The organism is Candidatus Binatia bacterium (assembly GCA_023150935.1).
Lineage (GTDB): Bacteria > Desulfobacterota > Binatia > HRBIN30 > HRBIN30 > JAKLJW01.
The window spans coordinates 1-57,158 of record JAKLJW010000005.1 but is presented as its reverse complement, the minus strand read 5'-3'; the positions used below and the strand labels follow the sequence as shown (position 1 = coordinate 57,158).

Genomic DNA, 57,158 nt, shown 5'->3' with positions numbered 1-57,158 from the left:
GGCCGAGGTCCGGCTGATGTCCCACGAGCATGAGCGACCCGGCCGCCCGGTGCCGGTGCAAACCAGCTACGACATCCGCTGGAACATGTCCGCCTTCGAGGCGGGCGAACACCTCCACCTCTCCTCCCGGCGTCAGGGCCGCCGCCAGAATCGCTGCCGTTTCCCGGGCTCGAAGCAGCGGGCTCGTAAGGATTGCCGCCGGTTGCAGGCCGAGGCGCGCCAGGCCGGTCGCCGCCCGACGCAGGCGCCGACGGCCAACCGGCGTGAGCCTCCGATCGGCGTCAGGCGCGCTCCCTTGCGGAGGTTCGGCGATACCGTGCCTGACGAGATACAGCGTCGTCTTCATGCGTCCTCCGCGGTTTCCCCGGCCTGGCCCTGCCGGACAGGCTTCGCTCTTGCAGCCGTTTCCAGAGCGGCAAGCAAGTTCTCCAGCGTGTCGAGATTCCGTGGGCGGGCGAACCGCTTCCAGGTGCGCTGGAAGTCGGCCCGCGTGCGTTCCGCAACCCGCAAGTCGCTGCCGACCAGCGCACCGAGTGCCAATAGCGTCGACGGCGGAACCTCCTTGCCGGGTCCCTCGACGAACTGGCGCACGAAGTCGGCGGCCACCACCGCATCATGATAAGCTCCAAGGAGATCCTGCAAGCGGACCAACTGGCGAGTCAGGCGGCGGCCCGGCTTGCCGGTAAGCTCGCGCATGAACTCGAGCAGATAGCGGACGCGTTTTGCGCGGATGCGCAGCGCGTGCAGATCCTCGGGTGCGGGCGCCGCCGCCTCGACGCGCTGCCCCCGTTTCAGAAGGCGCCGAAAGGCCCGTTTGATGGCCCGCCGCCCGGCTGCGGCGATCGGTTCGCGGGCCGCGGCAGCCCGCGATCGCGCCGGCCCGTCGGCGAACTGCTCCAGACTCAACAGGAGCGCCGTGTAACGCTCGGAATCGAGGTCGGCGAGCATCGCCGTGCGCCGGGCCTGACGTTCCCGTTCCAGGTACTCGACCAGCTTTTTCAGTCCGCCACGATGTCCGGGCGGTGCGCCCGCGGCAAAACCACGCACATTGTTTAACTGTACATCGGCATCTCGCGCGCCGCCCAGCGTCTGGCCCAACCAGCGCAGTTCGGTTTCCAGGCGGCCGCGGAGCGCCGTGGGGACTCCCCCTCCCAGTGCGCGCACGAGCGCCCGCAGGCGGCGGGTTGCGACCCGCATGTCGTGCAGCGCCTCTACATCTTCGCCGAGTCGCGTGCCCGGATCGCAGCGCCGTAAGCGCTGGAGCAGTCGACCGGCGATCTTGCGCACAGCCTGCTCGACGGTATCGTCGGCCGTCAGCGGTGCGCCAGCCGGACGCAGCGCCTCCGCTCCGTAGAGCAGGCGCAACCCCCGCGCCAGCTTCGAATCGTGCGCCGGAGCCAACTCGAACACCCGCCGCAGACTGCGCGCCATCGCGTTGATGTCCTGGCGACTGCCGCCCGTAGCCTCGATCTCGACCTCGCAGTATTCCAGCGTCCGGTCGTGCGGCGGCACGCCGCCGACACGGACACGATCCAAACACAGTTCGGCGATTGCCCCGGCGTCGGCCGGCGCTGCCGCCGCCAGAACGTCGATCCGGCGGCGCCGGATATCCGTCACCACGGACGCTTCGAGTTCACGACCCGCGACCAGGGCCGTGAGGCGCCGTCGCAGCTCGGGATCGGTGAGCTGGAACGGCAGCCGCGGGGCCCGCTCGATCGGCAACGTCAGCTCGGTGCGCTCGTGCAAGACCCCTCGCTGCCGCCCTTCATATTTCAGGGTAACCTCCCAGCGACCGGCGCAACGCCGCAGGCGCAGGGCAACCCCGTGACGGGCAAGCACGTGATTCGAGGTATCCAAATAGACACTGTGCAGACGCACCATGTCCCGACGACTCAGGGGGTACGGCCCGATACGCGCCAGCCGCGCAATGCGGGTCAGATCGGCCGGATCGGTGACCAGCAACTTGGCTTCCAGCTCGGTGGCAATCGCGACGTCGGTCATCGGTTACTCGATCGATCCGGCTCGGGCCCTTCGTCGCTGCCTAGCGCGCCCTGGCGCCCGCGACCCATGGCCCGATCGGCCATGCCTTTGGGGGGGCGAGGCTCCCGCCGAGCCGCGACGGTCTGACGACGGTTCGGTAGGAACCTCGCCCTCCCCCGGGGCCCGTCTGGTCACATCCTGGGTGGTGGGTGTCAGCCCGCGCTGAGTGCCCGCGAACGGCCAGCCCCGAGGACCTGCGAAGGCGGCGCACCGGAGAAGCGTGGAACACCCCACTAGGCTCGATGGGCTTCCCGCGCGGAGAGGACAGGACGTTCGCCATGCGACGATTCATCCTGAACCTGCAGCGCCACGTCAACCCCGAGTTCCTCGGCCAGCAAGCCGGTACGGCGTTCGGCCTCCCAGACCTCCAACGCCGCATCGTCCCCCGCGGTGCGCAGCAGCAGCGTGAGCTTATCTCCCCGCCGCTGCACGGCGACGTCCTTGACGACCCCATAATGGCTGCGATCGAGACCGTCGGCGACGCGCAAGATGGCACTCAAGGCGCGCACGGTGTTCCGGTCGGCTCGCGACAACACTCGATAGCCGTCGTCGGAATCCTTTGGCGGACCTTTGCGATGGTAGCGCGCTGTCAGGGCAATGATCTCCAGCTCATCGCGCCGAAAACCCAGCAGCTCCCCATTGGTAATCAGATAGTACGAATGCCGCTGATGGTCCTTGTGTCCGATATGGTGGCCGATGTCGTGCAGTAGCGCGGCGTACTCCAGCCAGTCGCGCGACTCCGGCTCGAGACCGAGATCCTGTTCCAGTTGATCGTAGAGCTGTAACGCGAGGCGGGCGACGTGCTCGGGATGGTCGCCCATTTCCCCCAGGTGACGCGCAAACCGGGCGACACTGAGGCGGCGCGGGTCGGCAAATCGCTGGATCTCCTCGATGCCGTGGCGATGCCGGGCGATAAACTCCAGTAAGACTCCCTCTCGAAGTGCCCAGGTGCACGCGATGATCTCGCGTGCATCTATGCGGCGCAAGATGAAGTCAGCGAGGCAGGCCCCGGCAACGATGAGGTCCACGCGCTTCGCTTCGAGCCCCTTGACGTCGAGACGTTGCTTGCGATCCGCCTTGACGACCGCCCGACGCGCGCGCCCGATATCGGATGCGCTGACCGCGAAGTTGTGCAGCCGCCCCTCCGGTGGTTCACCCCGCAACGATGCCGCGATTGCCACCAAATTCAACAACGTGCCCGAGGTTGCCACAATGCGTCGCGTTGGGCGCTTGGCGGCCCGACTCAGTGCGGGCTCCAGTTCCGCGGCCAGGAACTTTTCAAGTTCGTCCAATTCCTTGCCCGAGGGTGGGTCGTCGCGGATGAAGCGCTCCGTAAGGCGGGTGACACCGATCTTCAGGCTGTGGAATGCCACGGCCCGGCCCTCCTCCGTGAATACGAGCTCGACGCTGCCCCCTCCCGCATCGACGATCAACGTCGGTTCCGGCCGCAGATCGATGGCGTGACGCACGCCGAGATAGATCAGGCGGGCCTCTTCGCGTCCCGGGATGACTTTCACCCGCAACCCGACCTCGTCGCGCACGCGCTGCACGAAGTCGCCGCCGTTTCGCGCTTCGCGTACCGCACTCGTGGCCACCGCCTTGAAGCGCATTACTCCATGTCGCTCCCCGAGCTTCTTGAAGGCGGCCAGAGTCCGAATGCCCGCGTTCATGGCGTCGGCCGACAGCCGACCGTTGGTTAGTGTCCGCTCGCCGAGGCGCACCATGTCCTTAGCCCGGTCGAGAACCCGAAACCGCCCGTCGGTCTCGACCTGGGCCACGATCATGTGAACGGAATTGCTACCGATATCGATTGCCGCGACTCGCATCCCGCGCCTCGCCACACGACCCCAAGCACCGCATGACGAGCGTACCATACTCGAATGCGTACGCTCGTGCACCCCGCACGGAGCCGCTGGAACCCCTGTCCGTCTCGATACGAGACTACCAGAACGTCACGAGTGAAAGAGACCTTTGCCGGCCCGGCAGGCAGCCGGATCCAAAGTCGAGCGCCGCTCAGGCCGGCCCGGCCGAGGCCCGGTTACGCCATCCATCGATCGCCCCCGCCCCTTCCGACCCGGCGGCGACGATGCTGCGCAGGGCGCCCAGAACCTCGGCATGATCGAAAGGCTTCTTGATGAAATCGCGCGCCCCGGCGAGCAGTGCGCCGCGCACGTCGGCGGCGCCGGCTTGCGAGGTGATCATGATCACCGGCAGATCCGGCCAGGCCCGCCGTACCTCGTGCAGCACTTCGATCCCGTCCAGACCGGGCATCTTGACGTCGAGGAGCATAATGTCCGGCCGCGTCGCCGCGGTCGCTCGCAGAGCCTCTTCGCCATCGCAGGCCACCACCGGCTCGTACCCTTCTCGGCGCACCAGCCGCGCCAGCAGGGCGCGGATGTCTTCCTCGTCGTCGACGATCAGAATTCGCTTTCTTGTGGCGCGAACCCGCCTTCCGTCGTCGCTCGCCATGGAAGTCACTCCATAGGTCCCGCCCCCACGGGCCGGCCTATGCTTGAAAGCTTTGAGTTCCCGGTAGTGTTCCCGTCCCAGTACATCGCCCTGCCGTGTTGGCAACCAACAATCATGCCACTCACACTGCGGCAGAAGTCGACCACTCGATGACCTGGCGGGCTTGCGAGAGAAGCAGGTCGAGGCTGAAGGGCTTCTGAAGGAAGCGCGCCCCGGGCGTGCCGGCGATATCCCAACGTTCCGGGTAGCCCGAAATGAACAGCACGCCGACGTGCGGGTGCGCCTCGCGTAGGCGACGGGCCAGGACGAGGCCGCTCCCACCGGGCATGGCGACATCGGTAACCAGAAGGTCCACGCGATCCATTCCCAGGGACGCATCCATTGCCTCGTCAAGGCATCCCGCCGCACGCACCTCGTAACCGGCCGCACGCAGAACGCCCACGAGCAGCGTGCGCACCTGCTCTTCGTCCTCGACGACCAGCACATGCGTGACGCGGTCCCGCTCGGGCGGCGGGGGCGCAGGCACCTCCGCAACCGGCGGCGCAACCTGCTGCGATCGAGTCTCCCCCCCGCGGGCTCCCGGCTCCCGGGACAGGAAGACACGGAACGTGGTGCCCTGCCCCGGTTGACTCACACAGGAAATATAGCCGCCATGCTGCTTGACGATGCCGAAAGTTGTCGAGAGGCCGAGACCGGTACCGCGGCCGAACGCCTTGGTCGTGAAATAGGGTTCGAAAATGCGCTGCCGCACTTCTGTCGTCATGCCGCACCCGTTGTCGTGAACGGCCAGCATGACGTAGTCACCCGGAACCGGGGGGCCGTCTGCGGGACTTGAAAAGCTGTAGTCCGGGCCCACCGGTATCGTCTCGAGAGTCACCCTGGCAGCGTACCCACCCTCGCGCGATTCGGGCATGGCGTCCTTGGCATTGGCCACGAGGTTCAGAATAACGCGCTCGATTTGCACCGGATCGGCGAGCACCGGCCAGCGCTCCGGGGTGGTGTGGCTCACCAGAGTCACTTGCTCCCCGAGCAAGAGGCGCAACATCGGCGCCATTTCCTCTACCAGTTCGCCCAAATCGATCAGATGCGGTTCGGTTGGCTGTTCGCTGCTGAAGGCCAGAAGCTGACGTACCAGTTGCGCGCCACGGTCGACGGTGGCCTGAATGCGCTCGGCGTCGTCGCGCAGCGGATCGCCGGCCGGTAAACCGGCGGACAGGAACTGCGCGCAACCCTTGATGATCGTCAATTGGTTGTTGAAGTCGTGCGCCACGCCGCCGGCGAGACGACCGACCGCCTCGAGCTTCTGCACCTGCAACAGACGTCGCTCCAACTCTATCCGTTCCTGCTCGGCGCGCTGCCTTTGCAGCGCGTTGAGAAACATCTCTCCCGCCATGGTCAGCAGCGTCAGATCGTCTTCCGTCCACTCGCGCTGGCGCCGCGCCGCAAGGCCCAGGACGCCGATGAGCGATCCGCCGGAAACCATCGGCACTTCGACCAGCGACTCGATGCCGTGTGCGAGCAGGAACCCCCGCGCCCCGCCGTCGGCCGGCAGTTCGTGCGTCCGCGGCACCTGAATCGGTTCCAGGCGGCTGCGCCTTTCGGCCCACCACGGCTCCGTAGCCGCCAGCACCTCGCTCGCCGCCGACCCCAGGGGCTCCAGGCCCACGGCGTACCATTCCTGCTCGACGCACGCGGCGACCTGCTCGGAGAAGGAGACGATGTACCCACGGTCGATCTGGAAGAACTCGCCAATGGCCCGCAGCGCGCTGTGCAGACCGGCAGCGGTATCTTCCGGGGGCAGGTTGATAAAGCTCGTCGAGATGCGGGCCAGCAACTGCTCGAAGGCAACTCGGTAACGCAACGCCTCCTCGGCGGCCTTGCGGCCGGTGATGTCGCGCGCATTGACCACAACGCCCTGAATGCCGGGGTTGTCGAGTTGGTTGTTGCCGATCGCTTCGATGACTCGCCAGGTGCCGTCCCGATGCCGCACCCGGAACTCGACCGGCGGTCCCACGCCGGGACTCTGGGCGACGGCGCGAAAGGCGCCAATGACCGCAGGCAGGTCCTCCGGGTGGAAGTACCCGAACACGCGCCGTTCATGCGCCGGACTCAGATACCGGAAGGTGCCGTCGGCGTTGACGATCATGATCATGTCCGAGGCATGCTCGATGAGCAGGCGAAAACGCGCCTCGCTCGCCCGTAGGGCGTCCTCGGCGCGTTTGCGGTCCGTGATATCGCGGTTGACGCTGACGAACCCGGTAAACGCACCGGTCGGATCGCGGAAGGCAATCGCCTTCGCTTCGACCCTGACGGCAGTGCCGTCGCGACGCTGTTGCAGAATCTCGCCGCTCCATTGCCCGTTATCGACCAGCGAGCGCAGGGCGCGGTCGGCGTCGGTGCCGACGAATTCCGTCGGCATGACGTCCCCGGCATCCCGACCGAGCACCTCGGCCGCCGCCCAGCCGTAAAGGGTTTCGGCGGCCCGATTCCAGGCGGTCAGCCGGATCTCCGGGTCGACCGCGATAACGGCGTCGTTGACGGTATCCAACAGGTCGACCTGATTCGGCAGGGCCGGCGCCCCCGTCCGGGGGGCCTGGCGCGCGACCGACGGGCCGCGCGGCGCCCGCCGCCGACCGCCGGACGAGGTCCTGCGCTTACCTGATTGTCCTGCCACCACGTGTTCCGCCGTGTCCACCGAATCCTTTCCCAAAGCCCGGCGCGACGTCAAGCCAGCCCCACCGTCCCCGCCGCGTGCACTTTGTATCCGAGGGCCTGCCACCACCACGCACGTCACCGGCGCGGCGACCGCAGCGGCCCGAGCAGCAGAAAGCCCGGAGCCACCAGCAGCAGCGCCGCGCCCATGAGCAACCACGCCGGCCCGAGACCGGCCGTGCGCGCAACGAGTCCGGCAGCCACCAGACCGAGCGCACCACCGAACGTCCAACTCATCGAACGCACCGACAGTACCGTGGCGCGCAGCTCGTCGTCCACATGGTCGTTCATCCATGCCTGCACGACCGGATCGGTCACTCCGAAGCCCGCTTCCTGTACGAGCAACGCGCCGACCGCAATTTTGACGTTCGCCGTCAGTCCTACAATCAGCAGCATGGCGCCGCGAACCAGGGCGGCAACCGCCAGAAACCACTCGCGGCGAAAGCGGACGCTGAGGCGCGGAATCAGGCTGCTGCCCGCGAGCACGGCGAGATTGAAACCCACCCAGACCCAGGCCATGAACCACGCCCCCTGCCCGGAGAGGTTCTGCAGTTGCGGCTGCCAATACATATGCATCGGCACGCTGCCAAACGCCGCCACCCCGGTGAGCAGACAGATCGTCAGCAACACCGGCTTCCGGCGCACGATGCCGAAACCGCCGTACACGGTCGCCACGAAAGCGCTCGACATCTCGCGCGGCGAGACGCGCCGGGGCCGGGACGCTTCCCGCATTCCGACCGCTCCCACCACGCCGGTCAGGACGAATGCCCCGGCCGCAATCCCCCAGGTCAACCTCATGTCAAGCTCGGCAACATACCCGCCGCACAGACCGCTGACGATCATGAACCCCCGTGCCACCACCTGGGCCCGGGCAAAGAAGCGATCGGGACTGCGCCGGTCCCCTTCGGCACGCATGCCGTCGACCGCCCAGGCATCGAGCGCCCCGCTGGCAAGCGTCGAACCCAGAGCGTCGACGACCTCCGCGGCCAGGAAGTCGACGAAGGTGTCGGCGTACGCGTAAAGACCGAAGGCCAGCGCCCGCACGGCGCAACTGAGCAGGAATGACACCTTGCGGCCGACCAGATCGGCTACCGCCCCGGTGGGCACCTCGAAAACGAATACCGAGATGAGATACGTCGCACTGACGAGATTGACCTGGAGGACGTCCAATCCGCGCGACAGCAGATACAGGGCGTACATCGGACCGATGAACGACCACGACAAGCTGTACAGCCCGAAGACGAGATAATATGTCCGTTCGGTGCGGGTCATGGGTGGACGTAACCGCCACCCCTATCCCACGGTCTCCCACGGGCTCAACCGACGGCTTCGCACGATCGTGCAATGTCTCCGGTTACGATCTCGCCCCGCACCTTCGGGAGCCTTCTTCGTTCATGCGTGTCCGCTCCACTGCACACGCGACCGCGCGAACCTCCGTCCCCCTCCGAGACGTGGGCGAATTCAATAACCCTAACTCTTGGTATCCCGGCGGATGTTGTAGGCGCGAATCAGGTTGTAAACGGTCGAGCGCGACACATCGAGCCGGCGTGCGGCCTCGACGACTTGCCAGCCCGTCTCGTCGAGCGTCCGGCGCAAAAACTGCTCCTGAAACCGGCGCGTCGCCTCCTGCAGACTGAGTGACGCATCCGTCGATTCGACGCCAGGCGCTTCCGCAAAAATATGCGCCGGCTCGATCTGCGCCAAACCCGCCCCCGTGCATCGTATGACCGCCGCCTGCACAACGTGCGCAAGCTGCCGAATGTTGCCCGGCCATGGCGCCTCCTCCAGGGCTCGCATGGCGTTGCGCGACAACCGCACGCTCGGCAGCCGCAGCCGCTCGCACGCCTCCTCGCAGAAGTATGGCGCCAACACCGCAAGGTCCTCACGCCGCTCCCGCAACGCGGGCAGACGCAACGGCAGCACTTGCAGCCGGAAGAACAGATCCTCGCGAAAACGCTTCTCCATCACCGCGGCCTGCAAGTCGGTATTGGTTGCCGCGATCACCCGCACGTCGGCACGTACCAGCCGCTGCGCCCCGAGCGGAAAATACTCCTTCGACTGAAGCAGTTGCAGGAGCGCCCCCTGAACGCGAGGAGGGATCTCTCCGATTTCGTCCAGAAAAAGGGTACCGCCGTTCGCCGCCGCGACCTTTCCCTCGATCCGGCGTGTCGCCGTCGAATGCGCGCCGGACTCGGCTCCGAACAGCTCGCTCTCGACCAAAGCCTCGGGCAGGGCGGCGCAGTTGAGCTCGATGAACGGCCGCGATGCCCGTGGGCTGTTATCGTGTATGACCCGCGCCAGTTGACCCTTGCCGGTCCCCGACTCGCCCGTGAGCAGCACGTCGATGTCCAACGGCGATACCAGCGCGACCTGTTCCAGCACCTGCGCCAGCGCCCGACTGCGACCGACGACCCCTGCCGCCGACAGTCTGGCTCTCACCGCCGCCGTCGCATCGCCGGACACCTCCGTCACTGCCGCCGCCCGCAATTGCCGGACAAACGGACCGAGGTGACGCGCAAAGGTCTCCGCCCGGGTTATCTCCTCCGCCGTGAACGGCCCGGCGGCAACGCGACCCTGCAAGTAAAGGACGCCCTGCGGCGGATCATCGCCGATGGGCACGCACAGCACCGCTTCGATCTTGCCGGTGCGCACGCTGGTGAGACCCGAAAACCGCGGGTCGAGCAGCGCCGACGCGGTGACGATCGTCGTGCCGGTCGCCACGGCCTCCGCGACGATGCCACGCGACACCGCGGCCTGGACCCGCTCCAGTTCCGCCGTCGAGAAACCGTGCGCGAACCACAGCCGCGGCGAACCGCCCCAATCGTCGTTCTCGTGGATTTCTATGTACCCCTGCCGCGCCTCGGTGACCTCGACCACGAGCTCGAGCGCCTCCCGCAGCAGCGGATCGACCTCGCGCAGCAAACCGAGCTGCAGTAGTCGCCAGTAAAGGTCGCGCTCCCGCTCGACCCGTGCCAGCGTTGCCTGGACGTCCCCAGTAACCGGTGTGCCGATAGCGCCGCTCATTCCGTGCCGCGCTCTATCGCACAATCGACGCCGATCCGAAAGTAATGGCGCCCCCCCACTCCGGGTTTCAGTCGCTCGCAGAACGGAAGCGGAGGCGTCTGACCACCGCAAGGCGAACCAGCACCCCTGGGCGTTCGTCGCTGCGGTCGATGCTGCACAGGTCGTAAACGCCGCCGTAGCGGACATCGCCGCCGACGAGCGCCCGCGCGGTTCCGTCGCGAAGCAACTGATAACCGTCGAAGTGCGTCCAGCGTGGACAGCGCCCCCATCCCTGACGAACGCCGGCGCGCACGTAGACGTCGAACGGCACACACACCAGCCGGTACTCGAACGGGTCGAGCCCCAACACATCCCGGATCACCGACGGCCCCAGACGTTCCAGCCGCGCTTCGAGCACGTCGCGCGATATACCCCACCGCCGGGCCAGGCGCAGGGACTCGATCAATCCCGACACTTCGAGCCGTTCGCTTTCTCCTTCCGCGAAGTCCTCTACCAGAACGCACTCCCGCCCAAGAACGGGATTGTAGAGCGTCCCCGCCGAGGTGACCACGCGCTGGCGGCCGAAGACGCCCAGCACGTCGCGGAACGGCGCCGGCAGTCCAGGGCGGAATAGCGGCCCCCCGCCCGCAGGCGCGGCGCCAGCACACGACGCGGCCCCGTGACGGACGCCGTCCCTGACCACTGCCCCCACCCGTACGTATCGGCGTAACGCGAACGCGCGCAAACCCACACCCGCCGCTCGCCGCACGACGTCGTCCGCAAACGGGCCACCGTGATCGGCGATGCCGCTTCGCCTAACCTTCGGCGCCACCGCGGATCCAAGCGCGGTTCGTATCCCGGCGGCGCCATCCATCAGCGCGTCGAGCAGCGAGGCCAGACGGTCCACCTCGCCGCGCTCGGCCGCCGCCAGCGCCGCCTCCTCGATCGCGTCCGGCCGCGTCTCCGTCGCCTCGATCGCCGCCGCGCCACCGCCTGGCGAGAGGTTGCCGAAGTGCCGGTGTCGGACCTCGTAGAAGTCGCGCCACTCCGCGTCATGCCGCGCCAACGACTCGAGATCGGCGATCACCCGCTCGCGTAACGCGCGCATATCTCCGTTGCCGCGCGTCAGCCGCGAGAACGGGTCCAGGGCGATCCGCCGCCCGCCGTACACGGCATCCCCCAGATGGAGCAGCCCCTCCCGGGCCCCCAGCGCCTGGCGCAGACCGGCGACGAAGGTCACCAGTTCCTTCACCCTCGACCAATCGCGAGCGGTGGCTGCGTGCCGAATCTCGTGCAGCCCGCGCTCGATTTGTAGGGGCGCCAGCCGCAGCCGCTCGTACTCAGCCTCCGCCAGCACCGGCCCCAGGAGCGTCCGCGCCCGCGCCAGATAGAGGTCGCGAAAGACCGGATCGGCATCGGCAAGTGCGGCCAATTGCCGGACCGGACGGGCCTCTGCGTCCGCTCTTGCCGCCATCGATGCTCACATCGCCTTCAGGCACTCGGCGTGGGCGTCGGCCGCGGCGATTCCACCACCGCAGCCCGGCGACCGCCGCCCAGAACGCGAACGAAGATGCGCCCGGCGTCATCGAACAGCGTGTAGACGACCGGCACGACGAGCAACGTAAGGAAGGTCGAGGCCAGCAATCCGCCGATCGACACGATACCCATCGGATTACGCCACTCCGAACCGTCGCCGGTGCTCAGCGCCACCGGCAACATGCCGAAGATCGTCGAAACCGCCGTCATCAGAACCGGGCGCATCCGCGTCGGACCCGCCTCCAGAACGGCATCGTACAGCCCCAACCCGCGCTCCCGCAGGGTGTTCGTGTAATCCACCAGCAGGATGCCGTTCTTCATCACTACTCCCATGAGCATCAGAAAGGCGATCTGGCTCATTAGATCCAGCGGATAACCGAGGAGCCATACCGACGCGAACGCCCCGATGAACGAGAGCGGAGCCGACAGCATGATCGTGAAGGGGTGAACGAAGGAATTGAACTGCGAAGCCAGGATCATGTAGATCGCCACGAGCGCCAGGAAAAAAGCGAATCCCACGGCGGCGGTGGTCTCACGCAGTCGCTCCGACGGTCCGACGGCATCGAGCTCGTACTCCCCCTGGATGCCAAGCTCCCTGGCGATCCGAATCACTTCCTCGTCTGCCGTCCCGGCCGCCTTGCCGTCGAGGTTGCCGTACACCGTGATCGACCGCGTCCGGTTTTCCCGGTCGATCTGGACCGGGCCGCTGCCGATGCGCGGAACAACCAGATTGCGCAACGGTACCAGCGCGCCGTTGGCCGAGCGCACACGCAGGAAGTCCAGCTTCGTCGGGTCGTCGCGGTACTCGGGCCGTACCTGTAATCGCACGTCATAGCGTTCGCCCTTCTCCTCGAAGGTCGTCGCCTCGTAACCGGCGAGAAGCGCGGCAATGGTCCGCCCGATCTGCAACGCCGGCACGCCGAGATCGGCGGCCCGCTCGCGCGCTATGTCCAGCGCGATCTCCGGTTTCCCGGTCTCGTACGAGATGTTGATATCGGCGTAACCCCCTTGCGCGCGCATCCTCTCCACCAGCGACCGGGCGTAGTATTGCAGGCGGTCGATGTCCGGACCGCGCAACGAATACATGATCTGCGCGTTGCGCGAGCCAGGGAAGTTAATCATCGGCACGTCCTCGACAGCGTAGTCGGCTACCGGCAACTGCAACGCCCGGATGCGCTCACGCAACGTGCTCATGATCGCCTGCTGCGAACGGGTCCGTTCGCCCTTCTCGACCAACTGCACGTAGACGATCGCCTCGTTGACCCTCTTTTTGAGGCCGCCACCCACGGTCGAGAACACGGCGACGACCTCCGGATACTTCTCCAGCTCCGCCTCGAGCGCCCGGCTTGCAGTCTGCGTCTGCGCCACCGTGCTGCCCAGCGGAAGCTTCAGCCAGACGTTGAATTCGCTGCGATCCTCCGAGGTCACGAAATCCACCGGCACCCGCGCCGCTATCGCCACACCACCGAGCACTGCCGCCAGCGCAATCGTCACCACTATCGGGCGATGACGCAGTCCCCAACCAAGCACCCGCCGGTAACCGGCCTCGAGCGCCCCGTAGCCGCGCTCCAGCGACCTGTAGGCAAGGGACTCGCGGTTTTCGATGCGCAGATAACGCGAACACATCATCGGCGTCAGTGTCAGCGACACCAGCATCGAGTTCAGCACCGCACACGAGGCCACCAGACCGAACTCCCGGAAGAACCGTCCGACGACGCCGCTCATGAAGGCAATTGGCACGAACACCGCGCACAACGCCAGTGTCGTCGACACCACGGCAAGGCCGATCTCCCCCGTGCCGGCCGACGCGGCTTCGCGTGCGGTCTGTCCCAGCTCCATGTGACGGTACACGTTTTCCAACACGACGATCGCGTCGTCGATGAGCACCCCGATGGAAAGCGACAACGCCATCAGGGTCATTGTGTTCAGCGTGAACCCGAAGAAATAGAAATAAACGAAGCTGCCCAGCAGCGACGACGGAATCGCGATCGCCGCGATCAACGTCGAGCGCACGTTACGCAGGAACAGCAGTACCACTGCCGACGCCAGCACCGCTCCCCAGGCGAGATCGACCGCAACATCGCGGATGGCGCTGCGAATGAACCGCGACAGGTCCATCGCTTCGATGATCTCGTACCCCTGCGGCAGGTTCTTCCGGATCTCGTCGAGTTGCCCGCGCACGGCGTCCACCACCGCCACCGTGTTTTCGCCCGACTGGCGGCGCACGAGCATGGCCACCCCTCGCTTGCCGTTGAGATACGAGACGGTGCGCTCGTCGGCCATGCCGTCTTCGACCCACGCCACGTCGCGCAGGTGCACGACCCGGCCTTTCCGCTCGAGTACGACAATCCCGCCGAAGCGACTGGCGTCGGTGAGCTTGCCCTTGGTCTTTACCGTGTACTCGTGCTGCCCGGTTTCGATGCGTCCTCCCGGCAGCTCGACGTGCTCGCGCTGCAGCGCCGCCAGCACATCGTCGACCGACAACGCGTAACCGGTCAGCCGGATCGGATCTATCCAGATGCGGATCTCGCGGGGTCGGTTGCCGACCAGCTCGACGCTACCGACGCCGGCGATGCGCTCGATCTGTGGCTTGATACGCTTGTCGACGTACTCGCTGAGCGTGCGGATCGAATGCGGACCCGCCACCATCACCGCGAGAATCGGCGACGAGTCGGGATCGACGCGGTCGACCACCGGCGGCTCGATGTCGCGCGGCAACTTGCCGCGCACGGCGGCGACTTTATCGCGGACCTCCTGCGCCTTCCCCTGAATGTCGTACTCGAGCTCGAACTCGATGAACAGCAACGACAGCGAATCGCTGGAGGCGCTGCGCAGCGTCCGGATCCCCTCGATCGTATTGATCGATTCCTCCAGAACCTGCGACACCATGCGCTCGACCGTCTCGGGCGCGGCGCCCTCGAGCACGGTGGTCACCGTCACGATCGGGAACTCGACGCGCGGAAACAAATCGAGGCCGAGTCGGGGAATCGAGATCAGCCCGAGCAGCACCAGGCCGCCGATGAGCATGACCGCGAAAACCGGCCGCCGAATCGACGTGTCGGCCAGTTTCACGACTTCGCCTCTTGCGGTGCCGCGGCCACTCGGACGCGCATCCCCGGCGCAATCGAGCGCGCCGCTTCGCCGACCAGCACCTGATCGCCGACGTCCACTCCCCGCAACACCTCGGCCGCTTGCTCGGAGGTCAGGCCGATTTCCACCGGTACCGCCACCGCGCGCCCGTCGCGCACGACAATGACCCGCGTCCGGCCTTCCTCCGTTCGAACCGCATCCGCGGGTACGACGAGCACGTCGAACTTCGAGCGCGGGATGATCTCCACCAGCGCGAACACCCCCGCTTTCAGCCGCCGGTCGGCGTTCGGTACGCGCATCTTCACCAGGTAGGTCCGCGTCGCCGGGTCGATGCTGTCGCTTACCGCCGAAACCGCGGTCTCTATAGGGTCGGGAATCCCCTCGACCCGCAGGAGCGCCTTGTCGCCTGCCTCCACCACGGCCAACTGGCTTTCCGGAATCGAGGCATTGGCCTCCAGCTCCGCCGTCTCCTGCAGCACGACCACGATCGTTTGCGGCTGCACCAGCGCTGTCGTGCCTTCGTCCACCAGACGTCGAGCAACCGACCCATCATAAGGCGCACGCACGACGGTGCGCGAAACGTTGTAGCGCGCCAACGCCAACGTCTCGGCCGCCTGACGTTCTCGCGCCTGAGCCACCGCTAGCTGTGTCGTCAGCCGATCGAAGTCCTGCTGCGACACGACCTCCTGCTTGCGCAACGTTCGCGAACGCGCGAGGTCGCTCTCCAGTTGCGCGCGCTCGGCCCTGGCCACGTCCATGACCGCCTCCGCCTGCCGCAACGCCATTTCGTACGGGACCGGATCGATCTCGAACAACGGCGCGCCAACCGCGACCCGATCGCCCTCCGCGACATGAACCTTCTGAACTCGCCCGGTCACCTCGGTGCCGATCTGACTTTCTCGCGACGCCACCAGACTCCCCGGCGCCAAGACCGGCTGCAGAATCTGTCCGCGGCGCACCACCGCGGCCGTCACGTCCACCACCGGCTCGCTTGCCGCGGCGGGCGCGAGCGGGGTGGCCGGACCGGCAGCCACCACATCGGTGCGCCGGCAGGCAGATGCCGCCGACAGGGCGGTCACCACCATTAGCGCCACTCCGGTGCGCGCCGCGGCGCGCGCGTTAAAGAACCTTTCGCTTGTCAGCACGCGGCCCCCTGCCCTTCACCCGGTCGGAACGTCGGTTGCATGTGGCGGCTCCGGAAACAACGGTCGATTACACCCTTAGCGCGCGGTTATGTCCAGTACCGCCCGCACCCGCCCTCCCAGGCCGGCACCCGGCCTTTGCGCCGGTTGCCCCGTCCAGGGCACAGAAGGTCACCACGTCGCCGTTCGCCCGTCCCCGGGGGCCTTCGGCGCCCTAAGCGGCCGAACGCGCCGGGGTCCGTATCGCTATTGCCTTCGGTACCGACCCACCTCTGTCGCGGCACACTCGGCGCCGTGCCATCTCCTCACGCGTGGCTCCAGCTCGTTACTCGCACCCGACCGCCGCCAAGAAACGGCCGGCTTCGATCTCGCGAACCCGCCCCTCGCGTACCAGTCGCTCGAGATGCTGTCCCATGCTGCGCCGCTCGCAGGCGTCCGCCCATGGAACGGCGTCTTGTGGCCGGTATACGAAACGGTGCGCCACAATGTCCTCCAGCGATCTCGGCACCCTCAGGAAGGCGAGTAGCCTCTCCTCCCGTGAACGAATCACGGCGGCAAACTTGTCCAGCCGTGTCAGGAAGGCAGCCCGGCCATCCACCACACCCACGTGATGAAAGGTCGCATACCACCGCGCATCCACGTCCCGGATCAACGCAATACTCCGCTCGAAGTCCTCCAGCGACGACCAGGCATCGCCGTAGTACGGGCCGAAACTCGAAAGGTCGATGTCTCCGAGATAGAGCACCTCGTCGGGTTCGACGAAGAAGCAGCAGTGGCCGCGCGTATGCCCTGGCGTGTGCAGAGCCCGGACTCGCACCCCGCCACCCAGATCGAAGACCGCATCGCGATCGAAGCCCGAGGCGTCCGGCCGGGCCACGTAGTGGAATTCCTGCACGACGGTGTGCTCGAACGCCGCACGCATGGCGTCCTCGAACCCGTAGATCTCCATCATGCCCTCGATGGATACGAATCCGGGGCGATCGCGCTCGTGTACGTACCAGGGCACCTCCGGGAATAGATGGTTCCCGGCAAGATGATCTTCGTGGCAGTGGCTGTTCAGGACAAAATCGATCGGCGGCAGCTCGCCGCGCCGCGCGACGATCGATAGCGACGGATCGATGAGCACCCGCCGCTCGGTGCCGCTCACCAGCACGGAGTTGCCGAACGGGTAGCGCCCGCCGCGCTCGCCGATGATGACGGTTGTATGGCCCAGGTCCATCACGGGTGTATCACCACTTTTCCGTGCGTTTGTCGGCCGCCCAGCGCGGCCAGCGCCGCCGGCAAATCCTGCAGCGGGAACACCTTGTATATGACTGGCGTCAGCTTGCCCTCGTCGTACAGGCGGAACAACGCCGCGAACGTCTCCGGAATTCGCTGCGGCTCATGGATCGCATAGGCACCCCAGTGCAGACCGATAACGGCAATGTTCTTGAGCAGGATGCGATTCGCTTTCACCTCCGGTATGCGCCCGCCCGCAAAACCAATGACCAGCAGGCGTCCGCTCCAGGCAATGCACTTGAGCGACAGGTCGAAGGTGTCGCCGCCGACCGAGTCGTAGACCACATCGGCTCCATGCCCGCCGGTTATCTCCTTAACTCGCGCTACCCAGTCCTCGCCGCGATAGTCGATCAGCGCGTCGGCGCCGGCCCGGCGCGCCACCTCGAGTTTGTCCGGACCGCCGGCCGTGGCGATCACGCGCGCACCCAGTGCCTTGCCGATCTGCACCGCCGCCAATCCCACGCCGCCAGCCGCCGCGTGCACGAGCAGCCATTCGCCCGGACGTAGCTGCGCCCGGTAGACGAGGGCCGCGTAAGACGTCGGGTATACCACCGGAAAGGCGGCAGCCTCTTCGAACGACATGCATGCAGGTATGACGAACGCGGCCCGCGCCGACACCGCGGCCCGTTCCGCGTAAGCGCCGAACGGCACGGCGGCCAACACGCGATCCCCCACCGCGAAGCCCTTGACCCCCTCGCCAACCTCCGTCACTACCCCCGCCAGTTCGCCGCCGGGAACGAACGGGAACGGCGGCTTGAGCTGATACTGCCCCTTGACCAGAAGTATGTCGAAGAAGTTGCAGCCCGCGGCCCGCACCTCCACCCCGAGCGAACCCGCCGGTACCTCCGGTGGGGCCACCTCCGTAACCCGCAAGTCGGCAGGGTCGGTCCATTCATTCACGACAATGGCACGCATGCGGCCTCCCTAATCCATCCTGTGTGGTCGGCAGTGCCCGAGGGACACTCGGAACGAGCGCTCCCGGGTGAGCACCGAGCGGCGACGACGACCGAGGGCAACGAGCCGCCGCCCATCCTGTCGTCGTTGGCCTCCGACCCACACCGTGCTATGGCCTTGGACCCGTCGTCAATCCCCGGGGGTGAACGGATGCGAATGCTCAAGGCCGGCGCCGCTGTTGTTCTCGCGATCGCGCTTGCAGTCGGGGGCTATGTCCTCGGCGCATACTTCCAGCTTTACGGCGAACACGAAGGCGCGGGAACACCCACCGACAGCCGCATCCCCGCGGCGCTGGTGCAGGCGCGCGCCAGGACCGACGCCGTGGCCGCCCGCGCCGTCACCACCTCGCAACCGAAGCAGATCCTCTTCGGTGATTTCCACGTCCATAGCACCTACTCGACCGATGCATTTCTCTGGAGCCTGCCCATGCTGCAGGGCGAAGGCGCTCACCCCGTGTCCGACGCCTGCGACTTCGCGCGCTTCTGCGCTGCCCTCGACTTCTGGTCGATCAACGACCACGCCGAGGCCAGTACGCCGCGGCGCTGGGCGGAAACCAAGGAGGCGATCCGCCAGTGCGAAGCCGTTTCCGGCGATCCCAGTAACCCGGACGTCGCCGTCTTTCTCGGCTGGGAGTGGAGTCAGGTGGGCGCCACGCCGCAGGACCACTACGGGCACAAGAACGTCATCTTCAAAGGACTCGCCGACGACGAGGTGCCCACGCGGCCGATTGCCGCCGCCGGGATTGCCAGCGACGGACTGCGCGGATCGGTAGGCCGCGTGCCGCTCCTGCTGCCGTTGCTCGATTTCCCCAACCGGCAGCGGTACTACAACTTCATCGAGTTCATGAACGAGGTTCGGAGCGTGCCCGACTGCCCCAGAGGCGTCGCCAGCCGCGACCTGCCGCCCGACTGCTACGACTCCGCGGCGACGCCGGCCGATCTGTTCGAAAAGCTCGACCAGTGGGGTTTCGATAGCGTCGTTATCCCGCACGGCAACACGTGGGGTTTCTACTCCCCGCCGGGCACGACCTGGGACAAGCAACTGGCCGGGAAGATGCAGGACCCCGCCCGGCAGTTCATTGTCGAGGTCATGTCGGGCCACGGCAACTCCGAAGAATACCGCAGTTGGAAGGAAGTCGAGTTCGACGTCAACGGTACACCACGTTGCGCCGCGCCGACGGAAGACTACCTGCCGAGCTGCTGGCGCGCCGGCGAAATCGTTGCCGCGCGCTGCGCCGCCGCCGGTCTCGGCAAGGACGAATGCGAGCGGCGCGCCGCCGAGGCCCGACAACGATACGCGGAAGCGGGCATCCTCGGCCCCTGGGCCGTCCCCGGCAACACCGCCGAGGAGTGGCTGGACTCGGGTCAGTGTAAGGACTGCTTCATCCCGTCGTTCAATTATCGACCCGGAGGGTCGGTCCAGTACGCACTCGCCATTTCCAACTTCGACGACCCCGGCAACCCGCGGCGGTTCCGTTTCGGCTTTATCGCCTCCAGCGACAACCATCAGGCCCGCCCCGGCACGGGCTACAAAGAGTACGGCCGCCTCGGTAACACCGAGAACGGCGGTGCGGTCAGCGCGGAGTGGCGCCGGCGTCTCCTGGGAGAACGTCCGGCACCCGAGCCCAGGGCCGTCGTCGTCGACATACAGGAAGTCGGCCGGCGCGGCTTCGCGGCGCTCGAAGCGGAACGACAGGCGTCGTTTTTCATGACCGGTGGCCTCGTCGCCGTCCACGCCAGCGGGCGCAGTCGCGACGAGGTCTGGAACGCCGTCAAGCGCAAGGAAGTTTACGGAACCAGCGGCGATCGGATTCTGCTCTGGTTCGATCTCTTGAACGCCGACAGCCCCGGCGGGGGCATCGCCAACGTCCCGATGGGCAGTCAGGTGCGGCTCGGCCGCACGCCGCGCTTCGAGGTTCGTGCCGTCGGAGCGTTGAGACAGAACGCCGGCTGCCCGGACTACGCCGCTCAGGCGCTGACGCCGGAGCGCCTTGCCAGCCTCTGCAAGGGCGAGTGCTACAACCCGTCCGACCAACGTAAGCGGATCACGCGTATCGAGGTGGTCCGGGTTCGCCCGCAGGTCGCACCGAACGAGGCGATTGCCGGACTGATCGAGGACCCGTGGCGCACCTTCGCCTGCGAACCGAGCGAGGCTGGTTGCGTCGTTCAGTTCGAGGACCCCGACTTCGTCGCTGGCGCACGCCCGGCGGTCTACTACGCCCGGGCCATCGAGGAGCCGAGCCCGGCGGTGAACGGCGCCAACCTGCGCTGCAAGTTCGACGAGAACGGACGCTGCATTCAGGTCAATCCGTGCTGGGGCGACTACCGCACTCCGAAAGACGACGATTGCCTGGCGACCATCGAAGAGCGCGCCTGGTCGTCGCCGATCTACGTCGATCCTACGAGCAGCCCGCGCCCTTGAGGGGACGCCGGCTGGGCTCCCCGCTTCCGATCGTCGACGGCAGGCGGGAATTGACGATTCACTCAGCGCAGTCGCGGTCGCAGGGCCGCGTAAGGGCCTTCCACCGGCAACAGGAAGTTGGTTACTCCGCCGATCCCGTCGACCGAGAGCGCCGCCGTTTCGACGCCGGCGCTCTCCTCCGCGGACCCCACCACTCCAAGCAGCACGGCGTGCCCGTCGACGACGCTGACGTCGTACCGCGTCACGACGAGGTCGCCGGCGCCGGCAATCGCAGCCTTGATTTCGGCCGCCTTTTCGACGTCCTCGGCCAGAACCGTAGCGCCCCCTGGCGCAACGGGCAGGTAGTAGTTCACGGAGCGCAGACCGGTAACGCCCTGCGCCGCGGCCACCAGTGCATCCGCCTGCGCCCGGTTGTCCACCCGCCCGACAATAAATCCCCGCGCCATGTACACGTGGGGGCTGATCCCCAGGGCGGCCAGAGCGTCGTCCGTCATGATCGCGCGGCGCAGATCGAGTTGCATGATCTGGTCCTCTGCCTGAGCCCGCGCACTCAACAGGCTGCCGGCAGCCTGTGCCATCTTACGGTACGGCACAAAGCCACCGCACGCCGCCACACCGCCAACGAACGCCATCGCCACGGCCAACGAGGCGGCCCCCATCCAAACCCGATTCCGCATCGCGATCGTTCCTCCTTGCACGCAAGGCCACCGCACGCGAGTGCCCGGCGTCGACGCCTGCCCATCTCGCCGGTTCGACCAGGCTCTCGCGTTCGGCGCCCGCCAGGGCGCCGTAGTCGTAGAGCGTTCCGCCGAGGTCGAAGAGAACGGCACGTGCTGGGATCATCGGCGTCTTCCGAACCACATCGCGAGTCTAAAGTCCAAGGTTGACTCCGCGGCGCACTCCGTCGACTCTGCGGGCATGGAGATCGTCGTTCTCGACGGCCAGACGTTGAACCCGGGTGACAATCCGTGGGACGCGCTCGCGCAACTCGGGTCCCTGACCGTCTACGATCGTACGCCTCCGGAACTGGTTGTCGAGCGGGCCTGCGACGCAAGTATCGTACTGACCAACAAGACGCGTCTCGCGGCCGACGTATTGGAGCGGCTCCCGCGTTTGCGCTTCGTGGCGGTGCTGGCCACCGGCTACGACGTCGTCGATGTGGCAGCGGCGCGGGCGCGCGGCGTTGCGGTGTCGAACGTCCCCGAGTACGGGACGGACTCCGTCGCGCAGCACGTCTTTGCCCTGCTGTTGGAGCTATGCGCCCACGTCGCCCTGCACGACGCTGCCGTTCACGAGGGCGAATGGAGTCGCGCGGCGGATTTCTGTTTCTGGCGGCAACCGATCGTCGAGCTGACCGGGCTGAAATTCGGGATCGTCGGATTCGGTCGGATCGGCCGGCGGGTGGGAACGATCGCGCGGGCTTTCGACATGCAGTTGCTGGCCACCCGTCCGCGGGGCATGGACGCCGCTCCGTACCCGCTGACGTGGCTCGATGTGCCGGAGCTTTTCTCGGCGGCCGATGTGGTCAGCCTGCACTGTCCGTTGACGCCGGCGACGGCGGGCTTCGTGAACGGTACCCTGCTCGCGCGCATGAAGCCGACGGCGTACCTGATCAACACGGCGCGCGGGGGGCTCATCGACGAAGCCGCGCTTGCGGCGGCGCTCGACGCCGGCCGGCTCGCGGGCGCGGCGGTGGACGTCACGTCGACGGAGCCGATCCGGGCGGACAATCCGCTGCTCGGCGCCCGCAATTGTCTAATCACGCCGCATGTCGCCTGGGCCAGCCTGGCGGCGCGCCGCCGGCTGATGGCGACAACCGTCCGCAACGTCGAGGCGTTCCTCGCCGGGTCGCCGATCAACGTGGTTAACCTCGATACGACAGAATAAATCCGCAGATGACGCAGAGTTCTCAGCGCGGGCTTCGCCCGCAACCCATTGCGGATTGCGGAATGCGGATTGCGGAACTCATGAATCCCTCGTCCGCAATCCGAAATCCGCATTCCGAAAGTTTTCGCACCATGCGACGAACTCGCGAACTAGTAACCTAGCGCGGGCTGACACCCGCAACCCAATGGTGGCACCGACCCCGTTCGCCCCGAGTAGGAGCCCTTCCCCCGGGCTCCGTATCGAGGGGCGCGCCCCTGCCGAGCCTGTCCCTCGATACGCGCCAGAAGAAGGCGCTACTCGGGACGAACGGGAAGGCACTGCCGCTCCATGGCCTGAAGATTTCTTCGCGCCGTGCGCGCACACTCGGAAATCGTAAAACAGATCAGGCGCCGGAATCGCCGCCCGCGGAACTCGTCTTCGAACCCATGGCCAATGAGCTTCGGATCGGCTCCTGAGCTTCGAGGGCCCCGTCACTGCCGGCGGCTGTTTGCCGGCATCTGCGTTCATCTGCGCCATCTGCGGACGGCAGATTTGTTCTCACATCAGGGTTAACGAAGAAACCCGCCCGCCGCTCCGCGGGGACCGCAGGTATTCATTTTCGATCCACTCCCTGGCTTCGCCTTGCGGCGGGAAGCGGCCAGGGGAACAGACGCGAAGGTGGGAACGGAATCGCCCCCTTTACCGCATTACAATCCGCCACGCACGGCGCGGGCGTAGTTCGCATATGCCTTGCCCGCCCTCGACACGTGACCGCTATCGAAGAACACCACCCAGGCATCGCTCGGGGTAACCGCATCGGTCGTCGACGACCAGTATATCGCCGCCATTGTCGTTCCGAAGATCGGATCGATGCACGGCAATCCGCTGCATGTAACGGGGGAAGTGGACAGAAGCCGAATCGTTGCCAGCTCCGCGATGGTAGGGAGACGCCAGTCGCACTGGCCGGTGAAGCAGGCGCCGCCGTTCAGGCTCTGCAGCAACCCCGAGAAAACGGTCCCGTCGGCGTCCGCGGAACCGGCGCTCCAGGTGTAGGAATTGTTCACGTCGTGCACGGTCCCGTCGCCCGTCTTGCGCTCCCATACGAGCCCGGTGAGCTTGTCCGTAACCGTCTTTCCGTCGACGTCGGTCTCGAACCGATTTCCGTCACACGGTCCCGCCCCGATCGCCCGCAGCCTCGACCAGTTCGCGGCGTACTTGACGGTACACTTCCAACTGGCCGCAACGGAGGGGTCTCCCACCCCGCCCGAGCCGTGGTGCCTCCCCATGGCCTTCTGATGGCAGGCGGCATACTTCGCTGCCGCTCGATAACGCTCCCGATGGCAGTGTTGCTCCGGCGTTTCGGCGCCGTAGACGGCACTGGGCATGCAACCGGCAACGACACCCCCGGCGATCCCCAGAACTATAAGTCTTGCCAACATGGCTCTCCCCCGTGGCCCCATGGCCGTGTCTGGTTCCCGTTTTTGCGACCTTGCTCCGGATCCGGTCTCTTGTCAAACAAAAAGGCTGCATTCGCAGAAGGGTATCTATCTTCGGACCGAACGCCTTCTCGACGCGGATGGCCATCTCGGGCGACCGCGCCGCGTGGCCGTTGAGCAAGGCCGAGAGCGCAGGACGGGTGACGCCGAGGGCCTTGGCGGCGTCGGTTACCGACAGGACGCTGCCCGTCACGCCGCCGAGAATGCCCTGCTGGATCGGACGGTGTTCGCCATCAGCCCAAAAGCCTACGCCGACTTCGTCGCGCGGCTGGATGCGCCGCCACGGCCCAATTCCCGCCTGCGGCGCAGCTTGCAGGCGCCCGCGCCATGGGAGAAGTAGGTCCGCTGCTGCCGCCCGCGCCGCTGACGGAGCAGGACGAGATCGGCGGCTTCAATTCGGGCGAGCCGAGCCTGGACGATTGGCTGCAGCGCCCTGCCCGGGGGAATCAGGCGAGCGGCGCGACGCGTACGTACGTCGTCTGCCGAGGGCGGCGCGCCGTCGCATATTACGCCCTGGCCGCTGGTGTAGTTGCGGCGGACAGTGCAACCGGGCGCCTGCGGCGGAATATGCCGAGCCCTGTTCCGGTGGCGGTGCTGGCGCGCCTGGCCGTGGATCGCGAATGGCAGGGACAGGGCATTGGGCGGGCCATGTTCCGCGAGGCGGCGCTCCGCGTGACGCAGGCGGCGGACGCCATCGGCATCCGCGGCATCATCGTTCACGCGCTTTCGGACCGGGCGAAGAAGTTCTACCTCGCTTTGGGCTTCGAGGAGAGCCCTTGCGAACCGATGACCTTGATGGTGACCCTGTCCGACATCCGCGCTGCCATTTCCGGCACGTAGCCCTGGGGCGGCCGCTTCTGGCGACCGTGTGGGCCAGAATATCGTTGCCCGCATCCTGATTCCTGCGCATATAAGCGGCTTTCTTCCGCTTACGAAATGTAGACGCAGGAACGGGGTTTAGCGCGGAATATTGCGGCACTCCGCTGGCAGTGATCGACCGGAACTAACGGCTGTTTCCTCGGCGCCATCCACAGCGCGCAAGAATCGACGATCGGCTTGCGTTTGTCACCGCGATACGGAGCGCGGAATCGCCCCGCACGATGGCGAGAAGCCCTTGCGGAAAGAAAGCGTCCCCGACGGGATTTGAACCCGTGTTGCCGACGTGAAAGGCCGGTGTCCTGGGCCGGGCTAGACGACGGGGACGTATGTTGGGCAGCGACCGCCGGCGCAGACACCCGGCGACGAACAGCCCCTCCTGTGTACCGATATGCCCTCGGACGATCAAGAGTCCGCTTTACTCGAAGTCTTACGCGCAGTGCCGGGGGCTTCATTGACGTGGCCGGGGATCGTTGCCATGTAGTCGGGCGCGGTCAGACCGATGGGCCGCGTGCAGGAGGTGGAGGAAAGGCATGGCAACGAAGACCCCCAGGAAGAAGACCGCCGGAGCCCGCAAGGGTCCGGCCGTGAAGAAGCCGGCGACGGCCAGCAAGGCGGTAGCCCGGAAAGCCCCGTCGAAGAAGACCGCCGCGCGGAAGGCCGCGGCCCCGCGTGCCGCCAGCCCGTCGACACCCGCAAAGTACGATCAGGCGGGCGCCCCGTGGTGGAAGAAGATTCCCCTCCCCTTGCCGAGGTGACGCGCCCCGCTTGCCGGGGCCGGCGCAGGAGCTTACACTCGCGTCACATCGGTTCAGAGTCGGGAGGGTGAGCTATGAGCACCGAGCAGGTTGAGCTGCGCCGGGACTGCGAAGCCGTGCAGATTCCCGCCGGCTACACGGTTACGTTACCGAGGGGTACGGTCGGCATCATCACGCAGTCGCTGGGCGGCACTTACACCTTGCAGGTGCCCAGCCTCGGGGGGCTGTTCCGCATCTCCAGCGCCAATGGCGACGCCATCGGCAAGGCGGACGAGCAAGCGGCGCCGGGGGCAGCGGCAGCAACACAGGGCGATCTCGAATCCCAGGTCTGGACGCAACTGAAGACCTGCTACGACCCCGAGATTCCCGTCAACATCGTCGATCTCGGCCTCGTCTACGACATGCAGATCAGCGACCTGCCGGAGGGCAAGCACCGGGTAGATGTGAAGATGACCCTGACCGCCCCGGGATGCGGCATGGGCGGGCACATCGCCCAGGATGCGCGCTACAAACTCCTGCAGGTGCCGGGGATCGGCGAGGCCGACGTCGAAGTCGTCTGGGAACCGCCGTGGAGCCCGCAGATGATTTCGCCGGAGGGCCGGCAGTCACTGGGGATGGACTGACGGTCGGGTCGGAGGCTGTCGGGCGGCGAACGCTCAGGCGACGGGCCCGGAGTCGAACAGTCTTGCCGGAGCGTCAGTCCGAGATGATCACCGGCGTACCGACGGGCACGGTGGCGTAGAGGTAATCGATATCGGCGTCGCTCACCGCGATGCAGCCTTCGGTCCAGTCGAGGCTCATATCGCGGCCGCTCTGGCCGTGGATGCCGACGCGACCGCCGAGGGGGGTGCTCCATGGCGGGACGGTGCGTTGCAGGTTGGCGAAGAAGATGTCGCCCCACTGGTCAGCGCTGATCAGGCGGCGAGCGAAGCCGCGGTCGGCGTCTTCGCGGTTCGGATAGCTGAGCCCGAGGAAGCGGTGAAAGCGGCTGTTGGCGTTCTTCTCGCACACGTAATAGCGGCCTTCCGGGGTGCGATTATCGCCGCGTACGAGCTTGGCACCGACCGGGGCACGCCCGAGGGCGACGGTGAACTTCCGCACGAGTTGTTTGTTGTCGACGAGCACCATCTCGTGGCGCCGCTTGAAGATCCGCAGGGACATGCCGGTATCGTCGCTGGCCGCCGCGGCCCGTCCCGCGCCCCCGAGTACGTTCAGGGCGACCACAAGCGCTCCCCACCCCAGCCGCCAACCCCACCGCATAGCAATCCTCCCGTGCCTGTTCGTCATATTGGATGCGACGGACCCGGCCCGTCTGCCGGCAGGAAACCATCGGCGCGCGCGGCGGTCAAGCGCGGAACGCGGGGACGGCCGATCGGGAGCTGCGCGGCTTGACGCCGGCGACTGTGCATCGCTAAAAGATCGACTTCGCCACGCGGGTGCGGTCGTAGCGCGATGCCGCACCACAAACGGGCCGCTAGCTCAGTTGGCTAGAGCAGCTGACTCTTAATCAGCGGGTCGTAGGTTCGACTCCTACGCGGCCCATTCGAGAAAGCCCCGAGAAATCGGGGCTTTCTGCGTTTCTGGCGCCGGCGTCGCCGCCGGCCATTCGGGGGCCTGGAGGCACCCTGCAGGCACAGCGGAGGAGAAACAGGGTCGACAGCGGCAAGTGCGAGGCCGGCGATTTCTCCGCGGCGACGGGCGGCCGGCAGCCTCAGCGCCTGTCGGGTTTCCTGGCCTTGTGGCTGCGGACTCCCTGCTCAGACACGGAGATGTGCGATTCGGTCATGCCGCTCTTGAAGGGGTGGTCCCCGAGGCCGGCGCGCTCGTGCATTCCTGTGATGAGCGCCTCGACGCCTATCTTTGCGAGCCTGGCGTTCTGCAGCGTGCAACACTCCTCGCACCGCGTCCTGGGTGAGTGCCGCTCGGGATCATCGCGGACGCTGATCATCTTGGTCTCTTCGAGGATCTCGGACCGGCCGTGCGCCAGAGCGTCCCGAAACCGCAGGAGCTGGCCCAACGTCTGGTACGGTCGCCGCGAGAAATCCGGAGCGATACCCAGGGCGTCGCAGAGCACATCGTATTTTTTCTCGACCCCGCGCCGTTCAGGGTACGACCACAAGCTCAGCAGATGCTCACCGAGGTGATTCAGGTACGCCTCGAACGTGAACGCCGTCAGGAGCAAGGCCCCCATGGTCGTGTAGTAGTTGTCGTCCTAACCCCACTCCGACTTCGCGATGAGCACGTCTGCGCCGTGAGACAGATCGACGAAAGTGTGCCCCTCTCGGCGGCTGCTGAAGCTGGAGTCCTTGCCCATCCTGGTCCCCTCCAATCGTCGAGTTCCGGCTCGCACGACCAGGCGGCTGGGCCGGCCGGCGGACTGACCGTCAGTTCCGCTGCCGGTTGTGCACCTGCCGCCCGTACTTCTCGAACGCATCGTCGTCGAACGCCGGTAGTTCCTTCACCCTCTCCACGAGTGCGTCCGGGGTGGCCTGCTGGCCCGGCGACTCGATGAGGGCGAGGAGCATGTGGAGGTCGGCGCGATTGGGTTCCGCGATCATGCGGGGACTCCTGACAGGGGGCCGTGCCTGTCGCAAGCGGTTACGGGCTGATCGTTCCGCGCACCATGCCGACGAGCAGATCTCTCAGGACATCCAATGCGAACCCGCCGGCCTTCTCCTTCATGAGTGTCGTGGCCTTGGTCCACCTGGTCTTGTCGCGCGCGGCGTCGAGGAAGTCGTGCCCCTTCATGGAGAGGTCCAGCGGCAACCACGCCGGACCGGCATTGCTGGACGCCTTGATCGCTGTGATGAACCCCGCATCGACCAGCAGGCGCAGATGGTAGGCCACCTCGGTATCGGATCGGTCGGCAACGTGGAGCGTCTCCCCCCGCGCCTCGGCTGGACGCTCCTCCATCGCGATGAGGATCTCGCGGATCAGGTCCATATCGCGCTTCACGATTCAGCTCTCCCCTTGCGTCGATGTGCGTTCTGCGGCGCCCGCGTCGACGGACCCGTCACTACTGGCCCGCTCCAGGTTCAACGCCAACAGCCGGCCCAGAAGATCGTCGTCCGGCAGGTCTGCCGGCCAGCCGTAAGCGGCTGCCACCGCCTCGTCCAGGGCGCGATGGGCGTTCACGAGCCAGGTCGGCCTCTGGTTGTAGAGCGCGGTGAGGGTCCGGCGCTTCAGCTCGCGGGCCGCCCCGTCATCGGCAGGAACGATGCGCGGGTAGTGGACGGTTCCGATGCCGTCTGCACCGGGTTCTCGAACATGCCTGGCCCAGGGTCCGTCGATGCTGCCGGGAAACGTCAGCACCTCCTCGCGCGTCCACTCCGGCGGGTTCAACCACCGCTCGCGCAGAGCGTTCAACTCGGCGGCCGCGGCGGCGATTGCATCCCGCTGGCGGTCGGTCGGTTCGGGGAAAGGGAAGGTCTCGAAGCACGTGGTCGGCGTGTAGCGAAACCCCGATTCCCTCTCTCGCACCTGGGTGCCATGAACAAGCGCCCACACCTCATGGAACCTCGAATGCAGCGCGCCGAACGAAGAGTCGTCATCCCGCGTCACCACAATCAGTTGATGGTCAGGAAGAGTCGGGCCGGAGATCCAGACGAACAGCCGGTGCTTGGCGACCGTTGGCGTCGCGAGAAAACGAGGCAGCTTCGCGAGCGCCGCTCGCATAGCCGGCCTGGGCTCCATATGGATCCACCAGCGATCACGGTACGTCGGTCGTTTGTTAGCCTGGCGAAATGGGAAGACTTTCGCGCGCACATACTCGAACGCGGCTTCGAACCGAGACGCACTGCCTTGATCGAGCGTCGTTCCGAAGTCGACGATCCAGCAATCCCGGTTGCGGCGGGTGATGTCGAGCCCGTTCACCCACGGGACAACGACGTCGCTTGTGGGTCGTCCGGCAGGGTTCGGCTGCAGGAGCAGTCGTACCGCAGTCGTCGCGTCGATGTCGAAGTCGCCTCCTTTGGTGTCGCCCATGAAGCTCAGGTTCAAGTTGTCCTGAAGGCGCCGTGCGGCTGTTACGTCCGCAGCCGCGGTCAGGTTCGTGTGGATGCTGGCCACAGTGTGGCCGTCCAGCGTCCGGCCTTTCTCGGAGCCGTCGTCAAAGCCGAGCATCGAGATGTGAACGTTCGCGCCGTTCAGAATCCATTCGCGATCGCTCACGGCAAAGAACACATCGCCCGTGGCCTTGATTCGCGGAATCGTCTCCCGGTCGGCAGCAGGCCGACATCCTCAGCGAACATGCAGAACACGACGCGGTCGAGAAACCGGGCCACCGCATCGGCTTCGATGCCGCGATCGCGCAGGCGCTGCGCCAGGGTGGCGAAGCGGGCTGCCGCGTCCTCGGTGATCGCCTGGCGGGTCAGTCCCGGCCGCAGCCGTTCGGGGTCGTGGAACAGATGCCGGAGCAGTTCGATTGACGCCGGTGTGCCAATGTTGGCGAGGGTGATCTCGTGCACCCGCTTTGCGGTGGCGGTGAAGTTCGTGTGGATGACGATACGATCGGTGTCGCAGACGACGAGCAGCGGCGGGTTGCCGAGGGCTTCCCGGTACTGCAGGAGCTGCTGATAGGCGGCGTCGAGGTCCTTGTGGCGGCCCTTGTACTCGAACGCGAAGGCATCGCGCTTCCAGACGTCGGCGAACCCGTCGCCGCCGGTGGACTTGGAGGCGCCCTTCTCGAAGCAGAACGACTCGCCGGTGGGGTCGACCTCCGCCGGCTTCGGGTGCCCCACCAGGTCACAGAGGTCGAGGAAATGCTGCTGGTAGCTGGCCCGCTCGGTCAGGTCGGCCCGGCCCCATTTCGCGGTGAAGGTTGCCGGTGTCATGGCTGTGCCCATCCGGGCCAGAGCGTATCGTCGATTTCCCGGCGTTTCCCAAGAGCCCGCTGGTGCACCTGGCATACTCGCTACTCGCCATCGCCCTTCTGCCGGTGCCAGGCTCCCGCGCAGGCGGACAAACTCAACGGCACCAAAGAACTCGACAGCCGCGAGGGGTCACGTGACAGGGTGCTGTTGGACACCCATCACCCCTGGTCACGGGTCGCCGGACTCGCTACCGCGCTGCCGCGACCCGTACCGGCGAGCCCACGCGGGTATCGGGCGGCTTAGGGTTTGTGTGATCGCCGCGAGGACGCCGTCGGCGGCCCGGGAGCCACTGCACTGCTTGACCCCGCGGCGCTGTGCTCGCGTCGAACACGTCAATGTCGAGAACTATGCGCGATGGGGAGCCATTTCGGGCAACCGCCGGATCAGACCGCCGCCTGCACCTGCGGTTGCCAGTTGGGTGCGTCCGAACGTAGTTGCGCGTACAGGTATCTCGTCAGCCGCCCTTCCTGCTCTTGCGCCGGAACGCGCGCTGCCACTGGTTCTTCGCCCCCACTCGCGCAACGCTCCAGCGCCACGTGGCTACCTTAGAACGCTCGCTCGAACGGCTCGGCGAAGCGACCGGGACTGCGCATGGCGACGGGCGGCGGGCCGGGCCGGGCGATGAGCGGGCGAGTCCATGCCGTCCGTCAGTAGGGGCGTGAGACAACGACGCCCGGTAGAATCCTGAAATGCTTGTCGTTGAGGGTCGAGAGAGGAGTCGACGAACAGAAGGCCGCCGCACCAATGAGGCAGTCCAGGTAACCGATGCCTTTACTCAGGCGGAAGCGACGGTGCCAGCGGTCGGCCAGCTGCGATTGGGCCTCGTCGATCCAAACGATCTCGTAAAGGCGAAGCTCGCGGTCGAGAACCCCAAGCTCGCGACGATTGCGACATCCTTCGACGAGTTCTGCGACTGTGACAGAGGATATCAGGCGGTCTCCGAGCGGAACCCCTCTGAGGAACGCCCGTGCCTGGGCCGATCCTCGCAAGAGATCATCGAGAATGGTCGTCTCGATGATCACCGAGCTTTGCGCACTGGTGCGCCCCGTTCCGTCATCCGACGGCGCAGCCCGTCCACGAATGCGACGGGGTCGGCGGCCTCGGGTCGTGACGCCCAAAGTCCGAAGGCAGGATGCCGTCGCGATCTTGATCCCGGCGCTTGCCGCGGCGCGGGCCTCGCGGGCCGATGCAGCACGATTACCTCGGCTTCCCCGGGCTCGCTCTCTGAGGGCACGGCGAGCGTGACCCGCCTGCTCGGCGGAACACGCACCATAAAGCGAGTCGCCACGAGGTTTTCACCGCCCTGCCGTCGAGCCCGTGCCACCGAAACCGCGCGCTCGCCTTTCATCCACATCTCTCCCGCTGCATCCACTAGCTCAAGGCGGCTGATGAGGCGAGGGCTGCGCGGGCGGGTGCCACCGAGCACCCACAAGGACACGGCGACCGCGTTGACTGGCGTTGGACCCCCACGACGTCTTCTCACGCGTCGCCTGACTCGCCACCGCACCGTCCGAACCTGGACCGGCGAGCTTCGGCAGCCTTGCCGTCCCGCGAAAACAGCCGCGAAGGCGCGAAAACGGCCGCCGTCTGACGGCCCACGCATGGAACTTCGACAGCCTGACCCGGTGCGACCCGGAATGCCCTCTTCCGTGCCGTAGCGACGTTGATGCGATGTTTCCCGGAGGCCGATTGTCGGCCGCCACGTCTCCAGAGGAGCCGTCGCGCTGACTATGTCGGCAGCGGTTTCGATTGCCGATCGGCCCCGGGCACCACGCATCGCCGGTCTTGCACTCGTGGTCTGGTTCGTTCTGCTCTGCATCGTGCCGGACCCGCGGCCACTGGGTGCACCGGAGCGGTTCGTGGAAATCGCCCGTCGCGGGGCCGGGCTCGACGAACCGGCCGCGCGCTTGGCGGCGACCGCCCTGCTCCGCGGTGCCGGCGTCGGCATGGTCGGCGTGTTGCTCGCCATCGTCGCGTCGGGGTGGCGGTAACCGGAACGATCGCAGCCAATCGGCTCCATAGCCGGGCGTTCCGAAGATGGGGAAAGCCGCGGTCGTTGGTGGAACGGCTCCCCAGCCTGTGCCATCGCGGCCGTGGAGGCTCGCGCCTTGCATACTTCCGTCCCCGGCTCGACTTCCGGCCCCGTCGCACAGGGGGACAGTTAGCGCCAGATGGCACGAGGAGGAATGCGCAATGCTCGATCGCCTCGGAACGGTGATGGCACTCGTCGGTATCGCAACGGCCGGGATGACCGCCAGCTGCGGCAGCGACGCGGAACCCGCGCCTGCGCAGCTCGCGTACGCCGAGAACCCCGCGAGCTACACCGTGGGCCTGTCACTCGAGAACACGCCGACCAGCCGCGGCGGGGCGATCGCCTCCTATTCCGTCTCCCCTGCCCTCCCTCCCGGCCTGACACTGGACGTCAGGACGGGCCTCATCAGCGGAACTCCGACCTATCCGACGGGACGCGCCGAGTACACGGTCACCGGCGCGAACGGGTCGGGGCGCACTACGGTCGCGTTGACCCTCGAGGTGCTACCGGGTTTCGTAACCACGGCAGGCCAGATGACCACGGAACGGATGCGCGGCCCCACCGCAACGCCTCTTTCGAATGGGCTGGTGCTCATCGCAGGCGGGATCGGCTACTCCGGGGAGCTACTCCCGCGCGCGGAGATTTACGATCCGGAGACGCAACAGTTCACCGCGACCGGGAGCATGAACGCGGAACAGTCCGGTTTTCAGGCGGTCCTGCTTCCTGACGGCAAGGTGCTCATGATCTGTGGACAAGACGGAGACGGCGAACCGATCGAGCGCCCCGAGGTCTACGATACGGTCTCGGGAAGCTTTGTCCCGACCGGCGCCATGATCAGGCCCCGCATCCTTTGCGCGGCAGCACTCCTCGGAAACGGCAAGGTGCTCGTCGCGGGAGGGATGACGACCCGCATGGCGGGGGGCGTCACCCGAACGGCGGAACTGTACGATCCGGAAACGGGTTCCTTCTCCGCAACCGGTGACATGACGATCGAGCGCTTCGACGCCATGGCAGCACTCACGGGGAGCCACGTGCTCGTGGCGGGCGGGCTCGGCGCAACCTACTTCCCGACGGCCGTCGCCGAGCTTTACGACCCCGTCACGGGTACCTTTTCCCCCGTCGGCGACATGACGACGGCACGCCGTTACGCCGCCGCGACGCGCATCCCGGGGAGCGACGCCGTGCTCGTGGTAGGCGGGGAGGATGTCGACGGCAACGTACTCGGCACGGCTGAGCTGTACGATCCTTCCATCCTGACCTTCGTGGCCACCGGCAGCCTCGCCGACAATCGCAGGTCCCCGACCGTGGTCGGACTTGCCAGCGGCAAGGTGCTCGTGACCGGCGGGATCTTCTTCCCCTTCATCCCCCTGAACGTTGCCGAAGTCTACGATCCAAGTACCGGAACTTTCTCGTTTACGGGCCCCATGGCGGCGAGGCGCCTCGGCCCGGCCGCCACCCTGTTGCCGAACGGAGAGGTGCTGGTTGCCGGGGGAGCGAACCCGTATGCCGAGGACACCGCGGAGCTCTACCGCGAGTGACCGACGATCCCGGGGCTGGGGACGGTTCGGCAACGTGAATAGTTCAACGCTGCGCCTGCAAGTGCTCCTTCGCTCGACGGACGATGCCCAGGAAGCTCGATCCCTGCTCCTCATCGCTTCAGGTCCAGTCGACGCCATCGAGCGCTGTCCACGGCACAACGGTTGCGTCCGACCGCCGCTGCGACTGGCTACCGCCATAAACGACCATGCTTCGCACTCGCGGAGTCGGCTTGCCCGCAAAGATGGCGGCGAAGGACCGCAGGGCCGCGAAGAAATCCTCGGCGACCGTCTGTCCCGACTTCGTCTCTACGGCGAGGAGATCGCGCCCGCTCTCGAGGATGGCGTCGATCTCGAGGCCCTTGCGGTCGCGATAGAAGGACAGATTCGGCGGCAGTCCCTGGTGCAGGCGTGCCTTGATGATTTCCGAGACCACCCACGACTCGAAGATGGGGCCGCGGAGGGGATGGTCGCGGAGCTGCTCCGGGCGCGTGATCCCGAGCAGGTAGCACACCAACCCGGAATCGTAGAAGTGGAGCTTCGGCGTCTTGACCAGGCGGGTGTTCAGGTTCGTATGAAAGGGCAGGAGGCGAAGGGCCAAATAGCTGGCCTCGAGCACGGCCAGCCATGCCCGTGCGGTGTTGTGGGTCACGCCCGCATCGGCGCCCAGGGCGGAGGCGTTGAGCAGTTGCCCTGTCCGTCCGGCACAGAGACGGAGGAAGGTTTGGAAGACAACCAGGTCGGCGACATCAAGAATCTGGCGCACATCGCGCTCGACGTACGTGCCCACATAGGCGCCGTACCAATCGCCGGGTGCGCTGCCGCGATCGTAAAGCGCGGGGTAGGTTCCCTGCCACAAGAGGGTGAAGAGATCATCCGGCGGGTTCGGAAAACGGCGCACTTCAGCAAGGCTCAGCGGCAGCAGTTGCAGCAGGCCCGTGCGTCCAGCCAGCGATTGCGACACCGACTGCAGCAGAGCGAAGTTTGCCGAACCGGTGAGGATGAAACGTCCGGCTGCGGGGCGCTCGTCGACCTCGCCCTGCAGATACGAGAGCAGATCCGGCGCGCGCTGGATCTCGTCGAAGATCGCGCCCCGGGCATGGTCGGCAATGAGTCCGCGTGGATCGCGCCGAGCGTACTCGCGGACGTCCGGCGCCTCGAGCGACACGTATGCCTTGTCCGGAAAAGCTGCCCGGCAAAGGGTCGTCTTGCCCGACTGCCGAGGGCCGGTGACTGTGACCAGGGGAAACGTGCGGGCCAGCGCAGCGAGCTTTGCTGCAAGCGTCCGCTCGATCATGTGGGCAGCATCGGCACGGCGGGGCTAATTGTCAATCGCGTTGCCGATTAGCTCGCATCGGCAACGCCGGCGGGGGTCCGGATCGCCGGACTGAAACCCACCACCTCACGCGCGACGCGGCCCAGCAGTCGTCGTGGAGCCACATCCCCTGCCTGGCGCGGTGCACCGGCGCCGTCCGCCGCGACTGGCGATACGGCGCATGCGGATCGACACATCCCTCGGCGGTGAGGAACAGCCGGCTGAAAAAGCCGGCCGCCCGTTCGACACGAATGCCCGTGTCTCGGTCGGCATACCGCTCTCCTTCCGATGCGATACTTGCTCTGCGTTTCGTCTGCTACGAACACGCGCGCAGTCGGACGTCGACCGTCACTTTGTCCCGGGGGCGGACCAAGCCGTGGTGGCAGGAATAGCAGACCTTCAGGACAGCTCGGGGACGGCGACACGCCGATCCTTCCGCCCCGCGTTCATATCGCCTCCAGGCCGCTGGGTTCCTCGATCCGGCGCGACCGCTCCGGCGCCGCTTTCGCCTCCAACAGGCGTACGGTGCGGACCATCCATACCAGGCAGGCGACCGACAGTCCGAACATCAACATCCAGCAGCTCGTCCACAACCCGGTGGCCTCGAGCAGGTAGCCGAACAGGATCGGGCAGACGAAACCTCCTAACCCGCCGATGACGCCGACCATTCCGCCCACGACCCCCACCTGCGTGGGGAAGTAGTCGGGAATGTACTTGTACACGCCCGCCTTGCCGATCCCCCAGATGACACCGAGCAGCATCACGATGGCGGTGAAGATCCACACGTTGGCCTGGAAATAGATGCGCGTGACACCGCGCGCCAGCAGCTCGCGCCGCTGTACTTCCTGGCCCACCGCCACTGCCGGCTCCTGCCACATGTCCTTTCTCGGAAACACGACGATGCCCGAGTCGCCACCCGCCAGCGCGTCCGGCTTGCGCACCAGTGGGTAGGCCTGCTCGCCGACCACGATGCGTTCGCTCTCCACGTCGGTCACCACGCCGGGCCGCGTCGCCATGATGCCCTTGCCGGGCGAGAAGATCTCCATCCGGGGAACGATCAGGGCGAAGCTGAACAGGCACGACGAGAACAACACCCAGAACATGACCCGGCGTGCGCCCCAGTGGTCGGACATCCACCCGCCCATGGCGCGAATCACTCCGGAGGGGAAGCTGAACACCGCCGCCAGCGCCCCGGCGGTGACCAGCGGCATGTAGTACGCGTTGACGTAGTAGGGCACCAACCACTGCGAGAACGCAACGAAGCAACCGAACACGAGGAAGTAGTACAGGCCGAAACGCCAGACCCGCATCGACTTCAACGGCACCAGTTGCTCGCGCACGGTCAGCGTGCTGCTCGCGGGCCGCTTGTTCGTGGCCAGCAGCAAGAACACGAGACCCATGACCAGCAGCATCGCCGCGTACACCCTGGGCAGCGCACGCCAACCGTCCAGATTGCTGCCGTGCGCGGTGAAGCGATCGAGCAAAGTCGGGGCGACCAGGGTCGTCAGCGACGCCCCCGCATTGCCGGTCCCGAAAATACCGAGGGCCGTACCCTGGCGACGCTTCGGATACCAGACCGACGTGAACGCAATGCCCACCGAAAATCCGACCCCCGCCAGCCCGAAACCGAAACTGCAGAGCGCGAACGCCCAGTAGCTGTCGGCGTACGACAGCGCCCACATCGGCACGGCACACAGCACCAACAGGCCGCTGAAGATCGGCTTGCCGCCGTAGCGGTCGGTCAGCAGTCCGGCCGGCAGCCGAAAGATCGACCCGGTGAGCACCGGGATACCCATGAGCCAACCCACTTCGACCGGCCCCCACGGAAACACCTGGTTGCTGGCCAGAAAGGTCACCAACACACCGTTCAGCATCCAGGCCGCGAAGCACACGGTGAACGCCGTGGTGCTCAGAATCAACGCCTTGTGCGAGGCTGCCGTGGCATGCGCTTCCATCTGGGTCACTCCTTGATAAGCTCGCCGAGCGCCGGCGGCTCGGACGCACCCTGCCCTTCCATGGGCAACCGCCGCGAGATCGGCATACCGCGCTCGAATCGTGCTTCGACCGGGCCGACATGCTGGAGGCGCGTCGGGTTCACGGCTCAGTCGTCCCGCGGCCGGGTGCGCATCCAGGCCGTCGAAGGGTCGCGGGTCACCCGCATAGAGGGCCCACCGAACTTGCGCGACATATTACCCGTTCCCCGATGTTCCAACCCTTCGACCGTTCGTGCGAATATCGCGGCCAGGGTCTCTATACGGAGCGCACAACGGGCCCGTCAAGTACCGGTGCCGCACCCCGCGCCCGCGGTGCTGCGAGGCGCTCGCGCACCAGCGCTGCCACCTGTTCGATATCGATGCTCTGCATGCATAGGTTGTTATTGCACGGCGTCAGGCGCTGATTGTGCGGACCGACACACGGACTGCACGAAAACCCGTTGGAGACGACGTCGCAGCGCTCGGTCAGCGGGCGGTAGCGGTTGGGCTCCTCCGGGCCGAAGAATACGACGACATGGGTGTGCGTGAGGCAGGCGAAATGGGCCGGGCCGGAGTCGTTGGTGATCACCGCGCGGGCGATGGCGAACAGGTGCAGCAACTCGCGCAGCGTCGTCCGACCTGTCAGGTCGATCACCCGTGCCGAGTTCGCGCGCGCGCAGATGTGCTGTGCGTCGGCGCGTTCGCTGGCGACACCGGTGACGACGACCACCACCGACGGATCCTTGACCAGCCGCTCGGCGAGCGTTGCATAGGAGTCGAGCGGCAGTTTCCGCATCGGGAAGCGCTCACTGCCGTTCGGGTTTAGAACCACAATGGTGGAGGAGGGGTCGATCGCCGTGCTCGCCTGCTGCAACGTCCGCCAGACGGTCCGCGTCACCGCGGGATCGAGCGCCATCGTGGGGATCGTCAACCGCTCGCCGGCAATCGAGCGTTTCACGTGCGGCACCTGCCCGTCCGGCGTGACGAGCGCGTAAACGAGATCGAGCAGCGTGTGCCCGGCGTGCACATGGGAGTTGTACAGGACGCGGTGGGTGAGCAGATCGCCGGTGTAGACCCCTTCCAGGTTGAAGCGGTGGAATCCCACCCGCGTGCCCGCACCGATCAGATACCCCAGGGCGGTGCTGAGGCGAACGAAGGTCTCGAGGTTGACGACGGTGTCGAACGGTTCGCGGCGGGCCCGGACGAGAAACCGCAGGGTGGTGCGAAGGACGGACGGCAGCGTGCTGCTGTCGATCGTCACGATGTTCTTTGGATCGAAGACGCCGATGAGCTGCGCGCTCGACCGGATGGCGGTGAAGCAAAGCAGATGCAGCTCGGCGGCCGGGAACAGCTCCTGTGCCTTCCGCAGAGCTGGAATCGCGACCACCATGGTGCCCATCTCGGCCAGTTGCACGAACAAGATGCGCCTCGGGGGCGCCGTGGAACGTTCGCCGCTCCGACCGAACAGCCGTCGCAGGCGGTCGGCGATCGTCAGAAGGAAGCAAGTCGGTACGCCGACCCAGTAATCGAGCCGGCGCATGGTTGCGGGTGACACGGCTACGCCCTCTTCGGTCTGCGGCGAGTACGTGCGGATGGCGTCACAAGCGGCTGGTCCGTCCCGTGCGGAACGGTTTCAGGAGGTGCTCGTTGGCGGTATCCACTTCGACGAGCGGGGGATCCGAGAGCCAATCCGCACCTGGACCAAAGCCCTCACTCGTGACCTGCACCTCTAGCGTGCCGACCGCCTCGCGGTCGTCGAGGAGGCGGATTTCGGGGCCCGGCAACTCGCCCTCGAATGCGACACCCGTCACTCGAACGATTTCCGTCGTCTGAAACCACTGCTCGGACACGTGGATCAGGTGAGGAACTCCTTCACCGGGGGTGCGCACCGGCAACGAGAAGGTGACGCAGTACCGCCCGTCCGCGTGGGCGGGGCTGGATGCCGCTCCCGCCCCGCCGGCATCCACCCGCGCCGCGGTAAAGAACGGCGGCAGATGGCTCAGCGGCCGCCGCGGGTCTCGCTCGACACATGCATCACCGGTCGCCTCGTCGCCGCAGTCGGCGAGGACGCAGGTACGCAGACGCGTGCGGTCGAGATAGGACGGCAGGCGGACAGCAATAGCGGTCCGCGACGCAGTGATCGGGGTCGCGAACACGACGCCCCCCGTGCGCGCGACGATCGCCTGGTCGACGATGAGCGGCAGCAGCGACCATCCCGGATCGGACACGAACTGCGGTGGCCGCGACAGTTGCGGATCGAGCATGGCCGTCATCAGTTCGACCGTACCTGGCGAATGCCGCTGTACCGCCACGGCCAGCTCCACAAACGTGTATCCCGACGCATACAGACCGGTCGCGAGCCGTTCCGCCGCGGACACCGGCCACGACTGCCGATCTCTCGGAAAGAGAATCGCATCGGGAACGCTTCCGACGAGTACGGCCGCCACCAGGACGTACGGCAGGGCGGGAGTCGGTGCCAATCGGTCGCGTCCGAGGAGGGGGAGCGTTCGCCACCGGATCGCCCGGACTACGCTCATCGCAACGACGCCGGCGGACCATGCCAGGATGAAGCCATTCAGCAGGATGAACGCCAGCGGTGCGAACGGTAGCGCTAGGAGGGCAACCAGACCGACAGCCGCCAGCGCGATGACCGCGCGTGACGACATGGACTCCGTCGCGTCGACGGCGAGGAACACGAGCGGGACGACCAGCGGAGCGAGATAGTGACCAGGAACCGAACCCAGGACGAGGCTGCCTGTCCACAGGGCAAGGCTGACGTAGACGATGGCGGCCTTCATCGTCAGGCGCACACGCAGGCGCACCGGCAGCCCCGCGAAGCGCGCGCGCCACCTCCGCAAGCGCAGCGGGAGCGCGGCGAGGCGCCCTCTCAGCGGACGGACGGCGAGCGCGACGGCGACGATGACCAGCGCGACGGCGACGATGACCGGTGGCGTGCCGACGAGCAGGCCAGCTATCAGTCGCGCTGCGTCGGCGGATTCCAGGGCGGGGGCAACCAGCAACACCAGACCCACGGTAGCAACGGCGACGTAGGGCCGTCGCGCCGACAGCCCGACAAGCGCGAGGTGAAACGGGACCATCAGCCCACAGGTGAGATTGAAGCTCATGGCGGCGCTCACGCAGAGGGCACCGAACACTCCCGCCACGAGGCTGGCGTACGCCGCCGTAATGGCGACGCTGGCATAATAGAGCGCCAGCGGCAACGGCAGCAGATTCGAGTTCGCGAGCTTGACGAAATCGGCCGTGCCGATCGTCGGCTGCAAACTCAGCAAGAGCGCAAGCACTGCCGCGCGCGGCGAGACGAACCGCCAGACGACGGCCGCCAGGACCAATCCCGCCCCCAGCAGCAACCCCAGGACAATGCGCTGAACCGCGCTCAGCCCCCAACCGCTGGCAAATCCGTAACCGATCAGGCGGATCCATGACGCCCCGTGGCGCAACCCCAGCATCGAGGTGTGCGTACCCTGGGCGGGGCACTCGCCGCCTAGCAGGCAGGTCCGCGCCAACCGTACCGCCTCGCCGGTGTCGTCGTCCGCAATCTGGTGCGGAAGAAGGAGGCGCGCCGCGCTCACGCCTTGCAGGGCGAAGCAGAGTACCGCCAATACCAGATACAGTGCTCGATGCATTCCAGCCGCCCGACCATGGGTTTACGTCGCGGGCCCCGGGTGTCGCCATGCGGCCCACCCTGGAGGGCGAGTTTCCCGTCAGATACTCCCCTTTGCAGGCCACTCCGAAGCTTTTCCCCACGGGCCGCGGGACTCGCGTCGCCCGTTGTATACGAGACGCACAAACGGCTCGTCAAGGTGTCGATTTCACGGACGAAGAAACGATGCGAACAGCCTGCAGGCGAGCTGCAATTCCAGGTTCGTCCGACCGACCTGAGCGTTCCGCGGCGCGAGGCGCGGAAAACGATCCGCCGGCAGATCATTGTCCCCAGTCGCGGTCGCAGCCGGAGGTCGGCCCGACATTCCCTCTCGATTTCAGCCGATCGATCATAGATGCCGAGTTCTTGCGCAGCGGCAGCGCCGCCGCAGAGCATTCCATCGCCGCCGATCATGGTCTGGCGCGCAGCACGATCTCCTTCTCTTCGCCGGCGGCGATCTCGAACGTCACCTCGTCGTAGGCTCCGCCCCAACCGATCGCCCGATAGCGGCCGGGCCGGACGGGATGCTTTTCCCCGGATTGGCGAAAATGGCGTTCGTTCGTTCCGGACCGGCCGATGAAACTGCGCTTATCCCCGTCCCGCGATCCGTCCGCCTTCTGGTAGACCACGGTGACGAACCCGACCGGAACCTCGATTTCGATGTCTTGTTGCGGCTTCTCCGCGATGACCAAGCCCGGCTGTTCGTACTCGGTCAGCGGCGCGCCGAAGCGCAGCGTATAGGTCCCCGGGACGACCCAAGCGCCGTTGGTCATGTGCACCATGTAGCGCTTCTTGCCGTCCTGCCAGAGTTCGACATTGTCGCGCAGATGCGCCCCCGAACCGGAAGCGATCACCTTGATCCTCACCAGCACCGTGCGCCGCATGGCGAACACCACTTCCTTGCGATCTCCGGCCGCGAACGATTCGCGCACCGAAAGATCGTTGTCGGCTTCGGGCCGGGAGCGGAATTCGTACTCTCCTTCGTCGACGAAAACCTCGTCGATGGAGCGGAACTTGAACGCCTCCCTGCCCTGCCGAAGCGCCTGTATACTCGCCGTCACGCGGCGGTTGTCGGGTTGATCGAAGCGCACCTTCACTCGCGGCGGCAGCTCGACTTCCACCCGCACGACGGTGGCACCGTGCTCTTTCACGTCGACGGCCCGATCGACCGGCCGGTAGAGGTTGCCGTTTGCCGTGCGCACGCCTGCCAGGAGCGTGTACCGTCCGGGGGCAACGTACACGGCGCTGGCGCTCGACACCTCGATCGGCTTCGTCTTCCCGTCTGCGGACGCGAGCGTGCCGGCGATGGCGACTTGGTTCCCGGCCCGGTCCACCCCGTGCAGCCAGAGGGCCGGCTTCGCGGCCTGCTTCCGGATCCCCTCCAGGCCACCTTTTAACTCCGCTCCGGTCCGGGCGTCGCGGTACTCGGCGCCGCTTTCGTCGGCGATACACTTCAACGCCTCGCGCTCTTTGCCGGAAACGCCGAAGCCGACGACGTGTACGCGGATGTCCACGTTTTTCCCGCGCCACTCGCGCATCAGCGCGCACGGGTCCGCGTCGCAGGACTCGATCCCGTCGGTAATCAGGACAATCTCGCCGCGCCGCTCGCCGAAGTCCTTCAATGCCTGCTGCAAGCTGAACGCGATCGGCGTGCGTCCGAGCGGCGTCAGCTTCGCAACCGCGTCCTTGATCCGCGGCAGCGTCTGCTCAGCGTCACCGAACGGGACCAGCAGCTCCGAGTCGGAGCAATCTTCCTTACGGCGGCTCCCGTACACGCGCAGCGCCACGTCGTAGCCTGCGAAGTCCTGCTCCCGAAGCCCGGCCAGCACCCGTTTTGCCGTATCGATGCGGGTCGTGCGGTCGGCAAGCTTCGCCTGCATCGAGCCGGACGCATCGAAGATGACGTACATCCCGGGTTGCGGCTCCCCAGCCGCGCCCGAGCTCGATCGCAGCGCAGAAACGAGCACGAACAGGAGAACTGAGACCGCGCGGCTCCGGCATCGCATGGCGTGCGCTCGTACCTGTTTGTCGCCGCGTTGCCAAGCGCGCCGCCCGCATTAATTGCCCTTCTCACGTCACGCCGGCTGGCGGACGGTCCCGGGCTGCCAGTCGCTCGCCCGGTGTCCCCATGTCACGCCGCTTCATCGCGGGTGCGGCCCCGCAACCCATGACCTGACCACCCATGCCTTCGGGAGGGCGAGGCTCCGGCCGAGCCGCGACGCTCTGGCGACGGCTCGGCGGGAGCCTCGCCCTCCCCATCCGTTTTCATCGCGCGGGGCGCGCGTCGCGGAATTCCTAGATCGGCGGCGAGACTAACCCGCCGTACAGCGGTTCACGAGCCGGCCGATTCCCTCTATCCGGCTCTCGATGACGTCGCCCGCTTTCAGGTAGCGGCGCGGGTCGCGCGTCGACCCCACCCCCGCCGGCGTGCCCGTGAAGATGAGATCGCCCGGTTCGAGCTTGCACACGCCGGACAAGAAGGCGATCAGCTCGGCGACCGGGAAGATCATGTCGCTGGTGCTTGCCGACTGTACCAACTCGCCGGAGATGTCGCACGCGATGGCGAGGTCGTCCGGGTTGGCAAAGGCGTCGATGGATACCAGCGCCGGCCCCAGCGGACCGTAACCGTCAAAAGACTTGCCCATCGAGAACTGCGGCGGCCGATCGGTGAACTGCACCTTGCGGTCGGAAATGTCCTGCCCGATGCAGTAGCCGGCAACGTGCGACAGGGCGGCTCCCGCCGCGATGCGCCGCCCGCCGCGGCCGATGACCACGACCAACTCGACCTCCCAGTCGACGAAACCCGACGATAGCGGCACGTCGGCGCGCGCCCCGCTGAGGCAACTCGGGAACTTCGTAAACACCACCGGCGACGACGGAATGTCGAGCCCTGCCTCGCGGGCGTGCTCGCGGTAGTTCATCCCGATGCCGAAAACCTTCGATGGTCGCGGTACGGGCGGACCCAGATCGGTCTCGTCCAGCACCGGCGTATCGCCGGTAACGGCGACGTGCTCCGCCCACGACCGGAAAGCGTCCCATTGGCTGACCGCGTGCATCGGGTCGGCACCGAAGCGCCCCCCGGATGCCCGCTCGACGTCGACCACGCGGTCGCCGGCGAGAACGCTCGCCCTGCCCTTCACGTTGGCAAATCGCATACTTCCCTTCCGTCTAGAAGCCGTAGGCCGCTGCCAGGTCGGCGTCCTTCTCCGCCAGCATCCGGGCGAGGTTGACCATGACCTTGCACTGCTTCCAGGTGGCGTCGTCCTGCATCTTGCCGTCGAGCATCATGACTCCACGGCCGTCCGGCATCGCTTCGAGCACCTTGCGAGCGAAGGCGACTTCCTCGACCGGCGGGCTGAACACCTTCCTGGCGATATCGATCTGGCTCGGGTGCAGCGACCATGCGCCGACGCAGCCGAGCAGGAACGCGGCCCGGAACTGATCCTCGCAGCCGAGACCGTCGGCTATGTCGCCGAAGGGTCCGTAAAACGGCAGCGCCCCGCTGGCCGTACAGGCGTCGACCATGCGGGCGATCGAGTAGTGCCACGGGTCCTGTTGCGCGGTCGGGCGCGGCGCTTCCGGTTTGGCGCGGTCCGGGTCGCTGCGCACGAGATAGGCCGGGTGGCCGCCGCCGACACGAGTGGTCTTCATGCGCCGTGAGGCGGCGAGATCGGCCGGTCCGAAGCTCACCCCCTGCATGCGCGGGCTGGCAGCGCAGATCTCCTCGACGTTGGTTACTCCCAGCGCGGTCTCCAGAATCGCGTGCACCAGGATGGGACGTCCAATGCTGTGCTTGGCTTCGAGCTGCGCGAGCAGGCGGTCGATGTAGTGGATGTCCCACGGACCCTCGACCTTGGGAACCATGACGACTTCGATCCGGTTGCCGATCTCGCCCACGAGGCGCACCAGATCGTCGAGAACCCATGGACTGTCGAGGCTGTTGATCCGGGTCCACAGCGGCGTGTTGCCGAAGTCGACGTCGCGGCCGATCTTCACCAGGCCTTCGCGCGCATCGATCTTCTTGTCGGCCGCGATCGCGTCTTCGAGGTTGCCGAGCAGGATGTCCGCCTTCCTCCCAAGCTCCGGTATCTTCGCCGCCATCTTCGGGTTGCTGGGATCGAAGAAATGGATCATGCGCGACGGCTTGACCGGGATTTCCGGCATGGGCTCGGGCGCACCAATGGCGAGCGGGTGAAAGAACTGCCTCGGATTACGCATGCTTCTCCTCCACTTCGATCGAACCGAACCGGCTAACGGCGAAGCGGCGGCCCTCAGGCCGCCCGCGCGCGCGTCTCGGCCACCAGTTCCACCATGTCTCCGATGATTTCGGTGAGGGTCGCCTCGCCGGGGGTGTAGATGCGGGCCACCCCCTGCGCCTTCAGCGCCGCATGGTCCGCCGGCGGGATGATGCCCCCAACGACCACCGGTACGTCCGTAACGCCCTTGGCCCGCAGCAACTCCAGGACCTTCGGAATCAGGGTCATGTGCGACCCGGAATGAATCGACAGGCCGACCGCATCGACGTCCTCGTCAGCGGCGGAAGCGGCGATCTGCTCGGGCGTCAGTCGAATGCCGTCGTAGATGACTTCGAGGCCCGCCTCCTTGCCGCGCACCGCCACCTGCTCGGCGCCGTTGGAGTGCCCGTCGAGGCCGGGTTTCGCCACCAGCAGCCGGATCGGGTGGCCGAGGGCCCTGGCCACGGCCGCGGCGCGCGCCCGTATCTTGTCGATCGCCTCCCCCTGACCTACGAAGGTAGCGCCCTGTAAGCCCGTCGGGGCGCGGTATTCGCCGAACGCCTTGCGCAGCGTCGCCGACCACTCCCCCGTGGTGACGCCGGCGTGCGCGGCGCGCAGCGACGCCGGCAGGATATTTGCTCCGCTCTTCGCGGCGTCCGCGAGCGCAGTCAACGCCGCTTCGACCTGCGCGGCGTTGCGCCCGGAACGGAACGTCCGCAAGCGCTCGATCTGCTGCCGTTCGGCTTCGGGATCGACGACGAGGATACTGTCCTCGCCGGTCATGAGCAGCGAGGTCTCGTGTTCGGTGAACTTGTTGACGCCGACCACCGTCAGCTCGCCGGTTTCGATCTTGCGCTGGCGCTCGGCGTGACTCGCGACCAGGGAGCGTTTCATGATCTCGATCGCCTCTGCCGCGTCCCCGATCTTCCGAATGCGTTCGAGCTCGGCGACGGCCCCGTCCATGATTTCCCCGACCTTCTCCTCGATGACCGCCGACCCCGCGAAGATATCCCGCTCGTATTCGAGCAGGTCGGTCTCGAACGCCAGCACCTGCTGGATACGCAACGACCACTGCTGATCCCAGGGCCGCGGCAAACCAAGAGCTTCGTTCCATGCCGGCAACTGTACCGACCGGGCCCGGGCCTCTTTCGACAGCGTGACCGCCAGCAATTCCAGAACGATGCGCTGCACGTTGTTCTCGGGCTGCTGCGCCGTCAATCCGAGCGAGTTGACCTGCACCCCATAGCGCAGGCGCCGCTTGACCGGATCCTCGATGCCGTACCTCTCCTGCACCAGGCGATCCCACAGGCGCGTGAACGCCTTCATCTTGCAGAGCTCTTCGACAAAGCGGATGCCCGCATTGACGAAGAACGAAATCGCACCGACGACGTTCGGCATCGAGATCCCCGGCCGCTCGCTGACCCGATCGAGCACGGCGAAGGCGTTGGCCAGCGCGAAGGCGACCTCCTGCACCGGCGTCGCTCCGGCTTCCTGCAGGTGATAGCTGCAGATGTTCACCGGGTTCCACTTCGGGATGTGCTCGACCGTGTACTGAATGGTGTCCGCGGTCAGACGCAACGAGTCCTCGGGCGGGAAGATGTACGTGCCGCGAGCCAGAAACTCCTTGAGAACATCGTTCTGGGTCGTTCCGCGCAGATCCCGCAAGTTGGCGCCCTGGCGTTCCGCGGTGGCGACGTAAAGTGCCAGCAGCCAGGGGGCCGTGGCATTGATCGTCATCGAGGTGTTCATCTTCCCGAGCGGGATCTCGGCGAAGAGCTGCTCCATGTCGGCGATATGGCAAATGGGCACACCCACCTTGCCAACCTCCCCAGCGGCCATCGGGTCGTCGGAGTCGTAACCCGTCTGCGTCGGCAGGTCGAAAGCCACGCTCAATCCGGTCTGACCCTTGGCCAGATTCGTCCGGAATAACTTGTTCGCCGCCTGCGGGTCGGTGTGGCCCGCATAGGTCCGCATCAACCAGGGCTCTTGTGACTTTGACATGGGCGCACAATACCCCCCGACCGCCGCCGGAGGCAATGGTGGGCGGCCCAAGTACCCTTGATGCACCATAGAAAACATGACATCAGGGAGGGCCGCGCCGGGCCGGACCGGCGCCGATTACCACGCGGGAGCGCGACAACAACAATGATCGATATCAAGAAGGTGGTGGTACTGGGTGCCAACGGCACGATGGGTGCGGGCAGTGGCGAGGTCTTCGCTGCCGGCGGGTGCGAAGTCGTGTTTCTCGCGCGCTCCGCCGACAAGGCCGCCGAGGGCGTCGCCACCGCGCAGAACATGGCCAAGTCCGCCCGCGTCGCGGACCGCATCTCCGTCGGCTCTTACGATGCCGACCTCGAACGTGTGTGCGCCGAGGCCGATCTCATCTTCGAGGCCCTGGCGGAAGACCTCGCCCTCAAGAAGACTTTCTTCGAGCGCGTCGACAAGGTGCGCCGGCCGGAATCGATCGTCGCCACCGTCTCCTCGGGTCTCTCCATCGCCGCGATGGCCGAAGGCCGGTCCGAAACGTTCAAGCGCAACTTTCTCGGCATGCACCTCTTCAACCCGCCGCACGTCATCGTCGGCACCGAGGTGATCCCGCACACGGGCACCGATCCGGCCCTCGTGGCGGCCAGCGTGAGACTGCTCGAAGAGCGCTTCGGCCGGGTCGCTATCGTCTGCGACGACAGACCGGCATTCGCCGGCAATCGGGTCGGCTTCAAAGTCCTCAACGAGGTCGCCGCCCTCGCCGAAACCCACGGTCCCGCCTTTGTCGATTACCTGATCGGACCCTATACCGGCCGTGCCATGCCACCCCTGGCCACCATCGACCTGGTCGGTTGGGACGTGCACAAGGCCATCGTCGACAACGTGTACGCCAACACCCGCGACGAAGCGCACGCCCAGTTCAAGATGCCGAAGTTCATGGACAACCTGATCGGGCAGGGGCATCTCGGCAACAAGACCCCCGCCAAGGGCGGCTTCTTCAGGCGCGTCAAAGACGGCAAGCAGACGACCCTGTTCGCGCTCGATCCTGCGACCGGCCACTACGTCGAGTCCAGGGCGCACCCGGTGCAACCGATACCCTTCGTCGAGGAAATCCGCGCCCTGCACCGCGTCGGTCGTTACCGCGAAGCCATGCGGGTGTTTGCGACGGCGTCCGGTGCCGAGGCCGACCTCGCACGGCGGGTCGTCTTCGGGTACGTCAGCTACGCCCTCAACCGCGTCGGCGACGACGAGGTGGTTCGCCAGCCGCGCGACGTCGATCTGATCATGGGTTTCGGCTTCAACTGGGCCCCGCCCACCGTGCTGGTCGATATCGTCGGCGTCGCGGAGATCCGTAAGGCGATCGAGAAGTACGGTCTGCCGCTGCCCAAAGTGCTCGCTGCCGCGAAACCCGGCGAACCGATGTTCCGCGAGAAGTTCGTCAACGTCGGTCGTTTCTTCTCGGCCTAGATCGCCGCCGGCCCCGCGTTGCGGCGGCAAATGTCCCGATGGTAGCCTGACGGCAGCAACCAGCCCGCGAAGGGAGACGATATGGCAACCCCCATCTACGTACTCGGCGGATACCAGACCGATTTCGGGCGCAACTGGAACAAAGAGAACAAACACATCGTGGCCATGATGCGCGAGGCCGTCGAAGGCGGGCTCGCCGCAACCGGCATCGAGGCCAGGGAAATCGAGACCGGCCACGTCGGCAACTTCGCCGCCGAGTTGTACGCCATGCAAGGTCATCTGGGCGCCTTTCTGGTCGACACCGACCCGGCCCTCTCCGGCCTGCCCACCGCTCGTCACGAAGCCGCCTGCGCCTCGGGCAGCATCGCCATCCTCGCCGCCAGCGCGGAGATCGAAGCCGGGCGCTACGACCTCGCCATGGTTGTCGGCGTCGAACAGATGAAGACGGTCGACCCCGCCCGCGGCGGCGACTTCCTGGGTACGGCCGCGTGGTACGAACGCGAGGCCAAGGGTGTCGAGTTCCCCTTTCCCAAGCTCTTCGGCAAACTCGGCGACGAGTACGACAAGCGCTTCGGTCTCAAGGACGAACACCTGGCGCGCATCTCCGCGGTCAATTACTCGAACGCCAAGCGCAACCCGCTGGCGCAAACGCGAAGCTGGTACATGACCGAAGACCACGCCATGTCGACCGACAAGTTCAACACCGTCATCGGCGGGCGCATCAAGATCTCCGACTGCTCCCAGGTTACTGACGGAGCCGCCAGCCTCTTCCTCGCCTCCGAAAAGGCGGCCGCCGCCTACGCCAGGAAGCGCTCCATCAAACTGGACCGGCTTCCGAGGTTACTCGGCTGGGGCCATCGCACCGCCCCGATCGAGTTCAGCACGAAGGTGGCGGAGAGCAAGGACAACCCGTACGTGTTGCCGCATACGCGGCAGGCCATCGTCGACGCGTTCCGCCGCGCCGGCGTCCGGGACGTCTGGGGTGTGCAGGGCATCGAGACGCATGACTGCTTCACGACCTCGGAGTACATGGCGATCGACCACTTCGGCCTCACCAGGCCCGGGGAGTCGTGGCGCGCGGTCGAAGAGGGAGTGATAGAAATAGGCGGCAAGATGCCCATCAATCCGAGCGGCGGCCTGATCGGGTGCGGCCACCCGGTCGGCGCCACCGGCACGCGCCAGGTGCTCGATGCCTACAAGCAGGTCACCGGGCAGGCGGGAGATTATCAGGTCGACGGCGCCCGCCGCTTCGCCTGCCTCAACATCGGCGGCAGCGGCACAACCAGTTGCGTGTTTGTGGTTGGGTACGAGGGTTGATGGGGTCTTGGGGGCCTGGGGGCCTGGAGTGAGGAGTACCGTGAATCGCCGTAATCCTCTCCCGTGCTTGCTTGCCGTTGCTGCGGCTTTCGTCGTCGCGCCGGCGATGGCTCAGGTGGCCAGTCGGCCCGTGGGTGAAGGGTCGGGACCGGTCTCCGAGATCAGCCGTGGCATCAAGCGCGACAGCGGACCCGTGTTCGGCGACGGCGGTCCGGTACGCGGTCTCAGCGTCGAGTCGGGCAGCGTCGGTTCGGTCGGCGGTTCCGTGACCGGAACGGTACGCAGCGGCGCGATCAAGGACATCACCGTCGGCTCGGTGCGGACGCAACTTCCACCGGGGTTTTACGCCGGAGCCCAACGCGACGCCGCGGCGGAAATGCAGATCGACGACCGCGACGAATCCGACTTCTCTCTTGTCGCCGAGCCGGTGCCGGACCTGGGGCCGCTGGCCGAAGTCATGCGGGCAATCCGGCCGCTTCCGGAATACGAACCTGACGATACCGGCGGCGCAGAAGGCGATCTCGCACAGGCGGACGAAGCCGACGGCGGCGAGGTCGAAGTGCCAGGGGTCGAAAACCCCGACGAGGTCGATCCCACGCAGGTCGATCGTCCGGCGGTGCCCGATACCGCCGGTCCGGCAGGGGTCTTCATGCCCGCGCCACCGAAAGTCGGGGCGCCGTCGGAAGTGGTGCCGATACCCATGCCCGGCAGCACACCGCAGCCGGACTACGATTGAGTGATCGACGTCGTTCGCAGGCCAGACGAAACCAACCTCGGCGCGGCGGCGCCCAGGCAGGGGAAAAGTCGGCTTTCGATCGGTCAAGGTTGACTTCATGGCCGGCAGTCTTGCGTCGCACGTGGCCCTCGTCACCGGCGGTGGCCGCGGCATCGGCCGCGCCACTGCCGTGGCTCTCGCCGCCGCCGGTTGCGACGTCGTCGTCGTGGCTCGCACCGCTTCCGAGGTCGAAGCCACAGCCGCCGCGGTAGGGCGGCACGGCGTGCGTGCCCTCGCACTGACCGCCGACCTCGCTGACGCAGAGCAACTCGATCGCGTGGCCGAACAGGCCACCGCGCTCGGGCCGATCTCGATCCTGATCAACAACGCCGGCAGCGCATCGGGGCGCCGTCCGCACGCCCGCATGAGCCCATCGGACTGGACCCGCACTTTGGCCGTCTGCCTCGAAGCTCCGCTGCGCCTCTGCCGGACCGTGCTGCCCGACATGCTCGCTCGCCACCGCGGCTGCATCGTCAACGTCGGCTCGACGGCCGCCCTTCGTCCCCGTGCGGGCGAAGCGGTCTATGCGGCCGCGAAAGCGGGACTGCTGGCCTTCAGCCGTGCCCTGTACGCCGAGGTGCGAGACCACGGCGTCAAGGTGATCGCCGTCATGCCCGGCTACGTCGACACGGCGTTCGTCCCCCCCAACCGGCGCGTGGATCGCGGGAAGTTCCTGCAACCGGATGACGTGGCGGCGGCAATCGTGGCGGCCGTTGCCAGTCCGACTCGCGCATGCCCGACCGAGATCGTGCTGGAGCCGCTGGCGGATCCGGAGGGATCTGGAGGACGCCAATGATGCGCCGCGGACAAGTCGCCGTGGTCACCGGCGGCGCGCATCGCCTCGGGGCGTCGATCGTGCTGGCGCTGGCTCGCGCCGGCTGCGACGTCGTCGTCAATTACCGCAGCAGTGCCGGCGGCGCCGCCGCCACCGTCGCGGCGGCGCAGGCGACCGGCGTACGCGCCCTGGCCGTGCCCGGAGACATGTCCTCGGCCGCCGACGTCGACCGGTTGCTGAACGAGACCGTCGCGGCCTACGGCCGGGTCGACGTTCTCGTCGCCAACGCCGGCGTGTTCCTGCGCACGCCGATCGAAGCGCTTACGGAAGCCGACTGGGACGCCATACTCGACGGCAACCTGCGCACGGCCTTCCTCTGTGCCCACCGCTTCGGCTTGCACATGCGGCGGCACGCCGGCGGGGCCATCGTGACCATCGCGGACGTCGCCGCGCAGCGGCCGTGGGCGGACTACCTCCCCTACTCCGTCGCCAAGGCCGGCGTCGTCGCGCTCACGCTCGGCCTCGCCAAGGCGCTCGCTCCAGGTGTGCGCGTCAACGCTATCGCACCGGGCCCGGTCCTGCTGCCGGACGATTTCGATCCCGCTCACCGGCAACGCGAGATCGACCGCACGTTGTTGCGCCGCCAGGGGCGCGCCGACAATGTCGCCGATGCGGTCGTAGCCCTGGTCGCCAACGACTACATCACCGGCGTCGTGCTGCCCGTCGATGGCGGACGGTCCATCGTCTCGACATGAGTCATGCGCTCTGGCAGGCCGTCTTCGGAAACGCCCATCCGGTAGAGATCGAGATCGGGGCGGGCACCGGCACGTTCCTGCTGCCGGCGGCGGCGGCCAACCGGGCCACGAATTACTTCGGCATCGAGAATGCGCGGCGGCGTGCCGGCGACCTGCAATGTGCGATCGCGGACGGCGGTCTGCACAATGCCCGCGCCATCCATGGCGATGCCACCTGTATTGTCGCCCACCTGGTGCCGGCCGCCTCGGTGCGCGCCTACCACGTGTATTTTCCCGATCCCTGGTGGAAACGGCGCCATCATCGACGCCGTCTCTTCACCCCGGCGCTCGCTCACGACCTGGCGCGGACGCTCGAACCCGACGGCACCCTGTACGTCGCCACCGACGTGCCCATGGTGATCGAAGTCGTCCACGCGACGCTGGCCGCCGTCCCCGCGTTCGCGCTCGCACCGCAGCGCTCGTCGCCGCGCCCGGGCGTGACGATATTCGAGCGCAAGGGCCTGGCCCGGGGCGCGAAGATTTACGAGGCGGCCTTCGCAAACCGGACCGCCGGCAACGCGCCCTACACCAGCAGCGCGGCGCCGATGACGCCGGCCGAGTCGCCGAGCTGATTGCGCACGATGGGGGTGCGCAATTCGTCGTTGAACACGCACCGCGTCACGGCCTCGCGCCCGCGCGTGTACAGTTCGTCGATGTTCGACAGTCCCCCGCCGAGGACGACGATCTCCGGATCGACGATGTCGATGACATTGGCCAGGGCGCGACCGAAATGAGCGAGAAAGCGCTCTACGGTTTCCGACGCCGCGGACTCGCCGGCCCGGGCTCGTTCGAGGATCTCCGGTAACGGCGCCGCGCTGCCATTCCGTGCCCGGTACTGGCGTTCGACCGCGGGACCCGAAATCAGGCTTTCGACGCAACCGCGTTGCCCGCAGTAACACTGCGGACCCGCCGGATCGAGGCAATGGTGCCCCCACTCTCCGGCCAGGTGTTGCGGGCCTGACCATACCTCTCCGCCGAAGACCATACCGCCACCGACCCCGGTGCCCATGATCACACCGAACACGACCCGCCCTCCCCGGCCGGCGCCGCCCAGGCTTTCCGCCAGGGTGAAGCAGTTGGCGTCGTTCTCGAGGCGCACCGGCAGGCCTAATCGCGCCTCGATGTCTTCCCGCAGAGGTTCCCCGTTGAGACACGTGGTGTTGCAGTTCTTCATGCGGCCGGTACGGCTCGACACCGCGCCCGGCGTGCCAATGCCGATGATATCGACCTCCGGTGCATGCGTGCGCAGGTGCGTGGCCAACATGACCACGCGCTCGACGATGTTGCCGTATCCCCGGCTACTCTCGGTGGCGATGCGTTCCCTGACTGCCACCCGCAGGTCCGCGTCCAGCACTACCCCCTCGATCTTGGTGCCCCCGAGGTCGATGCCAATGCGCCGCCGCTCGCTCATGCCCGCGTACCCTAGCCGTCTCGGCCGCGCCGTGCCAAGCGGACCCCGTGGCGCCCCGGAAATCGAACGCCGCCCCCCATCCCTTCTCGCCGAATTGTCCGCATTGGCGCGCCGTCCCCCGAACTACGACGCTCCCCTCCGTACACGTACTCAGCGAAGCGGTACACGTACTCGTACACGGACTGACGGCACGCGGCGATGCAGTTGGACTACGAACGGTTGGACGTTTACGAGGAAGTGGCCGTGCACGAGTACGTGAACGAGTACGAGTACGGAGGAGAGGCCGGCTCGGCGGCGCCGCGCCTGAAACGCAGGGTTGGGCTTGGCCCGATCTGGGTCGGGGTCAGGGTCGGAATCGAGGACGACCCCTTGCTGCGGTCCGTCGGATCGAGATCCTTCCGATGCTCCTCCATCCCAGGAGGCTCTCGACCGCTTCCTCGGTCAGACCCGCGTCGCGCACGATGCCGCCCCCCGCGTGCGGTCGCTACCCTGTCATAATGCACTATATGCTGCGCGCATTTCGACAGGCAGTCAACGAGCGCACGCGGACCTGGCGGCAGGGCCCTTGATAGCGATGGGCCGGGGACACGCCCCGTACGCCTTCGTGTGGGCCAGGCAAATAGAGATGCCGCGGCGTGCCGGGACGCAGCTTCGGGGTGATCTTGCGCCCGTAGAGCTCGGTGACGCTGCCGTGAGTGTCGATGATCGGGATCACCAGCGAACCGCTGAAATGCTCGTGGCCGCTGTCGCGCAGAATGCCGAGCGCCTGGAGGCGACGGCGCAGCCACGCGCCGGCGAGGTGGGTCTTGAACGGCAGCCGGTAGCCCAAGGTGCGATTAGCAAAGCCGAGCTGAAAGTGGCCGATCATCTCGGCCGATCGCAGGCCGCGGCTGTCCAGGTAGGCCAGCGCCTCGGGACTCTTTTTCAGCGTCTCGTGGTAGAAGCGCACCACCTGGCGCAGCAGCTCCGCGTCGCTCGTCTCCGCGTCCGCTAGCGCCGACCAGACGGGCACCGTCGCGCGCTTGACCGCCTTCGGAGAAGCAGGAGCAGCTAAAGAAGGGGAGTCGCTGCGCAGCAACTCCACCGCGTGACGGAAACTGACGCCTTCCGCCTTCATGACCCAATCGATGACGCTACCGCCCATCTGACAGGCACCCAGGCAGTGCCACAGATTCTTCGCCGGGGTGATCACCAGACTCGGTTCATGGTCATCGTGGAACGGACAGAGCCCGATGAGATTGCCGCCGTGCGGCTCGAGCTCCACTCCGCGTGCGGCGGCGAGTCGCTCCACGGCGATCTCTTGTTTCAGGCGTTCCAGCTCCGCTTCCGGGATGCGTGCCATCCAACCTCCGTTTCTCCACCCCCTGTCAAGAGCGAGATGGGGGAATTTGACTCGCGAGTAAGTTATACATAATATAACTTATTATGCAAGCGCTGAGGTATATCTCGGAAATCCCAGGCTATGATCCACTCATGCCTGGAGGACGTCCCGCGAAGACGAAACGATCTCCGTTTGGTGAGCGACTCGCTGCGGCCCGGCTGCAAGCCGGCCTCACGCAGCAGCAGCTCGCCGACAAGCTCGGCACCGTGCAGCGCGTCATCGCGCATTGGGAGCGCGCGCCCGTGGCCCTGCGCGCCGATCAGCTCTCTGCGCTGGCCGATGTGCTGGGAGTGACGGCGGACTATCTGGTCGGACGCAACGAGCCCAAAAAGCGCGGCAGTGGTCCAGTCGGCCGCGCGCGCCAGGTGCTCGAGGCCGTCTCACGGCTGCCGCGCCATCAGCAGCAGAAGATCATCGACGTGGTCGAGGCGATGGTGGCGCACCAGGCCACTGGAGGCACCTCATGAAATCCTACGTCTTCGCGGTGAAGGTCGAGCCCGACGCCGACGCCTGGCGCGCCTATGTGCCGGCGCTCGAAGCCAAAGGTGCCGCGACCTGGGGTCAGACGCGCCAGGAAGCGATCCAGAACATGCATGAGGTCCTGGAAATGGTGCTGGAGGACCTCCTCGAAGCGGGCGAGGCGCTGCCCGTCGGCGTGACCGTGACCGATGAGCCGGTGGTGGCGGTCACGCTCTGATGCCCGATTACTCCAAGCTCCGCTCGCTCACTGCCCGCCAGATCATTGCGGCACTCGAAAAGGATGGCTTCACGCCGGCGCGCACACGCGGCAGCCATCGCCTCTACCGCCACGCCGACGGCCGCCGCGTCACCGTCTCCGCCCACCGCCTGGCCGACACCTTCCCGCCTGGCACGCTCAAGAGCATGATCGAAGTCCAAGCCCGCTGGACCGACAACGATTTGCAGCGGCTCGGCTTGGTCGGGTAACCGGGCACACAAAAGCAGATCTCAATTCGATGCGTCGTTTCCCGGAGTCGCGTCGACAGTGGGAGACGACTTGAGAAGCAAGTCAAGGAGGTACCCGCTCCTTCGTCCTAGACGTGGAGCGATCAAGACCACCAGAAGCGGAATCACGACAAAAAGGAGGAGCAGGAACCACGTCCAGAACTTGGCTTCTTGCCGCACCTGTCCATCCTCGGGTGGTCTTCTGTGCTTCTGTCAGCACCTCAAGAAATGTAGCCCTGCGCCAGCAGGTATCTCAGAACAGGGTCTGCGGTGATGTAGAACGATTCTGGGATACCGACGATGCCAAGCAGCGGTAGGCGGACCCCTCGCAGCACAAAATCCGCACCGAAAAAGAACGGCAAAGGCAGGCCACGTTCGAATGTGCTCGGCGGCGGAATATGAACCGTGGTCCTCCCGTACCGACCCTCGATGAGTTGGATGTTCAGCCCGATGTCAGCTACGACCGCGCTCAGCGCGATGGCACCTAGCGTTCCACCCAATGTCGCATCCCGTCCGCCTGGGTCGGTCCTGTTCACCGGATCACTCAAGACGTATCCGTAAAGATTCGAATCGCCCCCATCGAACCCAATCGGGTCCTTGGCCGTCCACCGCCCGGTCTGCGGGTCGTAGTCCCGCGCCCCGAAGCGCACGAGCCCCGTGTCGGGATCGTAGAGCCCGCCGGCGAAGCCGAATGGTTGGAAACCGAGGAGGGTGTCGTTCATGACGTTCCCAAACTCATCAAAGTCGATACGTTGGGCGATCCTCCGGTCGGCCGCATTCACCTGTCTTGAAGTCCGATACGGGAGATAGACCCGCTCACGGCCTCCCTTCAACGAGAAGACCGATCAGACTCACCTGTAACAGCAGACGCCCAAGGCCATCTATCAGCACGACACTCGCACCAATGGCTTGTGCGGCAAACGCCACCTTCCAGACGCTGCGGGACGCTCGCAGCGCTCGAACGCTAATAGCAATACTTCCCCCTTCGAACACCATGGAGAGCGCAAGTGTCGCCCACGGGGATGG

General features: G+C 66.5%; 50 protein-coding genes, 2 tRNA genes and 2 pseudogenes (1 of these 54 running past the window's edge). 18 read left to right on the top strand and 36 right to left on the bottom strand.

The window, feature by feature from the left end:
- From sixA to L6Q96_05215, 12 genes are all read right to left on the bottom strand, one after another.
- Positions 1 to 346: the 5' portion of a phosphohistidine phosphatase SixA gene (sixA, locus tag L6Q96_05270; protein ID MCK6553978.1), read on the bottom strand. 161 nt of this gene lie to the left of the window's left edge; the window shows 346 of its 507 coding nt (coding positions 1-346); its start codon is at positions 344 to 346; its stop codon lies beyond the left edge, outside the window.
- Entirely contained in the window at positions 343 to 2,001 is a 1,659-nt protein-coding gene (locus tag L6Q96_05265; protein ID MCK6553977.1) for a CHAD domain-containing protein, read from the bottom strand. Before L6Q96_05265 ends, sixA begins: the two co-directional genes overlap by 4 nt.
- Positions 2,002 to 2,273: 272 nt before the next feature.
- Positions 2,274 to 3,866 carry a Ppx/GppA family phosphatase gene (locus L6Q96_05260; GenBank protein ID MCK6553976.1) on the bottom strand — a complete coding sequence of 531 codons (1,593 nt, stop codon included), beginning with the start codon at positions 3,864 to 3,866 and terminating at the stop codon, positions 2,274 to 2,276.
- Between the two features lie 187 nt (positions 3,867 to 4,053).
- Complete coding sequence (locus L6Q96_05255) at positions 4,054 to 4,509, bottom strand: response regulator (protein MCK6553975.1); 456 nt, start codon at positions 4,507 to 4,509, stop codon at positions 4,054 to 4,056.
- A gap of 121 nt (positions 4,510 to 4,630) precedes the next feature.
- Entirely contained in the window at positions 4,631 to 7,204 is a 2,574-nt protein-coding gene (locus tag L6Q96_05250) for a PAS domain S-box protein (GenBank protein ID MCK6553974.1), read from the bottom strand.
- Between the two features lie 95 nt (positions 7,205 to 7,299).
- Positions 7,300 to 8,493, bottom strand: a complete 1,194-nt coding sequence (locus L6Q96_05245; GenBank protein MCK6553973.1) for an MFS transporter — start codon at positions 8,491 to 8,493, stop codon at positions 7,300 to 7,302.
- 198 nt (positions 8,494 to 8,691) lie between these two features.
- The gene (locus L6Q96_05240) at positions 8,692 to 10,245 is read right to left on the bottom strand and encodes a sigma-54-dependent Fis family transcriptional regulator (GenBank protein ID MCK6553972.1); all 1,554 of its coding nucleotides are present in this window, start codon (positions 10,243 to 10,245) and stop codon (positions 8,692 to 8,694) included.
- A 67-nt stretch (positions 10,246 to 10,312) separates the two neighbouring features.
- Positions 10,313 to 11,698 (bottom strand): hypothetical protein, encoded by a 1,386-nt coding sequence (locus L6Q96_05235; protein MCK6553971.1) that lies wholly within the window; start codon positions 11,696 to 11,698, stop codon positions 10,313 to 10,315.
- A 17-nt stretch (positions 11,699 to 11,715) separates the two neighbouring features.
- Complete coding sequence (locus L6Q96_05230; protein ID MCK6553970.1) at positions 11,716 to 14,832, bottom strand: efflux RND transporter permease subunit; 3,117 nt, start codon at positions 14,830 to 14,832, stop codon at positions 11,716 to 11,718.
- On the bottom strand, positions 14,829 to 15,995 hold the full coding sequence (locus tag L6Q96_05225) for an efflux RND transporter periplasmic adaptor subunit (protein ID MCK6553969.1): 1,167 nt from the start codon (positions 15,993 to 15,995) through the stop codon (positions 14,829 to 14,831). The genes L6Q96_05230 and L6Q96_05225 overlap by 4 nt, the downstream gene beginning before the upstream one ends.
- Before the next feature lie 322 nt (positions 15,996 to 16,317).
- A complete protein-coding gene (locus tag L6Q96_05220) occupies positions 16,318 to 17,211 on the bottom strand; it encodes an MBL fold metallo-hydrolase (GenBank protein ID MCK6553968.1) in 894 nt (297 codons plus the stop codon).
- Positions 17,211 to 18,185: an NADPH:quinone oxidoreductase family protein gene (locus L6Q96_05215; GenBank protein MCK6553967.1), complete on the bottom strand. Its 975-nt coding sequence runs from the start codon at positions 18,183 to 18,185 to the stop codon at positions 17,211 to 17,213. The genes L6Q96_05220 and L6Q96_05215 overlap by 1 nt, the downstream gene beginning before the upstream one ends.
- Positions 18,186 to 18,374: 189 nt before the next feature.
- Between L6Q96_05215 and L6Q96_05210 the strand changes: the two genes are divergently transcribed.
- Positions 18,375 to 20,645 (top strand): DUF3604 domain-containing protein, encoded by a 2,271-nt coding sequence (locus L6Q96_05210; protein ID MCK6553966.1) that lies wholly within the window; start codon positions 18,375 to 18,377, stop codon positions 20,643 to 20,645.
- 62 nt (positions 20,646 to 20,707) lie between these two features.
- Here the strand turns inward: L6Q96_05210 and L6Q96_05205 are convergent, their stop codons facing one another.
- Entirely contained in the window at positions 20,708 to 21,322 is a 615-nt protein-coding gene (locus tag L6Q96_05205; GenBank protein ID MCK6553965.1) for a BON domain-containing protein, read from the bottom strand.
- A gap of 241 nt (positions 21,323 to 21,563) precedes the next feature.
- Here L6Q96_05205 and L6Q96_05200 point away from each other — a divergent pair, with 241 nt between their 5' ends.
- On the top strand, positions 21,564 to 22,532 hold the full coding sequence (locus L6Q96_05200) for a D-2-hydroxyacid dehydrogenase (GenBank protein MCK6553964.1): 969 nt from the start codon (positions 21,564 to 21,566) through the stop codon (positions 22,530 to 22,532).
- A 686-nt stretch (positions 22,533 to 23,218) separates the two neighbouring features.
- Here L6Q96_05200 and L6Q96_05195 read toward each other — a convergent pair.
- Together L6Q96_05195 and L6Q96_05190 are read right to left on the bottom strand one after the other, a co-directional pair.
- Positions 23,219 to 23,950, bottom strand: coding sequence for a DUF1566 domain-containing protein (locus L6Q96_05195; protein ID MCK6553963.1), 732 nt, complete (start codon positions 23,948 to 23,950; stop codon positions 23,219 to 23,221).
- An 85-nt stretch (positions 23,951 to 24,035) separates the two neighbouring features.
- A pseudogene (locus L6Q96_05190) lies at positions 24,036 to 24,185 on the bottom strand (HigA family addiction module antitoxin).
- Here L6Q96_05190 and L6Q96_05185 point away from each other — a divergent pair.
- Together L6Q96_05185 and L6Q96_05180 are read left to right on the top strand one after the other, a co-directional pair.
- Complete coding sequence (locus tag L6Q96_05185) at positions 24,114 to 24,347, top strand: DUF1778 domain-containing protein (GenBank protein MCK6553962.1); 234 nt, start codon at positions 24,114 to 24,116, stop codon at positions 24,345 to 24,347. The pseudogene L6Q96_05190 and the gene L6Q96_05185 sit on opposite strands and share 72 nt — an antisense overlap.
- Entirely contained in the window at positions 24,335 to 24,847 is a 513-nt protein-coding gene (locus L6Q96_05180) for a GNAT family N-acetyltransferase (GenBank protein MCK6553961.1), read from the top strand. Before L6Q96_05185 ends, L6Q96_05180 begins: the two co-directional genes overlap by 13 nt.
- Before the next feature lie 288 nt (positions 24,848 to 25,135).
- Here the strand turns inward: L6Q96_05180 and L6Q96_05175 are convergent.
- A tRNA-Glu gene (locus L6Q96_05175) sits at positions 25,136 to 25,210 on the bottom strand.
- Positions 25,211 to 25,416: 206 nt separating this feature from the next.
- Here L6Q96_05175 and L6Q96_05170 point away from each other — a divergent pair.
- Together L6Q96_05170 and sufT are read left to right on the top strand one after the other, a co-directional pair.
- Positions 25,417 to 25,641 carry a hypothetical protein gene (locus L6Q96_05170; GenBank protein MCK6553960.1) on the top strand — a complete coding sequence of 75 codons (225 nt, stop codon included), beginning with the start codon at positions 25,417 to 25,419 and terminating at the stop codon, positions 25,639 to 25,641.
- Between the two features lie 74 nt (positions 25,642 to 25,715).
- Positions 25,716 to 26,264, top strand: coding sequence for a putative Fe-S cluster assembly protein SufT (gene sufT / locus L6Q96_05165; GenBank protein ID MCK6553959.1), 549 nt, complete (start codon positions 25,716 to 25,718; stop codon positions 26,262 to 26,264).
- Between the two features lie 73 nt (positions 26,265 to 26,337).
- On the opposite strand, the gene L6Q96_05160 is transcribed toward sufT, so the two are convergent.
- Positions 26,338 to 26,901 (bottom strand): L,D-transpeptidase, encoded by a 564-nt coding sequence (locus L6Q96_05160; GenBank protein ID MCK6553958.1) that lies wholly within the window; start codon positions 26,899 to 26,901, stop codon positions 26,338 to 26,340.
- Positions 26,902 to 27,109: 208 nt separating this feature from the next.
- On the opposite strand from L6Q96_05160, the gene L6Q96_05155 reads away from it, so the two are divergent.
- Positions 27,110 to 27,183, top strand: a tRNA-Lys gene (locus L6Q96_05155).
- Between the two features lie 169 nt (positions 27,184 to 27,352).
- Here L6Q96_05155 and L6Q96_05150 read toward each other — a convergent pair.
- The 6 genes and pseudogenes from L6Q96_05150 to L6Q96_05125 form a co-directional block, all read right to left on the bottom strand.
- Positions 27,353 to 27,832, bottom strand: a complete 480-nt coding sequence (locus L6Q96_05150; protein ID MCK6553957.1) for a hypothetical protein — start codon at positions 27,830 to 27,832, stop codon at positions 27,353 to 27,355.
- A 193-nt stretch (positions 27,833 to 28,025) separates the two neighbouring features.
- Complete coding sequence (locus L6Q96_05145; protein MCK6553956.1) at positions 28,026 to 28,199, bottom strand: hypothetical protein; 174 nt, start codon at positions 28,197 to 28,199, stop codon at positions 28,026 to 28,028.
- Between the two features lie 40 nt (positions 28,200 to 28,239).
- Positions 28,240 to 28,596 (bottom strand): DUF2513 domain-containing protein, encoded by a 357-nt coding sequence (locus tag L6Q96_05140; protein ID MCK6553955.1) that lies wholly within the window; start codon positions 28,594 to 28,596, stop codon positions 28,240 to 28,242.
- Between the two features lie 3 nt (positions 28,597 to 28,599).
- Positions 28,600 to 28,830 (bottom strand): annotated as a pseudogene (locus L6Q96_05135) (hypothetical protein).
- Between the two features lie 977 nt (positions 28,831 to 29,807).
- Complete coding sequence (locus L6Q96_05130; GenBank protein ID MCK6553954.1) at positions 29,808 to 30,473, bottom strand: hypothetical protein; 666 nt, start codon at positions 30,471 to 30,473, stop codon at positions 29,808 to 29,810.
- 686 nt (positions 30,474 to 31,159) lie between these two features.
- Positions 31,160 to 31,534 (bottom strand): type II toxin-antitoxin system VapC family toxin, encoded by a 375-nt coding sequence (locus tag L6Q96_05125; GenBank protein MCK6553953.1) that lies wholly within the window; start codon positions 31,532 to 31,534, stop codon positions 31,160 to 31,162.
- A gap of 708 nt (positions 31,535 to 32,242) precedes the next feature.
- On the opposite strand from L6Q96_05125, the gene L6Q96_05120 reads away from it, so the two are divergent.
- Positions 32,243 to 32,503 carry a hypothetical protein gene (locus L6Q96_05120; protein ID MCK6553952.1) on the top strand — a complete coding sequence of 87 codons (261 nt, stop codon included), beginning with the start codon at positions 32,243 to 32,245 and terminating at the stop codon, positions 32,501 to 32,503.
- Between the two features lie 202 nt (positions 32,504 to 32,705).
- Entirely contained in the window at positions 32,706 to 34,082 is a 1,377-nt protein-coding gene (locus tag L6Q96_05115; protein ID MCK6553951.1) for a putative Ig domain-containing protein, read from the top strand.
- 118 nt (positions 34,083 to 34,200) lie between these two features.
- Here the strand turns inward: L6Q96_05115 and L6Q96_05110 are convergent, their stop codons facing one another.
- From L6Q96_05110 to L6Q96_05070, 9 genes are all read right to left on the bottom strand, one after another.
- Positions 34,201 to 35,376 carry an ATP-binding protein gene (locus L6Q96_05110; protein MCK6553950.1) on the bottom strand — a complete coding sequence of 392 codons (1,176 nt, stop codon included), beginning with the start codon at positions 35,374 to 35,376 and terminating at the stop codon, positions 34,201 to 34,203.
- A 464-nt stretch (positions 35,377 to 35,840) separates the two neighbouring features.
- Positions 35,841 to 37,349, bottom strand: coding sequence for an MFS transporter (locus L6Q96_05105; protein ID MCK6553949.1), 1,509 nt, complete (start codon positions 37,347 to 37,349; stop codon positions 35,841 to 35,843).
- 5 nt (positions 37,350 to 37,354) lie between these two features.
- Entirely contained in the window at positions 37,355 to 37,492 is a 138-nt protein-coding gene (locus L6Q96_05100; GenBank protein MCK6553948.1) for a hypothetical protein, read from the bottom strand.
- Between the two features lie 152 nt (positions 37,493 to 37,644).
- Entirely contained in the window at positions 37,645 to 38,922 is a 1,278-nt protein-coding gene (locus L6Q96_05095) for a glycosyltransferase family 9 protein (protein ID MCK6553947.1), read from the bottom strand.
- 43 nt (positions 38,923 to 38,965) lie between these two features.
- Positions 38,966 to 41,011, bottom strand: coding sequence for a hypothetical protein (locus tag L6Q96_05090; GenBank protein MCK6553946.1), 2,046 nt, complete (start codon positions 41,009 to 41,011; stop codon positions 38,966 to 38,968).
- A 427-nt stretch (positions 41,012 to 41,438) separates the two neighbouring features.
- On the bottom strand, positions 41,439 to 42,938 hold the full coding sequence (locus L6Q96_05085; GenBank protein ID MCK6553945.1) for a VWA domain-containing protein: 1,500 nt from the start codon (positions 42,936 to 42,938) through the stop codon (positions 41,439 to 41,441).
- A 402-nt stretch (positions 42,939 to 43,340) separates the two neighbouring features.
- Positions 43,341 to 44,183: a fumarylacetoacetate hydrolase family protein gene (locus L6Q96_05080; protein ID MCK6553944.1), complete on the bottom strand. Its 843-nt coding sequence runs from the start codon at positions 44,181 to 44,183 to the stop codon at positions 43,341 to 43,343.
- A 13-nt stretch (positions 44,184 to 44,196) separates the two neighbouring features.
- Positions 44,197 to 45,246, bottom strand: a complete 1,050-nt coding sequence (locus tag L6Q96_05075; GenBank protein ID MCK6553943.1) for a CoA ester lyase — start codon at positions 45,244 to 45,246, stop codon at positions 44,197 to 44,199.
- A gap of 53 nt (positions 45,247 to 45,299) precedes the next feature.
- Positions 45,300 to 47,264, bottom strand: coding sequence for a protein meaA (locus L6Q96_05070; GenBank protein MCK6553942.1), 1,965 nt, complete (start codon positions 47,262 to 47,264; stop codon positions 45,300 to 45,302).
- Between the two features lie 144 nt (positions 47,265 to 47,408).
- Between L6Q96_05070 and L6Q96_05065 the strand changes: the two genes are divergently transcribed.
- The 6 genes from L6Q96_05065 to L6Q96_05040 all read left to right on the top strand — a co-directional run bounded on the left by L6Q96_05065 (position 47,409) and on the right by L6Q96_05040 (position 52,949).
- Positions 47,409 to 48,716, top strand: coding sequence for a 3-hydroxyacyl-CoA dehydrogenase family protein (locus L6Q96_05065; protein MCK6553941.1), 1,308 nt, complete (start codon positions 47,409 to 47,411; stop codon positions 48,714 to 48,716).
- 81 nt (positions 48,717 to 48,797) lie between these two features.
- Positions 48,798 to 50,033, top strand: a complete 1,236-nt coding sequence (locus tag L6Q96_05060; GenBank protein MCK6553940.1) for an acetyl-CoA acetyltransferase — start codon at positions 48,798 to 48,800, stop codon at positions 50,031 to 50,033.
- A 40-nt stretch (positions 50,034 to 50,073) separates the two neighbouring features.
- Positions 50,074 to 50,769 carry a hypothetical protein gene (locus tag L6Q96_05055; protein ID MCK6553939.1) on the top strand — a complete coding sequence of 232 codons (696 nt, stop codon included), beginning with the start codon at positions 50,074 to 50,076 and terminating at the stop codon, positions 50,767 to 50,769.
- 97 nt (positions 50,770 to 50,866) lie between these two features.
- A complete protein-coding gene (locus L6Q96_05050; protein ID MCK6553938.1) occupies positions 50,867 to 51,604 on the top strand; it encodes an SDR family oxidoreductase in 738 nt (245 codons plus the stop codon).
- Positions 51,601 to 52,338 carry an SDR family oxidoreductase gene (locus tag L6Q96_05045; GenBank protein ID MCK6553937.1) on the top strand — a complete coding sequence of 246 codons (738 nt, stop codon included), beginning with the start codon at positions 51,601 to 51,603 and terminating at the stop codon, positions 52,336 to 52,338. The genes L6Q96_05050 and L6Q96_05045 overlap by 4 nt, the downstream gene beginning before the upstream one ends.
- Positions 52,335 to 52,949 (top strand): tRNA (guanosine(46)-N7)-methyltransferase TrmB, encoded by a 615-nt coding sequence (locus L6Q96_05040; GenBank protein ID MCK6553936.1) that lies wholly within the window; start codon positions 52,335 to 52,337, stop codon positions 52,947 to 52,949. Before L6Q96_05045 ends, L6Q96_05040 begins: the two co-directional genes overlap by 4 nt.
- On the opposite strand, the gene L6Q96_05035 is transcribed toward L6Q96_05040, so the two are convergent.
- The gene (locus L6Q96_05035) at positions 52,901 to 53,788 is read right to left on the bottom strand and encodes an ROK family protein (protein ID MCK6553935.1); all 888 of its coding nucleotides are present in this window, start codon (positions 53,786 to 53,788) and stop codon (positions 52,901 to 52,903) included. The genes L6Q96_05040 and L6Q96_05035 overlap by 49 nt on opposite strands.
- A gap of 502 nt (positions 53,789 to 54,290) precedes the next feature.
- The gene (locus L6Q96_05030) at positions 54,291 to 55,130 is read right to left on the bottom strand and encodes a CHC2 zinc finger domain-containing protein (GenBank protein ID MCK6553934.1); all 840 of its coding nucleotides are present in this window, start codon (positions 55,128 to 55,130) and stop codon (positions 54,291 to 54,293) included.
- Between the two features lie 131 nt (positions 55,131 to 55,261).
- On the opposite strand from L6Q96_05030, the gene L6Q96_05025 reads away from it, so the two are divergent.
- The 3 genes from L6Q96_05025 to L6Q96_05015 are packed head-to-tail and all read left to right on the top strand — an operon-like array spanning position 55,262 to position 56,114.
- Entirely contained in the window at positions 55,262 to 55,636 is a 375-nt protein-coding gene (locus L6Q96_05025) for a helix-turn-helix domain-containing protein (GenBank protein ID MCK6553933.1), read from the top strand.
- Entirely contained in the window at positions 55,633 to 55,866 is a 234-nt protein-coding gene (locus tag L6Q96_05020; protein ID MCK6553932.1) for a type II toxin-antitoxin system HicB family antitoxin, read from the top strand. Before L6Q96_05025 ends, L6Q96_05020 begins: the two co-directional genes overlap by 4 nt.
- Positions 55,866 to 56,114, top strand: a complete 249-nt coding sequence (locus L6Q96_05015; GenBank protein ID MCK6553931.1) for a type II toxin-antitoxin system HicA family toxin — start codon at positions 55,866 to 55,868, stop codon at positions 56,112 to 56,114. The genes L6Q96_05020 and L6Q96_05015 overlap by 1 nt, the downstream gene beginning before the upstream one ends.
- A gap of 239 nt (positions 56,115 to 56,353) precedes the next feature.
- Here the strand turns inward: L6Q96_05015 and L6Q96_05010 are convergent, their stop codons facing one another.
- Positions 56,354 to 56,914, bottom strand: coding sequence for an RHS repeat-associated core domain-containing protein (locus L6Q96_05010; protein ID MCK6553930.1), 561 nt, complete (start codon positions 56,912 to 56,914; stop codon positions 56,354 to 56,356).
- Between the two features lie 34 nt (positions 56,915 to 56,948).
- Positions 56,949 to 57,158: hypothetical protein (locus L6Q96_05005; protein MCK6553929.1), on the bottom strand; the 210-nt coding region annotated here is incomplete at its 5' end.

What these genes read in the sequence shown, in the direction of transcription:
- L6Q96_05265 (MCK6553977.1), bottom strand. Translation starts at nt 2,001, where the DNA reads ATGACCGACGTCGCGATTGCCACCGAGCTGGAAGCCAAGTTGCTGGTC.
- L6Q96_05260 (MCK6553976.1), bottom strand. Translation starts at nt 3,866, where the DNA reads ATGCGAGTCGCGGCAATCGATATCGGTAGCAATTCCGTTCACATGATC.
- L6Q96_05255 (MCK6553975.1), bottom strand. Translation starts at nt 4,509, where the DNA reads ATGGCGAGCGACGACGGAAGGCGGGTTCGCGCCACAAGAAAGCGAATT.
- L6Q96_05245 (MCK6553973.1), bottom strand. Translation starts at nt 8,493, where the DNA reads ATGACCCGCACCGAACGGACATATTATCTCGTCTTCGGGCTGTACAGC.
- L6Q96_05240 (MCK6553972.1), bottom strand. Translation starts at nt 10,245, where the DNA reads ATGAGCGGCGCTATCGGCACACCGGTTACTGGGGACGTCCAGGCAACG.
- L6Q96_05235 (MCK6553971.1), bottom strand. Translation starts at nt 11,698, where the DNA reads ATGGCGGCAAGAGCGGACGCAGAGGCCCGTCCGGTCCGGCAATTGGCC.
- L6Q96_05220 (MCK6553968.1), bottom strand. Translation starts at nt 17,211, where the DNA reads ATGGACCTGGGCCATACAACCGTCATCATCGGCGAGCGCGGCGGGCGC.
- L6Q96_05215 (MCK6553967.1), bottom strand. Translation starts at nt 18,185, where the DNA reads ATGCGTGCCATTGTCGTGAATGAATGGACCGACCCTGCCGACTTGCGG.
- L6Q96_05210 (MCK6553966.1), top strand. Translation starts at nt 18,375, where the DNA reads ATGCGAATGCTCAAGGCCGGCGCCGCTGTTGTTCTCGCGATCGCGCTT.
- L6Q96_05205 (MCK6553965.1), bottom strand. Translation starts at nt 21,322, where the DNA reads ATGCGGAATCGGGTTTGGATGGGGGCCGCCTCGTTGGCCGTGGCGATG.
- L6Q96_05200 (MCK6553964.1), top strand. Translation starts at nt 21,564, where the DNA reads ATGGAGATCGTCGTTCTCGACGGCCAGACGTTGAACCCGGGTGACAAT.
- L6Q96_05195 (MCK6553963.1), bottom strand. Translation starts at nt 23,950, where the DNA reads ATGTTGGCAAGACTTATAGTTCTGGGGATCGCCGGGGGTGTCGTTGCC.
- L6Q96_05180 (MCK6553961.1), top strand. Translation starts at nt 24,335, where the DNA reads ATGGGAGAAGTAGGTCCGCTGCTGCCGCCCGCGCCGCTGACGGAGCAG.
- L6Q96_05170 (MCK6553960.1), top strand. Translation starts at nt 25,417, where the DNA reads ATGGCAACGAAGACCCCCAGGAAGAAGACCGCCGGAGCCCGCAAGGGT.
- sufT (MCK6553959.1), top strand. Translation starts at nt 25,716, where the DNA reads ATGAGCACCGAGCAGGTTGAGCTGCGCCGGGACTGCGAAGCCGTGCAG.
- L6Q96_05160 (MCK6553958.1), bottom strand. Translation starts at nt 26,901, where the DNA reads ATGCGGTGGGGTTGGCGGCTGGGGTGGGGAGCGCTTGTGGTCGCCCTG.
- L6Q96_05150 (MCK6553957.1), bottom strand. Translation starts at nt 27,832, where the DNA reads ATGGGGGCCTTGCTCCTGACGGCGTTCACGTTCGAGGCGTACCTGAAT.
- L6Q96_05145 (MCK6553956.1), bottom strand. Translation starts at nt 28,199, where the DNA reads ATGATCGCGGAACCCAATCGCGCCGACCTCCACATGCTCCTCGCCCTC.
- L6Q96_05130 (MCK6553954.1), bottom strand. Translation starts at nt 30,473, where the DNA reads ATGACACCGGCAACCTTCACCGCGAAATGGGGCCGGGCCGACCTGACC.
- L6Q96_05120 (MCK6553952.1), top strand. Translation starts at nt 32,243, where the DNA reads ATGTCGGCAGCGGTTTCGATTGCCGATCGGCCCCGGGCACCACGCATC.
- L6Q96_05115 (MCK6553951.1), top strand. Translation starts at nt 32,706, where the DNA reads ATGCTCGATCGCCTCGGAACGGTGATGGCACTCGTCGGTATCGCAACG.
- L6Q96_05110 (MCK6553950.1), bottom strand. Translation starts at nt 35,376, where the DNA reads ATGATCGAGCGGACGCTTGCAGCAAAGCTCGCTGCGCTGGCCCGCACG.
- L6Q96_05105 (MCK6553949.1), bottom strand. Translation starts at nt 37,349, where the DNA reads ATGGAAGCGCATGCCACGGCAGCCTCGCACAAGGCGTTGATTCTGAGC.
- L6Q96_05090 (MCK6553946.1), bottom strand. Translation starts at nt 41,011, where the DNA reads ATGCATCGAGCACTGTATCTGGTATTGGCGGTACTCTGCTTCGCCCTG.
- L6Q96_05085 (MCK6553945.1), bottom strand. Translation starts at nt 42,938, where the DNA reads ATGTACGTCATCTTCGATGCGTCCGGCTCGATGCAGGCGAAGCTTGCC.
- L6Q96_05080 (MCK6553944.1), bottom strand. Translation starts at nt 44,183, where the DNA reads ATGCGATTTGCCAACGTGAAGGGCAGGGCGAGCGTTCTCGCCGGCGAC.
- L6Q96_05075 (MCK6553943.1), bottom strand. Translation starts at nt 45,246, where the DNA reads ATGCGTAATCCGAGGCAGTTCTTTCACCCGCTCGCCATTGGTGCGCCC.
- L6Q96_05070 (MCK6553942.1), bottom strand. Translation starts at nt 47,264, where the DNA reads ATGTCAAAGTCACAAGAGCCCTGGTTGATGCGGACCTATGCGGGCCAC.
- L6Q96_05065 (MCK6553941.1), top strand. Translation starts at nt 47,409, where the DNA reads ATGATCGATATCAAGAAGGTGGTGGTACTGGGTGCCAACGGCACGATG.
- L6Q96_05060 (MCK6553940.1), top strand. Translation starts at nt 48,798, where the DNA reads ATGGCAACCCCCATCTACGTACTCGGCGGATACCAGACCGATTTCGGG.
- L6Q96_05050 (MCK6553938.1), top strand. Translation starts at nt 50,867, where the DNA reads ATGGCCGGCAGTCTTGCGTCGCACGTGGCCCTCGTCACCGGCGGTGGC.
- L6Q96_05045 (MCK6553937.1), top strand. Translation starts at nt 51,601, where the DNA reads ATGATGCGCCGCGGACAAGTCGCCGTGGTCACCGGCGGCGCGCATCGC.
- L6Q96_05040 (MCK6553936.1), top strand. Translation starts at nt 52,335, where the DNA reads ATGAGTCATGCGCTCTGGCAGGCCGTCTTCGGAAACGCCCATCCGGTA.
- L6Q96_05035 (MCK6553935.1), bottom strand. Translation starts at nt 53,788, where the DNA reads ATGAGCGAGCGGCGGCGCATTGGCATCGACCTCGGGGGCACCAAGATC.
- L6Q96_05030 (MCK6553934.1), bottom strand. Translation starts at nt 55,130, where the DNA reads ATGGCACGCATCCCGGAAGCGGAGCTGGAACGCCTGAAACAAGAGATC.
- L6Q96_05025 (MCK6553933.1), top strand. Translation starts at nt 55,262, where the DNA reads ATGCCTGGAGGACGTCCCGCGAAGACGAAACGATCTCCGTTTGGTGAG.
- L6Q96_05020 (MCK6553932.1), top strand. Translation starts at nt 55,633, where the DNA reads ATGAAATCCTACGTCTTCGCGGTGAAGGTCGAGCCCGACGCCGACGCC.
- L6Q96_05015 (MCK6553931.1), top strand. Translation starts at nt 55,866, where the DNA reads ATGCCCGATTACTCCAAGCTCCGCTCGCTCACTGCCCGCCAGATCATT.